Below are 57,671 nucleotides of genomic sequence, written 5' to 3' on the forward strand. Positions count from 1 at the left end.
GACTAATAATGAATTTGCTAAATTAGCTAAATAAAGGAGTATGCATACAAAAGAAGATATTGTTCAGAACTGGCTGCCAAGATATACAGGGGAAAAATTAAAAAACTTTGGCAAATACATTTTGCTTACCAACTTCAGCAATTACGTAGGGCTTTTTGCGAAGTGGCATAAAGTGGCTGTGGTTGGTAAAGACAGGCCTATGCAATGTGCTACCGCGGATGGGATTACCATCATCAATTTTGGCATGGGCAGTCCCGGAGCGGCAACCATAATGGATTTACTTACTGCTATAGAACCCAAAGCAGTGCTGTTTTTAGGTAAATGCGGCGGGTTAAAAAAAAGGAATAAAATAGGTGATCTTATTTTGCCGATAGCGGCCATAAGAGGAGAGGGGACGTCGAATGATTATTTTCCTCCCGAAGTGCCTGCACTGCCAGCATTTGCCCTGCAGAAAGCAACATCCACAACTATCAGGGATTATGGCGTGGATTACTGGACAGGAACGGTATACACAACCAACAGGAGAGTATGGGAGCATGATGAAGAATTTAAACAATACCTGCAAAAAATAAGAGCTTATGCCATTGATATGGAAACCGCTACTATCTTTTCAGTAGGATTCTATAACAAAATTCCCACAGGCGCATTACTGCTGGTAAGCGACCAGCCAATGATTCCCGATGGGGTCAAAACCGAGGAAAGTGATAAAAAAGTAACTTCAGGATATGTTGAGAACCATATCAAAATAGGTATTGATTCTTTGAAACAATTAATTAATGATGGATTAACTGTACGACATTTAAGATTTTAAACTATAGTTATGAAATATCTGTATTTGCTTTTGCTGACAGCAGGATTGCATGCCTGCACCAGTTCAAATAAGCTTAACAGCAATAAGCTTCGTGGTAAATTAGTGATAAGTGAGCTTTGTGCACATTATGTGGTTGAAGTGGTTGCTGGCAATATTGATGCTTCAAAAACAGCCGGGGGCTGGAAGGATGAGAAAAGAAATCAAACCTTTAAGCAATCTTTTTCAGTGGCTAACCGCTGCAGCTTTGGCAAAGAAAATTTAAAAGAAGGAGATGAATTTTCCTTTGAAATAGATAATGCGCCGGAGCAGGAAAACTGTGCGGTATGCATGGCTTATTATCCAACGCCTTCTCAATCTCTGCATATAAAGAATATCAATAAAATTCAGCCTTAGTTGTCAGCACCACTATTATCCATACAAAATTTATCTATAAACTTCATTAATGAAAGCACTGCGACCCATGCGGTGCAGCAGGTATCTTTTACGGTAAGCAGAGGAGAAGTGGTAGCCGTAGTTGGAGAATCCGGTTCAGGAAAATCCGTTACAGCTTTATCTGTGCTGCAACTATTATCTTCTCCTCCGGCACAGTATAGTGCTGGTGAAATTCTTATCCATAGACAAGAAGGGGATAATACTGATATGTTGCGTGTTTCGGGCAAGCGGCTGCAGCAGCTTAGGGGAAACAGCGTGTCCATGATCTTCCAGGAGCCGATGACCTCGCTTAACCCTTTATTTACCTGCGGTCACCAGGTTACGGAAGCGATCCGCATACACCAGAAACTCAGCCAGGCAGCGGCAAAAAGAAAAACAATTGCTTTGTTTGAAAAAGTAAAACTGCCTGATCCTTCGCTTATATATAACCGTTATCCACATGAGCTGAGCGGCGGACAAAAGCAGCGGGTAATGATCGCAATGGCGGTGAGTTGCGAGCCGGCATTGCTTATTGCCGATGAACCTACAACAGCGCTGGATGTAACAGTTCAAAAAAATATATTGCAGCTGATAAAAGAACTGCAGGCTGAAAAAGAGATAGCAGTTATTTTTATCAGTCATGATTTAGGGTTGGTGGCAGAAATAGCAGACCGGGTTATTGTGATGTACAAGGGAAGCATTGTTGAACAAAACACTGTACAAAACCTTTTTAAAAATCCACAACATCCTTATACCAGGGCCTTGTTAGCCTGCCGGCCTGCAATGCATCCTAAAGGAAAGCGGTTGCCTGTGGTAAGTGATTTCATGAACAAAGCACAACAGGTAAACGCATATAATGTTGAAAATACAATACCCGCTACGACGGCATCCGGCTTAAATAAAGCAGGTACCCAACCCCTGCTGGAAGCACAGCATATCAAGGTTTGGTTTCCGGTAAAAAATAACCCCGGCGCTTTTATTAAAGCTGTTGATGATGTAAGTTTTACGATTCAGCCCGGAGAAACACTAGGGTTGGTAGGAGAGTCGGGTTGTGGTAAAACTACCCTGGGAAGGAGTTTGCTAAGACTTGTTGAGCCAACAGCAGGAGCGATATATTATAAGGGGGAAAACCTGCTTTCGCTAAGTAACGGGTTGCTGCGGGAAAAAAGAAAAGACATACAGATCATCTTCCAGGATCCATATTCATCACTGAATCCACGGTTGACGGTTGGAAACGCGATAAGGGAAGTGCTTACAGTACACCATATGGGCAGCAATAATACCGAGCGTAAAGAGATGGTAATTGATATACTGCTCCGTGTAGGATTAAAGCCGGAACATTATGATCATTATCCGCACGAATTCAGTGGTGGACAGCGCCAGCGGGTAGGCATTGCCAGAGCGTTGGTATTAAATCCTTCTTTTATTATTTGTGATGAATCGGTTTCCGCGCTTGACGTGAGCGTGCAGGCGCAGGTGCTTAATCTTTTAAATGATCTGAAAGCAGCGTTTGGATTTTCGATGCTTTTTATTTCGCATGATCTTTCTGTTATAAAATATATCAGCGATAAAATAATGGTTATGTATAAAGGTAAAATAATAGAAGCCGGTAATGCTGAAGATATCTATAATAACCCTGCAAATGAATATACCCGAACGTTGATTGCAGCTATTCCAAAGGGAATTTGAGATTAGCATTGCGAACCTTTCAAAGGTTCGCAATGCTAATCTGCACTAATAAAATGCATTGATGGCACTGTACTATTCTCATTTTTGATTATACGATATATGCCGCTTCCGCTATCATTATTATTGATATGCTGTTCATGGCAGTAGTCTAAGAGGTTGGGCATTTATTTTAATGGTGAGGAAATGAATGGTTTGAATTGTGTCAAACCCACCATTCCTTGATTTAAAATAAAATTAGAAGGCAAGCCTAACATGGCAAAAAGCAACTGCCGTGTTTAAAAAAAATAATAAAAGATAATAATTATCCTTACCTTTGCACGCTGTAAAACAGCTATTTACATGAAACCTGGTACCGTAAGATCAGGTTCCGGCAAGATTTCCCTCCCGCTTTTATGGGCAAGTTTCATGTGACTGTAAACAAATAATAAACATCCAAATGAAACTTTCGCAATTCCGTTTCGACCTTCCACTTAATTTAATCGCTCAACATCCGGCCAAAAAAAGAGAAGATGCACGTATGATGGTTGTGCATCGCGATACAGGCAATATTGAAAACAAGCACTTCCGCGATGTACTTGACTATTTTGATGATAAAGATGTTTTTGTAGTGAACAATACCAAGGTATTTCCTGCGCGTATGTATGGCCGTAAGGAAAAAACGGGTGCTAAAATAGAAGTGTTTCTGCTCCGCGAATTAAATCATCAGAATAAGCTTTGGGATGTTATTGTTGACCCAGCACGTAAAATAAGAGTAGGCAATAAATTGTATTTCGGAGAATCAGAAGACCTGGTTGCTGAAGTAATTGACAATACTACCTCACGCGGACGTACCATCCGTTTTCTTTTTGATGGCACTGATGAAGAGTTTAAAACTGTTTTAAATACTTTGGGTGAAACACCTTTACCAAAATACATTAAACGCAAACCTGACGAGGAAGACAGGGAACGTTATCAAACGGTATATGCAAAGCACGAAGGCGCTGTAGCTGCTCCTACTGCCGGTTTGCATTTCAGTATTGAGCTGATCAAACGTCTTGAAATAAAAGGTATACGTTTTGCTGAAGTTACGCTTCATACAGGATTGGGCACTTTCCGCCCTATTGAAGTGGAAGATCTGAGTAAACACAAAATGGACGCAGAATATTACCGTATTGAAGATAAAGCCTGCGCTATCGTAAATAAGGCAAGAACATCAGGTAAAAGAATCTGTTCTGTAGGCACTACAACCATGCGTGCACTGGAATCATCTTTTACAGCAGAAAAATTATTGAAGCCTTCTGAGGGATGGACAAACACTTTCATTCATCCTCCGTATAATTTTTCTATTGCAGATTCGCTTATAACCAATTTCCATCTGCCTAAAACAAGCCTGCTAATTATGACCTGCGCTTTTGCAGGGTACGATCTTGCAATGGAAGCTTATAAAAAAGCCATAAAGGATAAATACAGGTTCTTTAGCTATGGCGATGCTATGCTGGTGCTATAATTTACCTGGAAATTTTTTAAAAAAGAAAGGTGAAAAGTCAAAGGATTTTTCACCTTTTGCTTTTCACCTCCAGATTGAATATATATTATATATCCCCGTCCCGAATATATATTTATCGTATTTACTGGATCAGTACCATTTCAACCCTCCTGTTTTGTGCCCTTCCTTCCGTAGTACTGTTTGATGCTACAGGATCAAGAATCCCATTAGCTGATATCATGATCTGGTTTTCCTTTACACCTAACTCCACAAAATATTTTTTCACGTCTTCCGCACGCGATAAAGAAAGTTGTTGGTTATATTCAGCAGAGCCCCTGTTATCAGTAAACCCGGCGATGCTTACTTTTAAAGTTTCATCAAATACAAGCCTATCAGCAAAAGCCATTACAGACTGGAATGATTCACTATCAAGCGCGTTGTGCTCATTCGAATTGAATTGCACGGAAGATAAAGCGATATAGTTTCCTGATTGTTTCAGTAACTTGTGCAACGTTCTGAAATTATTGTTGTAATCTTTAGATAATGAGGATTTTTTTGCCTCTGTTGTTGCGGTATTCTTTTCCACTTTTGCAGCAGCAACAGTCTTTATCACTGCATGCTCAGCAACTGAGGTTTCATTTGTAGTAGATTTGGCAGACCTGTAAACAGGAGCAATCTCCGGCAAATCTTCCCGGGTTATATATTTATCACCTAAAACTTTTGCTTCAGAAGCGGTTGCCACTTCTTCAGTATTGTTTACAATGATTCGGTTAATCTGGAAGGATAAAAGGATAATACCGGTGATAATTAATAAACTTTTCATAAACGTGTTTTTAGGTCGTGATCGAATTAGTATTATCCCGCAATGGGAAAGTAAAATTACTATGCAGCTTGTAGAAAACCGCATAATATCTCCTAAAAAGAAACACTTAGGGCTACTTTCTATCATACATCAAACAATACTTGTTGTAATGTTTAAACACGAATAAACATATATCAACTGAAGGAGTTATTTACAGGTTTTCAAACCTAAAGCCAGGCTAAATTTTTTCTATTTGAGCAATTGCTTCAAAATTGATTGGACCGTATATATGAGGGAATGTGTCTTCAATTGCGTTAGACCAATCATAGATCAATTGGCTGGTTAATTTGTCAGTATCAATGGCGAGTTTTACAAGATTTGTTTTACCGGAAAAATACCTGTTTAAAACATCGGGAATTTGCCTGTCTTCACTGCAGTGTATAAAACCTTCTTCCTTTAATGACGGAGAGACATAGTACCCCGTTTCCTTAGCTGCATCCCATTCAGGCTGGGTTGTAATGTGGTAAATAAGTGCCATAGCAATCGTTCGTAAAATGAAATTACAATATACGTTTAATCTTTTGCTCTGCCATCATCAAATCGCAAAGTACAAAAGCGGTTACAGCTTCAAGAACGACCGGTACTCTTAGAGCAATGCAAAGATCGTGGCGGCCTTTTACAGAAAAATCTTCCATCTCCCCGGTTTCCCAGTTAAGCGTGTGTTGTGTTTTTGGTGTACTCGATGTGGGCTTTATAGCAATACGGAAAACAAGTTCGTTGCCATTGGTAATTCCACCAACAATGCCTCCTGCATGATTGGTGATTGTTTTGCCACTCATATCCGCGATTGCATCATTATGTTCTACGCCAAACATTTTTGCAGCAGCAAAACCGGTTCCGAATTCAACACCTCTTACAGCAGGTATGGCAAACACCGCATGACTCAATAATGATTCTGCAGAATTGAAGAAAGGTTCTCCCAATCCAACAGGTAATCCGTTAACACGACATTCAACAATGCCGCCGATGCTATCTTTGGCTTCAATGGCTTTTTGCAGTCCTGCTTCTATATCTTTTTCACCACCAATTTCAAGAATGGTAGCGGCTACATTAATACTGGCAGCATGGGCTAATAGTTTTTTAGCTATTACGCCTGCTGCAACAAGGGCTACAGTTAATCTTCCACTGAAATGACCGCTCCCCCTGTAATCTTCAAAGCCGCCAAACTTTTTTTGTGCCACAAAATCGGCATGGCCGGGGCGTGGCACTGATCTTTGTTTCTGATAATCTCCTGATCTTGTATTGTTATTTTCAAACAAAATCGTGATTGGCGCCCCGGTAGTGGTATCATTAAATATACCGCTTTTGAAAATGGGCAGGTCAGATTCCTGCCTTGGCGTTGTGCCCTTTTGTGTACCGCCTTTTCTTCTTTCTATATCTGCGAGAAAGTCATCCACCTTAAGCGATAGCCCTGCAGGGCAACCGTCTATGGAAATACCTACACTTTCTCCGTGAGATTCACCAAATATATTTATACGAAAAAATCTGCCGAATGAGTTCATATAACGGTAATGTATACTTGCAAAAATTAATGTACGCTGTTTGCCGGCTGATGGGTTACCACGCCTGCATCCAGTTGTTTTATATCTTCATAAAAGTCGGGATATGATTTGTTCACGGCTTCAGCATCTTCTATCACAGTAGCACCATCTGCTTTAAGCGCAGCTACCGCACAGGCCATAGCTATACGGTGATCATGTCTTGAGTGTACTTTGGCGCCGGTTAACCCTTTGCCGCCATGCACCAGCATAATATCGCCATTCAATTCAACTGTCAACCCCATCTTACCAAATTCTTCCTGCAGTGTTAATCCGCGGTTACTTTCTTTATGTGCAAGCCTGCTCACACCTTTTATGGTTGTTGTGCCATTGCAATAAGCCGCTAAAGCAACCAAAGGTGGAAACAGGTCAGGGCAATCTGTAGCATCAAAGCTAAAAGCTTTTAATGGCTTTGGTGATAAGCCGATATGGTCGCCATTGATTTTCATTCCGGCGCCGGCATCTTTTAAAGCCTCGAGTATTTTTTTATCTGCCTGGGTTGATGTTTCGGATAACCCTATCACTTCAATATTACCTGCAATGGCGCCGGCAACCAAGAGAAATGCCCCGCCACTCCAATCTCCTTCAACGGTATAGGTTATTTTTCCCGGTTTATTTCTTTCTTTCTTTTCAAAATAGAAAGATTCGTAATTGTTATTTACCGGAACCTTCATCCCGAAGGCCTCCATCACTTTTAAAGTGAGATCAATATATGGCCTGCTCTTGAGATTGGTTACAGTAATGGTTATATCTGATGCATCCGCGGCAGCATACGCCATCAGCAAGCCCGTAAGAAACTGCGAGCTTAATGAGCCGTCAATGGTAATATTTTGGGGTTGAAGAGGACCGGTAAGGATTATCGGGAGTTTCCCTTTATTCGACTCCACTTTAATGCCCAACTGCGGAAAAACTTCATCAAAAAAATCCATTGGCCGGGTAAGTAAACTGCCTTCACCATTGATGGTAACAGGGGTTTGGTTTAGAGCAATCAGTGGTGCAAACATGCGGATACCTAAACCGCTTTCGCCGCAATTCACATCCGAAGGCACATTTTTAGCAGTACTGTTTACCTCAATTTCGCTGGCAGATATATTATGCTGCACAACAGCACCTGAAGCTGCAATAATGCCCAGCGCTGCTTTATCATCATTGGAATGACCGGCATTGAGAATTGTTGTTTCACCCCGGTGTATCAATGCTGCGGCACATGCACGCTGCATTGAGCTTTTTGAGGCAGGCGCCTGTATTTTTCCTGAAAGTGTTGATGGCTGTATAGTAGCAATCATATTATAATGCCATTATTATTTTGTCTAATTTGGTTAAAGGTATAGTGTGAATTACGCCCTTACCTATTTTATCCAGTAGTATATAATTCATTTCCTTTCTTACCCTCTTCTTATCCATCTTCAATACTTCAATTGCTTTCTTTTTATTAAACTCAGCGTAAGTAGGCAACCCGTATTTTTCAAGAGTGGCAACTATTTTTTCGGTTTGTTTAAAGCCACGCAATTTTGCTGATATTTCAGCGGCGTATGTCATGCCGATAGCAATAGCCTGACCATGAGAAAGCTCATATTGATTTTCCAGAGCATGACCAAGCGTATGCCCATAGTTGAGCAATTTCCTGTCGCCTTTTTCAAATTCATCTTTCTGCACTATTTTAATTTTAATAAGCGCATTGCGATGAATAAGTGAAGCCATTTTCTTTTTGTCTTTTCTGTAATCATCAATGGTATTCTTTTCAAGCTCTGCGAACATAGGGGCATCTTTTATAGCGGCGTGCTTGATAATTTCCGCGAAACCATTTTGCCATTCAGGCAATGATAAAGAATCAAGCAGTTTTAAATCGTGCAGAATGAATGATGGCTGGCGTATAATACCCACCATGTTTTTATATACACCTACATCTATACCATTTTTCCCTCCTATACTTGCATCAACCATTGCCAGCACAGAGGTTGGCACAAATCCAAATGGAATGCCACGCATATATATGGATGCAACATATCCCGTAATATCTGTAATTACACCACCGCCAATACCAATCAATGTTGTTTTCCGGTCTGCTTCCATATTGAGCATCTGCTCAATGATGGTATCAACTGTTGCCTGTATTTTATATTGCTCGCCTGCTCTGAGTACAATCGTATTCCAGTTTTTGAATTTTTCAGGATGTGCTTTAAACAGGTTTTCATCTGTAATGATAATGGCCGATTTGATGTCAACTATCTTCTTTAGCTGCGCAAACGTTGCATCAAAATAATATGTAGTAGAAGCTTTACTGAAAGAATATGTTTCTGTGGTCAAGTTGTACTGGTTTATCGTTTGTTGTTTATAGTTTTATTTTACCTCCTGGGTCTTACCATCTCTTTCACACATTCACCTGCAGCACCATTTTCTCAAATGCTGCCAGCTCTTCATCGATTGTTTTTGTTTGATGATATTCTTCCTGGCGGTTAATATATTCTATTGACTTATCTATATTGGAAGGGCTGACAGAATACGCGTAAAAGCTATCATCCCAGTCAAAAAAAGCGCTCAGGAATTTATTGTTATTAACCCAGTCTGCCGAATCTGTTTTCAGCTGTTTTATAACCTCTGCTATAGATTGATGTGGTGTTAATTTAACAACAATATGTATGTGATCCTGAATGCCATTTACAGATAGCAGCTGTATTCCTTTTGACAGTGCATGCTGTTTTAAAAACGGGAACAGCACTTTGCGAACAATAGCGCTTAGTAAAGCCTGCCTGTTAATGGTTGTCCAAATAGCATGTACATAAATGTAGGAATACTTTCCCGCCTGCATGTTCTCTTGCTTTTCCTGAGAAGGATCAGGCGTTCATGATCTTGTTCTGGTGATTGATAGACTCCATATGCACCGCGTCAAAATACTTGGTGATGAATTCTTTGCCCAAACCAATTTTTTCTCCTCTTACAAAAGCTCTTTCCAATATTTCATTCCAGCGTGATGTTTGAAGAATAGTGATATTATTCTCCTTTTTATATTGCCCGATTTTTTCTGCGAGTTTCATACGCTGGCTAAGCAGTTGCATCATTTCATCATCAAGATGATTGATCTGCTGACGGAGTTTTTCAAGCGCGGCATGAAAAGCTTCTGAATTCACATCTTCTTTTCTCCATACTATTGCATCAAGCATTTCAGCTAATTTCTCAGGCGTAACCTGCTGCTTGGCGTCGCTCCATGCATTATCCGGATCAATATGGCTTTCAATCATCAAACCATCATAGTCAAGATCAATCGCTTTTTGCGCTACTTCAAGCAGTATATCCCTGCGTCCGCAAATATGGGAAGGATCATTGATCATGATCAGCTCAGGATTACGGCGTTTCATTTCAATAGCCAAATGCCACATAGGTGCATTGCGGTAATCGGTATTGCCATAAGAGCTGAATCCGCGATGTATCAAACCGATTTTTTTAATACCTGCTTTTGCCACACGCTCAACCGCACCGGTCCAAAGTTCAAGGTCAGGATTGATAGGATTTTTTATTAATACAGGAACATCGGCACCGCGTAATGCATCTGCCACTTCCTGAACACTGAATGGGTTTACTGTAGTGCGTGCGCCAATCCAAAGCATATCAACATCAAAATGCAGCGCATCTTCTGTTTGTTTTGCTGTAGCTACTTCTACGGTAGTTGGCAGCCCGGTTAATTTTTTTGCCTGTTGCAGCCAGGGTAATCCTTTTGTACCAATACCTTCAAAGCTTCCTGGTCTTGTACGTGGTTTCCATATACCGGCTCTCAGCATATCCACCTTACCTGTGTTAGCCAAACGTTGAGCAGTTTCAATTACCTGTGCTTCTGTTTCAGCACTGCATGGCCCTGAAATGATCAATGGCTTTTTATTCAATTTCTCCAGTACAACTTCTTTGGCATTTTTTTCAACCGCTTGCATATAGTATTAATTTATTGTTGTTTTAAAATATACATCTTTTGGCTCTGAGCTTGCTGCTAAGGTTACAGGTTACAGGTAGTGCAACATTCACTATTCACACCGCTGCATTTTATTCCTGACTCCCTAAACCCTAAGCCTGACTCCTTTCCTCACCTCCTGCTATCAGCATCATTCATCCTGATGCTTCTTCCTTTATACTTTTTGCCGTCAATAGCACGGATCATTTGTCCTGCTGCTCTTTTATCTATCTCAATCCAGCTATTCATTTCCTTCATATCAACTCTGCCGAGCACTTCTTTTCTAAGGTCACTCATATCAAGAATGAACTGTAAGAAACTGGCTTTATAAAAACCATCCTTGGTGCCCAGGTTTACAAATAACCTTGCATAATCACCGCCCCTGCCATTGCCTGAATACTCCCTGCTTCTCCCGGAATCCTTCCTGTCGCGCCTGTCGTATCCTGATCTTTCTTCTCTGCCTCTTACTTCTCTTGTCCTTTCTCTTACATTAAGATCTTCAGCGTTTTCATAATATTTTAAAAACCGTTTGAATTCCTGTGCTGCCAGCCTTTTTAAAATCTCTTCTTTGCTGACATCAGCAAATTTTTCCTCCAGCATTGGAATATAAGGCTCGTAGCTGCTGTCATCTATATCCAGTTGAAGCAGGTTATCCATAAAATGATAAAACTGTTTACGGCATACATCCTTGCCACCGGGTATTTCCAGTTTGTGAAAAGGAACCTGTACTATTCTTTCAATCTGGCGTATTTTACCAATTTCACGGCTATGTATGATCGACATACATATTCCGGTATTACCGGCTCTGCCCGTTCTCCCGCTGCGGTGTGTGTATACTTCTACATCATCAGGTAATTCGTAATTGATTACATGCGTAATACCCTGCACGTCTATACCTCTTGCTGCCACATCTGTAGCTATCAGTAATTGTAATGTCTTCTCTCTGAATTCACCCATCACCTTGTCTCTTTGCTGTTGGGTAAGATCGCCATGCAATGCATCAATATCATATCCTTCTCTCGTTAATTTTTCCGCAATATTTTGTGCATCTGCCTTTGTGCGGGTGAAAATGATGCCGTAAATACCAGGATTGAAATCTATTAATCTTTTCAGCGTTTCATAACGGTGCTGTGCACTCGTAATATAATACTGGTGATCAATATTTTTATTGGCTGTATTTACTTTACCAACCGTAACCTCAACAGGCTGTTGCATGTATTTTTTGCTTACCCTACGTATTTCCGGTGGCATAGTAGCACTGAATAACCAGGTGCTTTGCCGGTTGGGTGTGTTTTGCAGGATAAATTCAATATCATCCTGGAAACCCATGTTCAGCATCTCATCTGCTTCATCCAGCACCACGTATTTTATCTGCTCAAGATTGATGGCTTTTCTTTCAATAAGATCTATTAATCTGCCGGGTGTTGCAACTACAATCTGTACGCCTCTTTTTAAATCTCTTATTTGTGCCCCGATGGAAGCGCCGCCATACACTGCCACCACATGCATGCCGGGCATGAATTTCTTGAATAATTCTATTTCATTCACGATCTGCAGGCAAAGCTCCCTTGTGGGGCAAACGATCAATGCCTGGGGAAATCTTTCTTTTTCGTTAACCAATTGCAGCAGTGGTAACCCGAAGGCTGCTGTTTTGCCTGTACCTGTTTGTGCTAATCCTACCAGGTCTTTAGTGCCGCTTAATAATACCGGTATTGCCTTTTCCTGTATAGGAGTGGGGTTTGTAAAACCCAGGGCATCTGTAGCCTGAACCAACTTCTCATCCAAACCTAACCCTTCAAATGTCATCATATAATAAAAAAATTTTCGCAAAGATAACCCTCATTTGGCTGATAACCCTTATTATTTAGCTTTTTATAGAGGGTAATTGGCACCTTATTTAATAATTCTGTTGATTTTGTTGGCGCTTTCCATCAACTCCTGCAGGTATTCATAGTTCTCTTTTTCCAGGCAGCTTTTAAATTTTCTTAACTGGGTGATATGTTCATTCAACACATCCAGCACATGTTCCTTGTTTTGTTTAAAAATAGGCAGCCACATAGCCGGGCTGCTTTTTGCCAAACGAACAGTGCTTTCAAAACCTCCGCTTGCCAATTCAAAGATCGCGTTATCTTCTTTTTCCTTTTCCAACACCGTGTTAGCCAATGCAAAAGAAGTAATATGTGAAATATGGCTTACATAAGCGGCATGCATATCATGGCTCACGGGGTCCATATAAGTAACACGCATTCCCAGCTCTTTGTATATTTTTTCTACCGTTTCAACGGCATCTTTATCGCTTTTTTCCTTTTCACATATCACACAGGTGCGCCCGGAAAACGCTTCGCGAACTGCTGCTTCCGGCCCGCTGTATTCCGTACCCCACATGGGATGGGATGCCACAAATCTGCTCCGCATAGGATGGTGAGCCAGGGCTTCGCACAACGCCTGCTTTGTTGATCCCGCGTCTACAACAATTTGCTTATCCGTTACCAGGTTCATTATCCGCTGCATCATCGGAATAGTGGCATCAACCGGGATGGCTACATATACCAGGTCACTTTTTTTAACCGCTTCTTCCAGGGGGAGGGCTTCATCTATAATACCTAATTCCAGTGCCTTTTTAATACTGCTTTCCGTGCGGCTAACACCAATAACATGTTGGGTAAGTCCTTTATCTTTTAAAATAAGGCTAAAAGAACCGCTTATTAAACCAACGCCTACAATTGTGACAGAGTGAAACATTGTTTATTGTTTTCCTTTTCGTGATGCTTTAATTCGTTCAATACTTTCTGTTATTTTTTCTTCGCTGCCGCAGAGACTCACACGGATATAATTATTGCCGGCACTTCCGAAAATACCACCCGGCGTAATGAATACATTGGCGTTATACAATACTTCATCGCTCAGGGTAAACCCATCTTTATAACCTTCGGGTATAGCTGCCCAAACAAACATGCCGGCCTGCGTTTTTGAAAAACTGCAATTGAGTAACGTGAGCAGTTCAAACACTTTTTCCCTTCTCTTTTTATATACGGCATTTACATCATCATACCAGTTTTTACCCAAACCCAGGGCTTTTGCAGCAGCAAGCTGAACCGGTAAAAACATGCCGCTGTCCATGTTACTCTTGAATTTTATAATTTCATCAATCCTTTCTTTGGCGCCGCATATCATACCTACCCGCCAGCCTGCCATATTTTGAGATTTACTTAAAGAATTTAATTCTACAGCTACATCTTTAGCCCCTTCAATGCTTAGTATGCTTAACGGATTTTCATTAAGAATGAAGCTATATGGATTATCGTGCACGAGTAATACCCCGGTTTCTTTCGCGAAGCTGATCAATTCCTCAAAAAATGCTTTTGTAGGTAATTGCCCTGTTGGCATATGGGGATAGTTCACAAAAAACAAGGGACTTCTTCCGTCAGCAGAATTTTTAATTTGCGCTTTCAATAATTTAAAATCAGGCTTCCAGTCATTCTTTTCTTCCAAAGCATATTCAATAATATTACCTCCGGCCAATTTAGCGGCACTTCTGTAAGTGGGGTAGCCGGGATTGGGCACATATACATTATCTCCCTCGTTAATATAGGTCATGCAGATATGCATTATACCTTCTTTACTTCCGATCAGCGGCAATATTTCTGTTTCAGCATTAAGTGTAACATGGTACCATTTCTCATACCAATCTGCAATAGCTTTTCTTAATATTGGTGAACCTTTATAATTCTGGTATGCGTGAACATTCGGTTTGGCGCTTTCTTCCTGCAATACCTTAATTACATCAGGGTGTGGAGGCTGGTCCGGGCTTCCTATACCGAGATTGATAATTTGTTTTCCCTGTTTATTTAATTCATCAATCTCCCTGAGCTTTTGAGAAAAATAGTATTCTCCAATACCTTCTAATCGTTTTGCTGTTACAATCATTTTGCCTGGTAATATTTTATTTATAAATGCCGTTGCTGTTATGAGAAATGTTCGCCTTTTTTATACACACCGTAAATCTTCAAATCTTCTGTTGTTTTTTTTATGTCGCGGATAACGCTGTAAAACTGATCGAGTGAATCAAACTCCATATCAGCATGAAATGAATACCTGAAATCTGAACCTGGAATAGGGAAGCTCTGCAGTTTGCTCAGGTTAATACCGCCTTCCGCAATTTGGGTAAGCACTTTCGCTAAACTTCCTCTTGAATGGTCGGTATGAAAATTTACAGAAGCCTTGTTGGCGTTTTCAATTACTTCCGCAAGATCTTCGTGCTGAAGCACAAGAAAGCGGGTATAATTGTTAGACTGTGTGTGAATATCAGGACCTATGATATCGAGTTCAAATAATTGCGCGGCAAGCTCGCTGGCAATAGCAGCTATATGTTTGCTTTTATGCTGATGAAGGTGTTTTGCACTAAGCGCAGTATCTTCTGTTTCAACCAGCTTCCAGTTCTGTTTATCCAAAAATTCAAGGCATTGCTGAAGCGCCATAGGATGGGAGTGTACCTCTTTTATATCTTCAAGCGTTACACCCGGATTTACCATTAAGTTTTGGCGGATATGCAGGTAAACTTCACCGGTTATTTTAAGTTTGCTTTTTTTGAGGAGATTATAATTGGGGAGAATGCTGCCGGCAATGGAATTTTCTATTGCCATCATACCGCCATCGCTTTGTTTTTTACCGGAAGCTGTTTTAATAACTTCTTTAAAAGTATTACAGCAAATTACTTCTACATTGTTACCGAAAAAATGCCTTGCCGCTACCTGGTGAAAACTTCCTTCAAAGCCCTGTATAGCTATTAATGACGGTTTGGGACTGGATTTGTGTTGCGAGCCATTGGTTGTTGCCGCAACACTGTTAGTCTCTGTTAGTTTAGCCGATTTAATATTGCTCATAAATTATTTAAATGCGAAACATATAGCAGATGTCATAAAAAAATCCCGGCTTTTGCCGGGATTCTTATGTCGAACTAGTTTGTTTCTATTTTTTCAACAAAAGCAATCCCGGTCTACCGGTAAAGTAGAAGTAAAAATAAAAAAAACGGTATGCTCTTGAGATTTTCATTGCGCAGCAAATGTAGCACTAAAAATAAATAGAAAAATTTTTTGACTGATATTTTTTCAAAAAAAATCAGAAGAAAAGCTGTTTTTAAGCTTGTTGGTTCATTTCTTCTGAAAAAAACTCCTGTATTTGCTATAGCAGGAATGGAGCATAAGAACAGAAAGGCTAGAGCAAAACATTCTTTCTATTGTGAGGCGTTGGATTTTAATTTAGATTAGAGCCTCCGGTGGCCCTGCTCTGAAAAAGCGCAGCCATCAAATGAGCTGCACTTTCGACTTGGTAAGACCCAAAAACACTATGATAGCCAGGATAATCAAAAAAGATAACCGCACAAGACTTAATATCTCCCATTGCTTTGCCCGCTTTGTTAAGGAGTCATTCATGTGTTCTGAATAGGGCGTGCCGGTAATAGCGATCAGCTCAGGTACAAAAAAAGCAAATGTGATGATTAAAACGAGCACATAACCTGCAGATGTTATCAACAGGTAGGACCTGCTGCCTGTTTTCCAGAACAGGATGATAGAAGCAAACAATAATAACAACGTGACAGGGTGAATGGCTATCCAGAAAGGTGTGGGATTAAGTCCATACTTACCCTGGAACATGCTTAGCGAAACAGGCGGCGCGGCGCTCCACCGGGGCACTACGGCTATATGTTCATAAATAGCTGCGCCTGTAACCACGGCAAAGGAAAGGCAGGCAAATGCGTAAATGATATTTTTAATGTCCATAAAAAATGATTGATCGTTATAAGAATAATTGTTTTTGTGAAATTTTATTTTCAACTGTACAGGAACATAGCATTAGTATTACGATTTATATTCACAACGGTACCAGATTGTTGTGATACTCATATTTATGTATAATTCCCACAGGTAATTAAAAAATGTTTATGCATAAGTGAGATTTTTATGAATGCGGGTGTAAATTAGAATGGACAGCATCTTCGGACAATGCAGCATGCGATGAAACGGAGAAATAAGCGGACGAAGTTTAGGTAGTGTTGTGTAGAAAAGAATGTGCAAGGGTGCTGGAAGTAATAGTTTTTTATTCCAAAAAAAAATTGATAGCTAATCAGGTATCCGACAGTAAAATTGCTAATCTCCTCCGGTTGCTTTTTCTGCAAGAGTACAATTCGTTTATAATTTCCTTTAACAGTCGCTTCATGTAATATTCTCTCCGTTTGATAACAGCCATGCTTTTTTCAGCTTTATGTCATTTTCATATTTGCAGCCGAAAAGCAAATCAATATGACTAAGAAAATTTTCATCCTCCTGTTAACAGTTCTGCCTGCACTGGCAAATGCCCAGCTAAAGGGTTGGACAGAAAAAATAAACGACAAAGTAAAAAATAAAACTACCCCCCGTATAGACAAGAAAATTGATCATACTATTGATGACAGACTTGATATAATAGAAGGGAAAAAACAACCTGCTAAAAAAAATGAAGCCTCACAGAAAAACATAGGCGATACATCTATTGCCGGAAAAAAATTATACGTGAAGTACGACTTTATTCCAGGTGAAGAAGTGATTTACAGCAACGATTTTACAACGGATAATATGGGCGAGCTTCCCGCGGGCTGGAACAGTAATGGCACAGGCGCTGTAGTAACATTGGATGCTTTCAGTGGCAACTGGGTGCAATTCTATCAAAACACTGCTTATCTCACCGACAATACCGCCTCCTTTACTGAAAATTGCACGGTTGAATTTGACCTTGTACTGCGCCGCACTAATCCAAAAGCACCTTTTCCTGAATTGACCTGGGGCGTATTATCCTCCGGAAGCTTATCGCCTGGCGATAATGCATTGCTGAAAAACTATACAGCCACATTTGCTACCGAAATGAATATCCAGCCTTCTGAAAACAGCAATGCTTCTGTTCACCTGCAAACATTTGCTAACGGCACAGTGCATTTAAAAACCGACATTAAAAAACCGGTTGCCAGGGTACAGACATTTAATGAAATCATTCATATAGCCATGCAGGTGCAAAAAGAAAGGCTTCGCATCTGGTTCAATGAAGAGAAGCTGTATGATTTGCCAAAGGCTATTGTTAGCGGTGCAAACATCAACCAGCTTTATTTCATTGTGAAAAGATATGGCGGGCCGGAAGAGGAAGTAGGTTATGCCATCAATAATATCAAAATAGCAAAAGGTCTGCCGGATACAAGGCATAAGCTGCTTGAAGAAGGGAAATTTTCCACGACCGGCATCCGGTTCCATGTTAATTCAGCTGTTTTGTTGCCAGAGAGTAATGGCGTATTGCGTGAAATAGCAGCTATTCTTGCCAAAAACCCGGAGCTGAAAATAAATATCATTGGTCATACAGACAACGATGGGGATGAAGCTGCTAATCTTGAGCTGTCAAAGAAAAGAGCCGGATCAGTGAAACAATCTCTTATTAACGATTATCGCATTGATGTCGGCCGGATGCAAACCGAAGGAGCCGGGGAGCAAAATCCTGTAAGCGATAACAATACCAAAGAAGGCAGGGCCAATAACCGGAGGGTTGAATTTGTAAAATCGTAAACACACAACAAATAATTCATTAAACCAATTTAAAATTCGCATATGACACATCAGGCAACACAACAACAAAACATTCTTTCTGTTAAAACCTTTATTACAATTATAACAGCAGGTTTTCTGTCACTTCTCCTGTTTTCATTTACCGTACATAAAAAAATAGCGGATGATTTTTTAAAACAGTTAGGAATCAGTAAAGCCGATGCAAACAGTAAAATCAGCAGCAGCCTGCTGGATGGTTACCTGGATGCTTATGGTGTAAAAAACATTAAAAATATTGCCATAGGAAATCGCACAGGCATAACCAACAGCCTGCTGGAATACACAAAACAATATGTAAGCAGCGCCGGTTTTATTAAAGAATACAACGCGTTGCGTGATCAGAAGAAACCGGTGATGTACTATGTAAAAACGCCTGAGGAATTTCAGCAGGAGATAATTGAGAATGCAAAGAAGAGTATGTTAGATGTAGAGCAAAAACTGAAAAAAGCGGACGCTGCCATGAAGCCTGTTTTTGAAAAAACGCTGGAATCCATCAGCAAACAGCTACAGCAGGCAGAAGATCCTAACAATAAATCCATAGCAGGTTACAGGAAAGGCTACCCGGTATTGGTGAAAAACAGGGAGGATACTTACGCGAAAGAAATAGTAGCCTGGGAGACCAAATACCCCGCCGGTCACCAGCAGTTTATAAAACAACGCCTGTTACGGTTCATGGAAGAAACCAGAGACATCAATTTTGGCGCTGAGTTATATGAAAAGAAAGGCGTAAAGTATTTTTCCAATCCTGACTATGAAGCCAAAAGCATTTACTGGAAAATGGCTTTCCGGGCAGGCAAAGAAGTGGTGGAACCTGCAAGGACTTTTGTTCAGGGGTGGATGCAATCCATGCAATAGTGCCGGGGTTTAAACAGCTATTCCTACGCTTCATACCAGGATTAAGCAGCTTAATACCCGGGAATATCCATACAAGTGGATTTTCTGCGATATTTGAATCATGCAGCCCGAATCTCAAAACAGAACGACCTTTCTGCTGATGGCAGTATTACTTCCCCCCACGCTGGTGATAACCACTTATTTCATACTGGGTAAAATGTATTTTTCCAGCATGACCACTTTCGGTGCAGCTTCCGCGGTGGCGTTTCTTATCATGTCCGGCATCTGGATCCTGCAGGGCAGGCTGGGATGGAAGATGCTGCGGATATATCCTTCACACCGTGACACAGTAAAGAGGGTACTGCTCTTTTCCAGCATGAACCTGCTCATTGTAATATTGAGCGTTACCATAATATGCTGGATATTCGACCTGCTGAGTATACTGGATTACCGTTTTACGGTTAAAACCTGGTTAAGAGGACTTCTGGCAGGAGCGATATGCACCATAGTTAACCAGGCCGTGTATGAAACCGAAGCTTCTTATCGCAGGATAAAAATCTCGCAGCTGGAGGCGGAGCAACTGAAAAAAGCACAATTGCAAACCCAGTTCGACTCGCTGAAAGAGCAGGTAAACCCGCATTTTTTGTTCAACAGTTTAAACTCCTTATCCTCCCTGATTGCTACCAACCCCGACAAGGCCGAAGCGTTTGTGGAAGAAATGAGCCGGGTATACCGGTACCTGCTGCGCAGCAATGAAGAGCAGTTAACCACCCTGCAAAAGGAAATGGATTTTATTGAATCTTACAATATGTTGCTGCAAACCCGCTTCGGCAGCGGATTTCAGCCTGTGTTGCAAATAGAGGAAAAGAAGAAGGAATGGCTGCTGCCACCCATGACATTACAATTGCTGATAGAGAACGCAGTAAAGCATAATATTGTTGACCCGGACACCCCGCTGGTGGTGCAGCTATATACCCAGGATGAAAAGCTGGTGGTGAGCAATAACCTGCAAAAGAAAAACAAAGCAGTGGCTTCAAATAAAGTAGGATTGAGCAATATTATATCAAAATACAAATTGCTGAACTACCCTGAAGTGGAAATTAAAGAAACAACAACTGAATTTATTGTGGTTTTACCATTGATTAAAAACACCTGATAATACTATGCAAGTATTAATTATTGAAGACGAACAACTGGGTGCTGAAAAGCTGGCACGGCTGCTTACATCTATTGACAGTTCTATAGAAATTGCAGGCAATACACGCAGCGTTAAATCTTCGGTAGAATGGTTGTTGCAGCATAAGCACCCTGATATTATATTGATGGATATTGAACTGACAGACGGGCAGAGCTTTGAGATATTTACTCATGTCACGATAAAAAGCATGGTCATCTTTACTACTTCTTATGATGAATATGCTTTGCAGGCTTTTAAAGTAAACAGCGTTGATTATCTCTTAAAACCTATTAAGAAAGAGGAATTGAAAAATGCGTTGGATAAATACCAGCAGTGGCAGGATAGATTCTCCTCTTCTTTACTGAATGTTGAGCAACTCATTCAAAAATTGAAACAGCAGCAGCCCAAAGCATGGCGCTCCCGCTTTTTAGTGAAGCAGGGACAAAAATTACTCTCTGTTGAAACCCGCGACATAGCTTATTTTTATGCCGATGGCAGATTGAGTTATTTTATAACCTGGAACAAACAGAAGCATATTGTGGATTACACGCTCGAAGAATTAGAGCCTATGCTGGATCCTCAACAATTTTGCCGTGTTAACCGGGGCTTCATCCTGCACATTAAAGCTATTGCACAAATCCACAATTATTTTAATGGAAAACTTAAGCTGGAATTACAACCACCCATTGATAAGGAGGTTTTGGTAAGTCGTGAAAGAGCTATGGAATTTAAAGAATGGATGGGAAAATAGATGATAACTACCTCAATCACGTGGATATTTCCCTGATTGTTTTATCATGATTTAATTACCTATCTGTAAACTGAATAGTAAAACAACGGGAACAGAAATTAAATTCAGGCTCAAACTCTGCAACCATACTGCTCGTATAATCGCCTTCATAAGCAGTTCTCAGCTTTAATGCGTTTCCTGTTGGGATATGCTTTGCTGTTATGGTATATTTTCCAATAGGTATATCCGGTACCTGCGAATAGGCGCCACTGTTAGGCTGACCACCCTTACGTTTAATAACCTGGCCCGGATTTCCGTCAATAAGGTTCCCCATGGGTGTAAACGTAAACTCAATATTCTGCGAATCATAGATTTCACTTTCAGAATCTGCATACAGGTATGCCGTGCCGCCATAAAAGCCAACTAAAGGAGCAGGCTTTTCACCTTCAAGCTTCCATTGAAAATTTACGGTAGCACCATCTGCACCGGCAAACGCATTGTCTTTGTCAGGGTGCATCTCCAGCTTTTTAAAGCTTTTACCGTTAAAGATCCTGTCTATTTCTGCATACACTCTCCATGAACCTATACCCACCGGAATTTTATAATTTCCGTTAGCATCCGTAGTGCCGGTAGTTCCCGAATTATAATAGATCGTATTATCAACAATAATCCTTGCACCGGAAATAGGATTGCCTTTAGTGTCGGTAACTTTTCCTTTTACATAGTTTTTGTCTGTTCCGCCTATAATGTCAATATCAGCTTTGTCGCATGCAACGGCAAATAAAAGTGCTGTTAATAGTAACTGTTTCATTTTTTAATGTATTGCTTTTGATTTAGTTTAAGCAAGACTGTACGACTTGTATGAATGCAGGCATATGCCACCGCCTTCAACGAAACAACCTGGTTTTGTTTAAATGGCTATCTGTTTTTGGAAAAACTGATTACCTGCATTGTCATATTTCTTGTTATAAAATTTTATGGAGCAAAAGTGGAATGATATACGCTCATCGGCAACTACCTATACTGTGAACTGCATATTACGCGAGGTGAATTGGTGCGGATACCCGGTTGGTTGTAAATGTGGTTAGTTATCCTAAAACAGCCATTACAGTTCAGTGTACAATAACCGCAATTCACCGGAAAGCCTATTGTCAAACGACGAAGACAATCCGATTTTTAACAGCAAAACAATAGTATTCAGTTATAAAAAATATCAGTCATGGTTAAGAAATTGCATAATCCCATTGCAGGAGATACATTGGAGATTAAGAGGGTAAAAACACCAACCAGGCCTATCATTTGATACAGGCCTTCATATCCAAAGGATGCCTTGGTCCCTTAGCTCATTATCATCTTTCATTTTCAGAAGAGTTTACCGTATTGGAAAGGGCATTTGCACATGCTGAACGGCAATGGAAAATTAGTATTAACTAAAGGGCAGCGCTTCCTGGCGGAGAAAGGCAAGATACATACGTTCTGGACTACGGATAGTGATGCGAAGTTTTTTGTGTAAGGTAATGCCTGCCTGCGAAGGACAATACCTTGCAGCATTGATCGCTTCCAACCTCGTGAAAGCCGGGCTGACCAATAAAAAAGGGATCCTAACTAATATCCGGCATCTTGCCGTATTGCTCGACATTGGCGAATCCCGGCGTACCGGGTTCTTTGCCATAATTGGTGGCATACTCGGGTGGATGGCTAAAACGTCCAAAGGGCAAAGAGTTAAAGCCGGGCTGCTGGAAAAATATGCTATGTAGGAAAACGAACCGGAATTGGCGACTGCCTGAAAAATCATTTCAATAATATTCAATACTAAACAATATGATCATTAAAAATGTTTACGTATTCAATGGAAAGCCAATAGCAGGCACATCGGATATCAGGATTGAGAATGATAGGGTTGCTGAAATATCCTGCGGAAGTTCAATCTATACTCAATCAAATATTGGAAGACGCTTTGATCTGGAATGATATTATTGACTTAAAACCTATTCCGAAATATGCCTTTGGCAATATATTACTCCTGGGCGATGCCGCGCATGCCACTGCGCCCAATATGGGACAGGGTGCTTGCCAGGCTATTGAAGATGCAGCAGTGTTGTATGATGAGCTTTTAAAAGGAGGTGAATTGAACGACATATTTCTTCGCTTTGAAAAAAGAAGATTGAAACGCACTCATTTTATTACCAAGCAATCTGCCCGTATCGGTAAAATGGCACAAACAACAAACCCTTTAATGATAAAGGTTCGCAATGCGATATTCCGGGCAGTGCCGGAGAGTATAAAAGAAAAACAATTCAAACAGCTCTATAACACGGATTGCTAAGCTGGTTTGTTGCCGGTGCCGGAATCCTGTTCCAACGGCCCGGTTATGCGTTTGATTATAAAGCCGTAAAAATATCAGCTGGAAAGAGATATGCCCAAAGTGAAGATAATGGAGATTAAAAGTCAATCTGGAAAATAAACAGGTGTATTTCAAGAATACTGCAATTTCATATACCGAGGGGAAGAATAGACTTTACCCTTTAATCATTTGTTAACTCATTAAAAAAAATGCCACTCTTAAAAAAGAGTGGCCTCAACGATTGCTTGCCATATGAAAATCGTATAAAGAAGCTTGCGCTTATTTTTTCAGAGAATCAACTACAGCTTTTGCGCTATCAACAGCAGCACCTACAGCAGCTTTTGTGCTATCTACAGTTGCATTTGCGCTGTCTAAAGCAGCTTCACCTGCAGCTTTTGCGCTATCTACAGCAGCTTCAGCAGCGGCTTCAACCGGAGTTTCAGATGCATTGTTACAAGCTGCGAAAGCGCCTATTGCTAAAATAACCAATAACTTTTTCATTCTTAATAGTTTTTGAATAGTTTGATAATGAAATTTAATCTTAATACCAGATGGATAAAAAAGGTAACCCAGATTTTTTTAAAAATATTTTTTGCCCAACTTTGGGTTACCAAATAAGTTATTTCTGTATTAATTATACACGCCGGTGAACACTAATCTGAAAGAACAAGAACTGATTAAAGGATTGGCTCTCAATGAGAAAGGTGCTATTGAAACCATTTATAAGGATAATTTTGCTGTAATTCAGCACCTGATTATCAATAATAATGGGTCGGAAGATGACGCTAAAGATATTTTTCAGGAAGCAGTGATTGTATTATATGAGAAGGCTAAATCCGGAGTATTTGAGTTAAACTGCCAGATAAAAACTTACCTGTATTCGGTAAGTAAACGGCTCTGGCTGAAGCGCCTGCAAAAGAATAACCGGTTTGAATTGCTGGCAAATGGAGTAGAGGAAACCGTACATGTTGAAGAAGATATTTCATTGCATGAAAAAAGAGATGATGAATTTGGTATGATGGAACATGCGATGACCAATATAGGAGAACCCTGTAAAAGTTTGCTTGAAGCTTATTATATACACAAGCAAAACATGCAGGAAATATCAGAAGCTTTTGGTTATACCAACGCGGATAATGCCAAGAACCAGAAGTACAAATGTCTGATGAGATTAAAGAAATTGTTTTTTGCACAATATAAAAACGGTAACAAAAATGGATGACATTCGTTTGCTGGAAATGATTGAGCGTTACCTCCAGGGTGAAATGACAGAGGAGGAAAAAATATTGTTCAAAGAGTTGCGCAGAACAAATCCTGATGTAGATCAGAAGGTTGTGGAACAACATTTCTTTATTAACCAGATGGAACGGTTTAATGAAGATAAAAAGTTCCGGGCTTCTTTAAATGAGGTACATGAGCAACTTTTGGCCGAAGGAAATATAAAGCCTTATAGTGGCAAGAGCAAGGTGGTTCAATTGTGGAACCGCTCAAAAAGAACGATAGCGGTGGCTGCATCGATAGCAGGAGTTACAGCCCTTGTGATCAGTGCTGTTGTTAGTTCTTTAGCGCCTAAAACCGATAAAGCGCAGATTGAAAACCTTGGAAGAAAGATTGATATACTGGAGAAAAACCAGAACCACACACGCCGTGAGCTTAGTGATGTGAAAAATAAGATTGAAATACCTGGTGAGCCTGCTAAGTTTGGCGGAACCGGCTTTTTAATTGATACAAGAGGATATCTGGTGACTAATGCGCATGTAATTAATAAGGCTGAAAGGGTAAGTGTACAAAGCCAGTCTGGTGTAGAATTAAGCGCAAGAAAAGTTTTTTCTGATGATAGTCTTGATATAGCTATTCTTAAGATTGATGATAATCTTTTCAAGCCATTATCTGCATTACCCTATGCTATTACAAAAAATGCCAGCGGAGACCTCGCAGAGCCCATATTTACCCTGGGATATCCTAAAGATGAAATTGTATATGGCGAGGGTTATTTGAGTGCTAAAACAGGTTATAAAGGAGATTCACTTACCTGCCAGATTTCTGTTTCGGCAAATCCTGGTAACAGTGGCGGACCTGTAATCAACAAAAACGGTGAAGTGATTGGGGTATTAAGCACAAGGCAAACAACAGCAGAAGGTGTTGTATTTGCTATAAAGGCAAAAAATATATTTAAAGCACTTGACGACCTTAAAAAAGACAGCAATAATTTACACATTAAATTACCTGCAACTTCTTCTGTAAAGAATATTGACAGACCACAACAAGTTAAGAAAATACAGGATTGTGTGTTTATGGTGAAAGGATATTAATGTATAGCGTAACGCATCTGAGAAAAAGACCGGAGATCAATTACTCCGGTTTTTTTTATAAACCATACTGATATCCAGTGTGTTTGCTATATTATTCTAAAGATTACAAGCTTTATATGAAACCCCATTTAAATACTTAATTTTGCCGCCTGATGAAAACAAGAACGCTCAGGAAAGATAAGGTTAATATTATTACACTTGGATGCAGCAAGAATGTTGTTGATAGTGAAGTGCTCAGCGGTCAGCTTAAAGCAAATGATATAGCCGTGGTGCATGAAAGCAAAAAGCCCGATCATAACATAGTGGTAATTAACACCTGTGGCTTTATTGATAAAGCTAAAGAAGAGTCAATAAATACAATCCTGGATCATGTAGAATTGAAGAAGAAAGGAAGGATTGATAAAGTATATGTTACCGGTTGCCTGAGCGAAAGATACCGGCAAAACCTGGAAGAAGAAATTCCGGAAGTAGACGCCTGGTTTGGTACCCTGGAGCTCCCTTTAATGCTGAAACAATTTAATGCGGATTATAAAACAGAGCTGCTCGGAGAAAGATTATTAAGCACTCCAAAGCATTATGCTTACATGAAAATATCTGAGGGATGTAACCGCACCTGTTCTTTCTGCGCTATTCCTTTAATGCGGGGGCAGCATGTAAGCAAACCAATTGAGCAACTGGTTGCCGAAGCGGAAGGATTAGTGAAAAATGGCGTAAAAGAAATAATGCTGATAGCGCAGGAGCTTACTTATTACGGACTGGATATTTATAAAAAAAGAGATTTACCCCGCTTACTGCATGCATTAGCTGATGTAAAAGGGTTGGAATGGATACGGCTACATTATGCATATCCTTCAAAATTTCCTTTGGAGATCATTGATGTGATGAAAGATCGCCCGAATATCTGCAATTACCTTGATATGCCTTTGCAGCATGCCAGCGATAATATGCTGAAGGCTATGCGCAGGCAGATCACAAAATCAGAAATGGATGACCTGATAGGAGAAATAAGGAGCCGTATTCCCGGAATTTGTTTGCGTACCACATTAATTACAGGTTTTCCCGGTGAAACAGAAAAAGATGTTGAAGATGTGAAATCATTTTTGCAACAGCACCGGTTTGACAGGGTTGGCATATTTACTTATTCGCATGAAGAAGGAACTTCAGCACATGCTTTAGCTGATAATGTTCCCAATGAAGAAAAGGAGAGAAGAGCGCAGGAAATTATGGAAGTGCAGCAGGAGATCAGTTATGAAAAAAACCAGGATAAGATAGGGCAGGAGTTCAGGGTAATTATTGATAAAAAAGAGGCCGGTCGTTATTTAGCCCGCACAGAATTTGATTCTGTGGAGGTAGATAATGAAGTGATCATTAATGCGGATAAAAAACTACCTGTCGGCGAATTTGTAAACGTGCGTATTACAAAAGCTTATGATTACGATTTAGAAGGAGAGTTAATATAGTGCTGAATAACTCAAAGTAGAGCCTGATATCGGGTTGTCATCCCAACTAAAGCCAAGCGGCACCATTTGAAGCCAAATGGCGCCGTTTTATATCCTGAAAAATCTGTTTTGAGTTAGGCGATTCTTTTTAAACGTTAATTTCAAGCTTATATCCTTTACCACGTATAACAATAATTTTGATATCCGGATCAAATTCAAGTTTTTTTCTAAGTTTTGATATGAACATGTCCAAACTACGTCCTACAATAACACCTTCATCTTCCCATATCTCTTTTTGGAGCCGGTTTCGCTCTATGATCTCGTTAGGAGACAATGCGAAAATGCGTAGTACACGGGTTTCAGTTTTGGTCAGGTCTGTACTCGTTCCATTTATCATGAGCTTACGGGCCTCCGCGTCGAACAACATTGAACCCAAAGTGAACACATCAATATTCCGGCTAACAGGTAATATTGTATCCTGGCTTTCTGGTAAGGCCTCCTGCGGCTTGACAGGTCTCAAAAAAATAAATCCAATAAATGCTAAAAGCAACATACCTCCCAGGAAATATTCATTCTTTGCCGTAATTATACCCCTTGGTTTAAATGTAATGTTAATCATATAACATGCTATGGGTTGCCTTCTTCCTTTACAGGCCACAATATCATCTTTCTTATTTTTTGATATAGCATATCCATAAGCTACACTTGCATCGACACAGTTCAGTACGTTAACAACATAATCATTTGTTAGCGGGTCTTGGGCTAATAAACGCTGTGTAGTATTTACAAGGGAGTCAGGTTGAAAAGTAAAAGCATTTTCAAAACTGATCTGGTATTCATTTCCGGCAATCTTTTTTACCGGAAGTACCCGTGATATACTATCGCCCGACTGAAAGAGTATTTCATGTCCGATTTGGCGAAGCAAAACTTCCCTCCGGGCTATATCAAAGTCGTCACTGCCCGTTATACTGAAAGCCACACAGATTAAAGAGACAAACATGAATAGTAATAATCCGTAAAGGTATTTACGTTTCCCGGACAGGAGCTTTCTTCTAATAAACATGATGTCAAGATATTATTTACAAAGTTTACACTATTTATTTACAATCCGGGTGCCTTCGTCTGAAAGGTATCAAAGTATTTTTGTTGCATCAACTTTAAAAAGATATGGAAAATAAAAGAAATGCCTTAAGCGAATCTGATTTATCAGGAGATAGAACCATGTTAATTAAACCTGCAAAAAGTATGAAAAAAATTATTTATGCACTGATCTTACTGCTGGTTGTGGTAAGCGGACTAGTATTTGCCAATCACGAATTTAAAAATGAAGCTTCTAAAAAGCCTGCTCCAAAACCAATTACTGATGCTGAAAGGAAGGCAGCAATAAAACAATGGGAGGCTACCCCTGAGGGTATAAAGTTCAAACAATGGGAAGTCTCTCCCGGAGGTCAAAAAGTACTTGACGGTGCTGCTAAAATAAGCAGGCATATCAATGCTTTTACCGATATGGAAGCTGTTGTAACCTCTCTTGCTCTTCCGCCAGGTTCCCGATTAGGTTTTGGAGTAATGGCCAGGATTAATGGTGAGGATTATATCCTCAGTTTTGGGCTGGAAAAGTCTAATGAATTTCAGCAATTGCGTAGTCTGAAAGTTAATGACAAAATAATTATAAAAAGCCATAGTGTATCGTACGCGCCCAAGTATGCATATCCAATAGTGTCGGGCGAATATGTAGAACGAGATAGTAAAGTAATTTATAAACGTGCCCCTCAAAAAGGCGGTTGCTGAGTAAATAAATTATGAAATGCATACAAGTCTATAGATTACCCGGCAGGTCTCAAAGATTAAAATGATTAAATTGTAATTTAACTATAAATAGGTCGACTTCTAAAATACTAGATTTCCGGCGGTGAATTATCAATGGAAATAAGAAAATATCGCTATCCTCGTATTTGAAGCGTTATTTTGTTTACACGTAAGAATTGGAAGAAAGCTTCAAAATCAGGTAAATAATAATGACAAAATTTCCCGTTATAAACAGCACGCTGTCAGAGAATGCCCTTTGCGATTATCTTCAACAAAAGTATAACCTAACTTCTATTACAACTTGTAAACTTTTCCGGGCTGCAATGAATCACATCTATGTGGTAACGTATGGAGATATTAGATATGTATTCAGAGTTTACACGCATAATTGGCGGACTAAAGCAGAAATAACTGAAGAGTTAAGGCTTTTAAATCACTTAAAAGACAACCACAACGCAGTTGCTTTTCCAATACCATATAACCTTAATGAACTTATCCATGAATTTGAGGCACCTGAAGGAAAAAGGTATGGCGTGCTGTTTTCATACGCCAAAGGAAAAAAAACTGCCAGGTTTTCGGCTGAAAGCAGTCTTTTTATCGGCCAAACATTAGCACATATCCATAAGTCAGCGGAGCATTTCACTTTAAACCGAATTACGTACGATACAAAGACATTATTAGAAGATCCAATGCTTAGGATAAAAGCTTTTTTCAACACACCATCCGATGAGGTTAAATTTTTAGAATCCTTATCGGAATTTCTCAAACATACATTAACCGCAGTAGATGATAGTCAGCTTAGAAAAGGGGCAGTTCATCTGGATGTTTGGTTTGATAATTTACATATTGGTGAACAAAACGAGATTACATTTTTTGATTTCGATTTTTGTGGCAATGGTTTTCTTTGCTTTGATGTTTCCTACTTTTTATTTCAGTTATTAGCCACAAACCCTGATGAGAAAGAATATTTGGTTAAAGCCGAAAGTTTTTTAAACGGTTATACAAAAGTATCCCCAATAAGCGAAGCCGAAAGAAGGTTGTTGCCGTATGCCTGCTTATCAATAATGATATATTATATTAGTATTCAGTGTGACAGGTTTGTTTACTGGACAAATATTTTTGTAAATGAAGATCATTTGAAAAGAATGGTAGGTAACCTGAAGCGATGGATTAAATATAATGACATTGTGTGCTCTTGCTAGCGTGAGCTTGCCGCCTGGCGATATTATAATCAGTTTTATGGGTTAGTTGGATGGATTCAAATAAAACTTCCTGTTAAATTGGATGGTGCCCTTCATATTTTCCATCTCACAAACACCAGCAATAGCATCGATATAACCAATAACAGGATTTTTAAGTTTGATTACAACGCTGTAATCTTTACGTTACTGATGTAAACCCGGTTTTCCTTTCCGTTGGTTGTGTTTTTGAAATGAAAGGAGGTGAATTGTGTGTTTTGTGGCAGCTCATTGTATCCCGGAATTTCCTTTCCATACTTATCCAGCATCATAATTTCTTTTCCATCAACAAAACCTTTTACCTGGTTGCCCTTTTTGGTAATAATGATATGCACTTTGTTTTTCTTTTCAGTAAAACCCAGGTTGGGTTTTGATATACCTGCATAACGGATATTGCCGGGCATACCTTTATAAGTGGCTAAAATATTACTGCCGCCTGTGGGATTTGAAGTCCATTTGCTATGTCCCGCCTTAATGTTGAAATCAATATCTACCGGGTTGGGTGAATTGCCTTCATCTCCATATGCTCTAAGTACCTTATTGTTGATATTGAGCAATAAAGCCCCGCCTGTGTTGGTGGTAAAGTCAGAACAGGCCACATCAAACTCAAACTGAAAATCTTTTGGCAAGGGTCTTTTAAAATTATTGGGAAGCATGTACTGTGTTCTTAAATCCAGCCATTTGCCGCTTAACCCATCTGGTGTAACAACAACGCTGGGTTCACCAACACTAACATTATACCATCCCTGCGGTTTCTGCCCGGCATTGTTGGCGGAAAAATCTTCAAAATAATGAACTCCTGCCGGAGTGGGTGAAGCCGGGGCATTCATCCTGTTTTTTTCTTTTTGTATGTTGGCTATATTTTCTTTTTGTATTTCGGGATTCAGCAGGATATATGGCTGCTTATTGTTCTTTTCCGGTGCAAAAAAATAATTATAAACATAGTCGAAATTAAAATGGGTGACCATGTTGCGGTGAATTTCCCTGCTATAGAAATCATGCTGCATACCGGCAGGCATCCAGCCAATGCAGATCCATAAAGGCTGGTCTTGTTTACTTTTTTGCAATACATCGTCTTCATAGGTATAGATGCCATAGGTGTTGTTTTTAAAGCGTTGCGCATCTTCCGTATCAAAAATATCATCACCATTGTAAATATTGATCATTGAAATTCCGTTACTGTTTTTAAGTTCGGCAGGTACCTGCAAGCTATTGCTATATTGTTTTTTTAGCTTTTCAAGATTAGCTTTCCATTTGGGCAATACGGTTTCGTCAAAGCGTTTGTATTCCTGTTGCAGGCTTTCGGGACGATGGCCGAAAGTTGATTTTAATTTATTTTTCGCCACTGTAATTTCTGCCGGAATGGATTGTGCAATCATATCCAGTACTTCACCTCTTGTAAGCTGCCTTATAGGCAATTTGTTGTTGGGCGCTAAGTAAACGGCTACTCCCGGTTGGCAACCATCTCCATCACAGCCAAAGTATTGAATAATATATTTGCCAATCTGCGGGTGGTTTTCTAATTGCAGTTGTTTTACGAATGCATTTATCCTTTCGCTGCTGCCCTTAAAGGCTTTTTCAATTTCCGGCGACCGCCGCATAAAAACCGCCCGGCCGGGAATGGTAAGCATAGGAACAGGCGCTGCATCTAAAATATGGTTGGTAAGGATATACACGGGGTTGGAGGAGTGGGGCGTTCTTATTACTTTTTTACCGGTGTTGTCCCAGGCGGCTTTCCACATCTCTGCATTAACGCCTACCACATAAGGGCTTACTTCGTCTTTATCATTAGGCTCCGCTATGGCAAATGTTTTGTCAATAGCGCCAATCGGAATATAGCTTTTGCGTATCCACTGCGTGAAAACATCGGGCAGCTTTTGCTGGTAGGGAGTAAACGTGCGGGGATAGCTGGATGGTTTGAGCGGTGCGTATGAACCCCAGGCAAATACACTGTCCTGCAATACCTCATCTTTGCTCTGCTGTGCTGTGGCGCTAAAAGTAAAGGCGGCAAACAAAAGGAAGAAAATGATTTTCATGTGTGTATTTAAAAATTAGTAACTGTTATGCCTTTTAACTCACCCGTACCGTAAACATTAACCTGCCCGCTCATGATGCTGATACTGGCTTCTATACCCGCTTCTATAGTCATATCCTGAACATCTTTTCCTGCTATACTTCCATGCTCTTCCATTCCCTTATCGTTTACATTAAAACCTGCTCCCACTTTTACTTCTCCTGTAAGTTTAACATCTTTCACTCCCTGGCGGTTCATTTCTATTTCTATGGCTGCATCTATTTTGGCTTCCACTTTTAACGGGCCTTTTTCTATTTTATCACCCAAACTTTTCTCTGCACTAATTTTTATGGTGCTGCTTATGTAGGTATCGCCTTCGGCGCGTTGAAAATCATCTTCACGGGTGTATTGCAAAAATTTTACATCAAATGTTGAAGTCAAACGACTGCAGTTACTTGAAAATTTTACGATTACTAAATCCGTTTCGCTATTGTATTCACAATGCACGTCATCAAAATTTTGTAGCCTGTTTAACTCCGGCTCTTCATTAGTATCATTATTACAGGAATACTCATTGAGCGTTATGGAAACAAAAGGAAAACCTGAACCATAAGCCGGTGCGCCAAAACCTTTTTTCAGAAAGTTTAGCCATTCTATCTGGTAATTTAATTTAGCTACCTGAAATTCATCGGGCCACATCATATACATGGTATAGTGAGCCGATTCATTGATCATTTCTTTTTTAAGTGTTAAAGCATCCAGGTACAGCGCCTGCAATCTGCCATTAATATCTTTAAGGTATTTATCCGTAGCAGCTTTGTATTTGGGACAATAGGTCTCATTGGCTCTGTGAGCACCGGTTTGGTCTTCGTCTTCTTTGCGCAGTTTTTTCATTTGTTCGTCATAAGCCTTTTTTAGCTGTAAGGATTCCTGTGCGTAAAGGTTCAGGCGGGAACTATAGGCTTCCATTTTCCTTTGCAACATATCCATGCTTGCTTTTAATTTTTTCGTAGCCCTGGTGGCGTACAGGGGTACTGCAAGCATTTGTCCATTTGCACCCGGGTTTGCCCGGGCCGATTTTATATAGGCCGCATTTTCGATCATCCTTTGTTGTTGTCCTTTCATGGCTGCATCTTCAGCATTTTTTTTCAGCTTCGATAAGCTGTTTATTTTGTCATCTACCTGTTCATAAAACAATTTCCATTCTGCTTCCGCATTTATACATCCAGGAGAACTCATGGGAAAAAACGGCGAACGAAATCCGTCTAAATTCAACACATCGGTTTTGCGGCGTGGGGGCAATACGTATTGGGTATGCAATAGTTTTTCGCCCAGCTTTGCCAGCTTTTCTTCTTTCTCCTGCGTATAGGTGTGTTGAATGGATTTTTTTACTGCATCTTTTGCCTTTTCAATATTTCCTTTGCTTTCCGCAAGAGCCGCTTTGGCCATATTGGCCTGGGGATGAAAAGGGTAAATCGCAATGGCGCTGTCTAAATATTTTTCCGCTTTTATAAGCTCACCCAATCCCAGCCAGGCCTGCCCCAGGTTGTTGAGCAGTGTACTGTTTTTGGGAAATTTTGCATTGAGGTTGTCAAGAATAGGAATAGCAAGATGCTCTCCATTCTGCAAGGAAAGCATAGCGGCATAGTTGCTGAGATTGTTGGTATTGGCAGGAGCATCGTTGCAGATTTTTCCCAGCACATACATTGCCATCTGCGGCTTTCCGGTTAGCCAAAATGCGACAGCCATATTCCCCGCTGCTGTGCTGCTTTTAGTGTTGGATTGGATATAGCTGTATATTTTATCACCCATTTTCACCAGTGCTGCATCAAGCGTTCCCATTATTTTTTTCTGGATGGCAGCAATATAGGTTTCCATACGGGCGTCAGTAACCGCTTTGGGTATGGAGGCTACACGCGCCGCATCTCTTTTGGGTACAACACGGTCTTCGTCCTCCCGGGCTTTAGCCAGTTGCCTGTCGGAAACTTTGGGCGGGTTTTTAAAGTCCGGCATTTTAATGCCCAGGCTGTCCATCATTTTTTTATCATCTTCGCTCAGCTCGCCCATCATCTTCTGTGCTTCTTTCATCATCTCCTCCCCGTTCGACCGGGTCATCCGGGCGGGCATTTCTTTTTGTGTAGGAGGTTTTTCGGTTTGCTTTTTCTGTGCAAATACTGCACTTACAGCAAAGAGGATAATAACAATCAGTACTATTTTTTTCATGACTTTAATTTTATATCACTATTGCCTGATAAATTGTAATAAGCGTTTGAAATCCGGGTAATCGCCTCACCCCGGCCCTCTCCTCGCGGAGAGGGAGCAGAACCTGCTATGACAAAGGATTTGAGTGATTTCATAATATTTTTAGTCGGACAATAATGATCTTTTATAATAGTTGTATCAATGTCGTTTCCGTAAGCTTAATCATCCTCATAAAAGTTTTTATAGTCAGCAATACAGAGCATTATCGAATTGTTACCGGCTTGAGGCAATCAACGGCTTAGTCTTAAAAAACTATATATTCTTAAGGAAACAATATGATTACTTATTATAAAAAGGATTCCCACCAATAAAAACCAATTCACTGGTGGCAGTCACCTTATTGCTCATTACGCCGCTGAATGCTTTGGTAATTTTCCTGCCGTCAGTATAATTCAGTATCAGCGTAAAATTTTTTATTTCGTAGGTGCCGCTTCCCGGGGCCCTGTCAGGATATTGATCAGGCATGGTAAAATTGGTAACGAATGCACCCATATCATTGAAAGTGCCATTAGCCGTAAACTCAATCATTGGCTGTGCCTGGTTGGCACTATAAGAATAATTGCCGCTGGTTGACCAGCCCGGTATACCATTAACATATTTGCCGGAAAGCTTTACCCCATCCACTGAAGCCAGCTTATATAAACGGTTGGTATGGCCGACTTTTTCCAATTCAGTTTCGCTTATCTTTTTTACCTCGATGGTTTCATAGGGGTTGGTAAAAGCTCCTGTATTGCCGTTCATGGTAAAAGTTCCCCAGGTACCACCGGACTGATTTTTGGAAAAGTTCAGGAAACCTTCTCCCGGAAGCTGGTTGAAATAATCTCCGTTGGGCATTACAATCTTCCAGTCTATGTTAGACCAGTTGCCTGTTGAACCGGTTTTAAGTCCCATCCATATCTCAAAAGCCGGCTTACCGCCACCGGTATCATTATCGTCAGTTGATTTTTCGCAGGAGCCGTTTATGAATGTGAGCATTGTCAGTGCGAGCATCATTATTTGTTTCGTGATATTCATAATAAAAGGTTTAAGCATTAAAACATTTTTTTTACGGTGTAAAATTGTTCTATTTTAATACCGGCATCAATCCCTGAAAAAGTGGTTTCTGGCTGAGGAAAAAATCACCTGAAAAAGGGATTGATCAGGGTATTTAACTAATATTAATTTGCAGGATGAGCGTACGGCCTTTTATTTTAGCTTTTTGTTTTTTGTATACGGCTGCCGGATTCGGACAGGGTGTATATGTAAATGAATGGAAAGCCATCATTCAGCAGAACAGGGAGGACAGTGCAAGCGCATCGGCCTACAACTGGTTAGTGTTTATGGGAAAAGATTATGGTATTCCTTATACTGATACCGATGCCATGATTGACAAAGTCCTGCAAATAAGTGAACACATTCATAATAAAACACAATCCTCCTTTGCATTGCTGAACCAGGCTTTAAAAATGTCAGGTAACGGAAAATATGATACTGCACTGTATACTGCCAATACTGCAAAAGATATTTTAAGCCAAACGGATACTTTAAAAAACGATGCGCTGTTATCTGTTTATTATTTTACTAAAGGGATGATACTGTTGCCGCAGGGATCATTTAAAGAAGAGACCTTAGCCAGTTTTTTAAAAGCGCTCACATTATCCAAAAAAACAAACCATCCTTATCTTACTGCGGTTTGTTACAGTGCTGTGAGCAAGGCTTACAGTTATCTCCGGCAGTTTGAACATGAAATTGATAACAATAAAGCCTTCCTGGCTTTTGCGCTCAGCGCCCCGGTGGATTCTTTAATTCTTGCAAAAGCCTATAATAACGCTGGCGCTGCTTACCTGAATGCGGGTGATAAAACCAATGCTGCAAAATATTTCAACGACTTTGAGCAACTGCTTCCACGACTGCAAAGCCCTTACCTGGTATGGTTGTCTTACAACAATAAAGCGCACCGCCTGATGGAAGACGGGCAATACAGCCAGTCCGCGGCAAATGCTTTGCAGGGAATTGAAATTGCAAAAGCAAACAACTTATCACCTTTTGATAAGCTGGCTACTTACTATCTTTTAGGGTATACACATTACTTAAACAACGATTTTACAAAAAGCAGATCGTACATGGATACCACTTATATGATCGCGGAAGGAGTGGGGTCAAAAGAATATGTAATGTATGCGGCAAGCGGTATGGCAGAAATTGAAGGTAAGCTTGGCAATTATAAATCAGCCGCGGAATATTTAATGCTGCAGTTGCAATTGTCTGATAGTATTTCTAATGAGCGATCAAAGATCAATGCCAATTTTTTACATATTGAATATCAATCGGCGCAAAAAGAAGCGCAGATAAAACTACAGGAAGCAAGCATCAGTAAAAAAAATATACTTAATTATATTTTATTTGGAAGTGCCATAGCATTGGCTGCTATATTATTGCTCTCTTACCGCAACTATAGCAGTCGCCAGAAGCTGCAGCAACAGCGCATTGCAGAGCTGGAAACCGAGAAACAATTATTAGCCACACAATCGCTGCTCAAAGGCCAGGAAGATGAACGCAGCCGCATGGCTAAAGACCTGCACGATGGATTAGGCGGGATGCTGAGCGGCGTAAAACTACAATTAGGAGCCATGAAAGGTAATCTGATATTAACAGAAGAGAACGGCATACTGTTCAACAATGCCCTTCACAAATTAGATGAATCCATATCAGAAATGCGCAGGGTAGCGCACAATATGATGCCGGAAGCATTGATAAAGCTGGGGTTGCAGCAGGCCTTGCAGGATTATTGTGATGGCATTAACGCGTCGCGTACACTTACCGTAAATACGGGATTCTACGGGCTGGAGCACAGGATGGATGCAGCCACGGAGGTAACGGTATACCGTATTGTACAGGAGCTGGTGAACAATGCGGTAAAGCATGCGGCGGCATCAAACGTGCTGGTACAGGTAATGCGGCAGGATCAGTCGCTGAATATTACCGTGGAAGACAACGGCAAAGGCTTTGATGCCACTCATTGGAAGGAAAAGCATACTGCAGGTTTGCAGAATATACTTTCGAGGGTGCGTTACCTGGGAGGGCGTATGGATATCCAATCGCAGTCCGGCAAAGGCACTTCGGTGTTTGTGGAATGTATAATTGAAAGCAATGGATAAAATAAAAATACTGGTAACAGACGATCACCCGATGGTGCTGGAAGGAATGCAGACCATGCTTTCGCAGATAGGATTTGTTGTTATAACCGGGCTTGCCCGCAACGCTTACGAAGCGATGGAGCTGATAAAAGCAAACCTACCGCATATTGTTATTACAGATATCAGTATGCCTGAAATAAGCGGTATAGCGTTCGCGGCAAAGATCAAAAATGAATATCCCGGGGTAAAGATCATTGCCATGAGTACATTTAACGAGCGTAGTTATATTTCCCAAATGGTGCAAAACGGGGCATCGGGCTATATACTCAAAAGCGCGGCTAAGGAAGAAATAGAAGAAGCCATACTTACCGTATACGAAGGGAAATTATATATGAGCGTGGAATTGGAACTGAACAAAAAAGAACAACAGGAAATAAATAAAATCCCCATCCTCACCAGCCGCGAAAAAGAAGTGCTGGCATTGATAGCCGAAGGCTTTACCAATCCGCAAATTGCTGCAAAATTATTTGTAAGCCCTTACACGGTTGACAGCCACCGCAAAAACCTGCTTACCAAATTTGAAGTGAACAATACAGCCGGCTTGATTAAGCTAGCTGCCAAATATGGATTGGTATAGCTAAGCATTATAAAAGTTACAGGAGGTTTGCTTTTAGAAAAATGGAAGGTAATCTCAATTTTCGGAAGCTGCGTGAGACGCTTTACCCGCCGCAGGATACTTCCCATTCAAGAAATTAATATAAGTAACAGCCGGCAGCAGGCCTGACAATGCACAAGACAATGCTACCAAACCTGCGGCAGGGCGGTATATTAAAAATAAGGCAAGAGAAGTAATTTTGAGGCACAGGTCAGGAGAGTTGTGCCAGTAAGGTTCAAAAAAAATCCACACATAAAACAATGATTATGGTTACCTCACCAATTTTGTTTGTGCCGCATTAGTTGCAGCATCTTTTAATACAATGTTCAGGGCGCCATCTTTTCTCACGGTCCGGTCTATTATAAAGCTGATCTGGTAAACACCTGGCGTAACATCCATCAGTACCTCTTTCTCTCCGATGGTAAGTTGTTTATTTCCCTTCCAGGCGGTTAAACCTGCAGTAGAGTTCAGACCCAAGGCTACATTACCATTACTCAGCACATCTATTTTAAAGGTAACGGCACTGTATCTTTTGTTTGAGCCGCCGTCAATCAGGGGAAGTTCCCCGATAGGTAAATCTCCCGACACTTTACTATATACAGGTGTAGTGCTTATTTTTTTATCCGCTGAAATTATTGAAGCTACTCCGGCCTGCTGTACCTTTTTATTAATCTCGCTATTCGCACTAACCGCTTCCCAGTACCGTACGTTTCTTGCTGTAGGCACGCGGAATTTTCCTGTCTCGCCAAGTTTTGTAAGGTATCCTATCAGGTCTACAAACTCTTTTCGTGTAAGCCTTGCTGTTAGCCCCGGTGCCATCAATGATCCGGGAATTTTTTCCAGGTTTGTTACCTGGCTCCTGGGTATAGCAACTTCTTTTCCTGCCATATCCCGAACAACTACTTCAGTATTACCATTCGCGACTATATAGCCCAATACATCGGTTTTGTCTTTCTTCAACACGCGGTGTAATTCATATCCTTCTTTAATAGACTGGTTAGGATATATTACAGACTTTATAATCGTTTCCACCGGGGAGCTGGTACCCAGGCTGCTGAGATCAGGTCCTATCAGTCCGCCTGCACCACCAATAGCGTGGCAAGACATACAGGCAGTTTTACGAAAAACAATTTCTCCTGCTTCAGGATTTGCAGTGGCGAGTACCTGGTTTTTAAGCTCACTAATTTGCTGGGCGTTTAATTGTTGCGGCATCAATTCAACAGGAAGTTTCCCTGCGGATGTTTCCAGCAATTGTTTGAGTTGTACTACATCTTTTGCCTGTTGCCTGTTTCCCGGTACTTTTTGCTCTAAGGTTTTTCTTGCTGATGCAGCAATGGCCGGAGATATTTTTTTATTACTTAGTTCCTGTGCCAATACAGCAATGCCATCTTTGTTGGTTATAAATGCCTGTACCAGGGAATTAATATCTGCATTGCCGGGTAATTTTTGTAAAAGGTCAACCGATATTTTTGCTGCTTCCGGCAGATTTACTGCAACAAGCCGGGCAGCTGCAAGCGTGCGCAGTTCATTGGAATTTTTTGGACCGGTTAGCTGCACCAGTAATTGTTGAGCGCTTTCAGGATTTATATTAACCAGTGCGCCTAATGCCGCTTTTTTAATATCATTGTTGCCGGTTTGTGTAAGCCCTGATAAGGTAGTTTTTGCTTTTTCTAACTGCCAGTATCCGGATAAATCTATAGCAGTTAACGCAATGGATGGATCCTCGTGACCAATTAAATGAATGATTCTTTCTAACTCTTGCGCAGGCATAATTTTTCTGTCGCGGGATGCATTTTGGAGTACGGCGAGCTGCCCGGCAAGTTCATCATGGTTGGTATTGTTAGCCGCCAGGTTCAATATACGGTCCAAGTCCTGCGGTGATGCCCATTTGGCAAAAGCAGTCAATACCTCTTTTTTATATTTTTCAGGCAGTTTTTTTTGCTCGTAAAATGAAATCAATGCAGAGATGGCATAAGGATTATTCAACGATTTTAAGGCAAATACGGTTTTCAGATCGTCTCCCAGGAAATGCTGATCTGCTTTTACACGAGGCAGCCATTGCTGTTCCAGTTCACGCACCGTTTGCCATAATGCATAATCCAGAAATTCATCCATAGGTTTATCCAGCACCGTTAATGCCAGGCGTGCTGCTTCAGCCGTTTGCAGTTTTCTTAATGTTATTACAGCTTCCAGCCGCACAACAGGATGCTCATCAGCCACAGCCTTGGTTAAGAGTGTATCTGTTTGAGGAATTTTATCATTCCACGCTCTGAGTGTTCTTAATGCTGCCGCCCTTGCGCCGTGTTGCTTCGCACTCAGCAATTGCAGTAATAGTGGTTCGTTTATTACATTTAAAGTCTGGTAAGTCCACAATGCTTCCAAAAGATGGTGTTCATATTCCGCATCGCTTTTGTCGAGTTGAGCAACCCAATTTTCTAATGCCGGCACTACTGCTGCCGCATCTTTAGCTTTTAAAACCTGCTTTGCCTGTGAGCGGGTCCAATCTTCCGGTTGTTTCAGGGCATCGAGCAGATCATTAACACTGGCTTTTGTAAGTTGAGGTTTTTGCACCAGTGGCCTGTTTTTTGCAACAATGCGCCAGATGCGGCCATGCTCCTGGTCTCTACGGGGATCAAAAAAATCAACTTCGCCATGTTGAATAATCGGGTTGTACCAGTCTGCCACATAAATAGCGCCATCAGGACCAATGGAAATGTCAACCGGTCTGAAAGCAACATTGTCACTCCAAAGCAGATCTTCCGCCTGCTTCGATATAAATCCACTGCCTTGTTCCTCCAGTTTAAAACGGCTGATCCTGTTAGCCCGGAAATCGTTGGTAAGTAAATCACCGTTTACAGATTCCGGCAAATGACGCCCGGATACAATATCCAATCCGCTGAACTTAGGTTGTCCCGGATTCAGCCCGCGTACGATTCTTTCTGCACCAGGCGAAGTAACAAAAGTGGCGCCATCAAAAGCATAGTTGATACCGTCTGATCCTGCTCCGTCTGTTAATAGTGACTGACCCCAGCGGTTAAACTGAAGTCCCCAGGGATTAATCAATCCTTTAGCATAAATATTGAGGTCAAGCGTGGCAGGATCTAACTGCCAAACGCCGCCGCCATCAAGCTTTTTTAAACCAGCAGGTGTTTCAATACTGCTGTAGATATAGATGGATTGATTAAAATAAAACTGTCCTTCGGGGCCCCAGCGAAAAGTATGAATCAAATGGTGGGTATCCGCTGTGCCGAAGCCATTTAATATTCGCTTCCTTTCATCTGCTTTACCATCACCATCCGTATCTTTCAAAAAAAGTATTTCTGTAGCATTGGCTACATATACTCCGCCATCACCAGGCAAAATACCGGTGGGTGTTTGCAATCCTTCTGCAAAAATGGTTGACTTGTCAGCTTTACCATCGCCATCTGTATCTTCAAGAACGAAAATTTTATCGTTGGCAGTCTCACCTGTTTTGGTGTGGGGGTAAGCTGTGCTGGATACGATCCATAGCCTGCCTTCAGCATCCCAATTCATCTGAATCGGTTTCACTACCATAGGATCTGTTGCAAACAGGCTGATCTCGTACCCGTCTGCCACATGAAAAGAAGCCAGTTCTTTTTCCGGATCAGGACCAGGATTTTCTTTATAATAGCCACGTTTTACAAGAGAAGTTGTAACAACGATGATAAACAAAACTGCGGAAAGAATAAAATACTTATGCTTATAAAAAGGAATTGTTTTCATTTGTATGTTTCTTTTAAACACTATAGTCTGCAATCAGTAAATGCGTACTGTATTAATTTAATCTGGTAAGCTTGTATGTAATGGGTTTCAATAATTGCTTTTGCGCTATCTGGCCTTCAAGCCATTTAATGATAATATTCATGTCTTCCAAACCTTTCAGGTGGCGGCCCTGCTCATAAGATCTGAACCCGATAATATAAGTAGTATTCATTGGGCGATACTGCTGAAAGAACACTTCATTTTTTTGAATGATCAGGTCTCTTAATTGTTCTGCCTGGTCAAACACAATACCGTTACTGATATGCACACCCTCTCCCCACTGTTTGTCTGATGCAGTAACAACCGGTACATCATTATTAGTAAGAGTATAGTATCCCTTTCTTAAGCCGGTTATTTGTATGATTTGAGTATTCGCTGCATCCGCCGGGCTTTTAGAAGGTGCGGGCAAAGGCAGCAGTTGATCATTCACTACAAAACTGAAGGCTTCATTGTTATTTCCTTTTTCAATAATGCTTGCAGATTCCGCAATCTGAATATCATTTTTAGTCACACTGATATGGATGGGCTGATTACGTTTGGGCAAGCTCAAAGCATCTTCTATTACAGCGGCAAGAAGATAGTATCCTCTTTCATTAAGGTGAATACCATTATCTGTAATAGTAGTAGTGTTGCGTATTTTATTAACAGGGTTGAAGACATCAATAAAATATTTATTCCGCGACGCCGCTATTTCCCCTGTTTTTTTTGAATACAGTTCAAGCAAAGCATTGCGTTTTATAATGTCGCCGGTAGCATCAGCTAACATTAAAGGAATGGGTGAAATCAAAACAGACCGGGCATTCAATGCGTCGATGGTATCAATCAACTGGTTAAGCCCTTCAGCAAAATGTTGAAGTCCGGCCTCGCCCTGCATGGCTTCCAATCCGCCGTATGCAATAAAAACTACAGTCGGTTTTGTTCTTTTAATATTTTCTATCAAGGTTTGGTAAGGGGTAGGAGGGTTGGTAAAAGTTCCCCGCGCTTCGCCTCTAACCATATCGCCTGTCCAGCCAATATTCCTGTACGTAATGTTTTTGTCAGGCCATCTTTCAGTCAATGCAGTTTCCATGTAGCCATATTGTAAATCGTTTTCAAAAAAAGAATTTCCAAGAAATACTACCCGGTCGTTGTTATTAAGAACAAAACTTTTGTTGGAATCACCCGGGGGAGCTTTGGTACTGGTTTGTGCAATACTGCATTGATGAATAAAGGAAATGAATAATACTAAAAACAGAGAACGGGAAACAGCTGACATCTTTGTGGTTAATTTTCTTTTTATATTAATGATTAAATGATAAGCGCAGCGCTAAAAATACCAATTAATTTTGGTTCTTAGCAAGTCTCAGCCCCGGAGCTATATGTGCAGGCTGAATACTGCAGCAGGCAGAGAGCACACGTAATGCAATGAAACCAATTTTGTTTATTTGACAGATGCAAAAAATGATAAAGAATCCTACAGGGAAAATCGTTGGTTAGGCATAGCTTTTAGTACGACGCCAATTTTTAATAATGAAGAAAACTATCTCTTTGTTTCATGAGTAGAACAATAAGTATTTTATTCTCCGCAAAGCCTCAGTCCGGCGACAAATTTAAAATTTTGTACGCAAAATCAATGAAAGTTTTGACCCCCCAATGAAAGACAGCTATTGAAACTAAAATGAAACAACTATAATATTGCTCAATGTTTGACTTGAAATTATCAGATATAAAAGAATGGCTTATTGAAAACAGAGAAGAATATCAAAGGTTAAGAGCAAAAGGATTTCCACCATTTGACAATGCCTTTTATTGGACTTACAATCATTTATATGACTTTATCCAATATTACAAATACAAGCAGCGTTGCGATATAGGATTGTCAGAATTGGATGTTAATAATTTTAATAGATTATCTCAATGGACAAAAGAATATGAAATTTTAGGTTCTCAAGACTTACTCATGTTTGAGGTTAATTACATGGATTGGACGGAAGAAGTAAGCAGTCACAAAATTAAAATTCACAAAGGACTTTACACAGAAAGAAAACCATTTGCAAACATTCTTTGTTTTTGTGAAGTGTTTCAACATTTGTATTGGAATAATAAAGTCCACGAAGCAAAACTGACTGAAAATGCAAAAGCGGAAGTTATTGCCGAGTTAAAAACAATTTTGAAAACTTACTATATCGATACGACACACAGCTGACCAATGCTACAACCAACATGAACTGCATAAAAGACCAAATAAAAAATATTTTTTCTTTCCTCACAACATTTTACGTGCTTCTCCGTAAGAGTCCGGCTTATACAAAGCTCAGCGTTAAGACTCCACGGAGTACCAGGTAATATAGCCATAGTGTAATCATCATTTACTATTTGAATATACCCTGCAACAATCATTTACGCCTGGTTTCAATCACACTATAAAAAGCATGCTTCGGCAAAAAAATCCTGTCGAACAACAATGGATAATTGGTTCTTCCCTTAATGGGCCAATCGTTCAACCATGATTGTCCATCATTAACACCCCAAAACGTTATACGACTCACCTGTTGGTTGTATTTCAGCAGCAGGATAAAAAGGCTTGCATAGGCTTTTGCCTGAATTTGAGCAACCGTGTCTGGTAAGGCATCCGGCCAGGGATTCATGCGCTCATTCCACCGGGCAGTTTTATTGATATCTGCTTCATTACTCTCCCATGGGCCGGGCAGCACACTAAGATCCAGTTCGGTAATCATCGTTTCCAACCCCAGGGAAGAAAAAGCCCGGATGCTCTCTTCAATATATTGTAGAGGAACGGCATCATACCGCCAGTGTCCCTGGATGCCAATCCCATCAATACGTACTCCGGCAGCCTGTATTTTTTTAACCAGGGCAATAACGCCGGCTCTTTTCAGCGGTTGCTCTATATTATAATCATTATAATACAATTTTGCTTTAGGGTCTGCCTTTTGGGCCAACCTGAAGGCATTTACAATATAATCTTCACCAAGGGTTTCCAGAAAAATGGAGCGACGCAAAGTTCCGTCTTCCTCCAACGCTTCGTTTACAACATCCCAGGAGTATATCCTGCCCTTATAACGACCCACAACCGTATTGATATGATCCACAAAAAAACGCATTACAGAATCCGCATCTTTCATGTGTTGTACAAAAACCGGCAATTGACTATGCCACACCAGTGTATGACCGTTTACTTTCATACGGTAACGTGCAGCATAATCCATCAATTTGTCTGCCATTTCAAATTGGTACACATTCCATTGGGGATGGATCTCGGCGGCTTTCATTACATTTTCTGCTGTAACAGCATTAAACTGCTGCGGGATGAGCTTTACCGGCCCTGCATCCTTTTCATAAATCTGCATGCTGTTCAGCGCAGTACCGATAAGAAAGTCTTTTTTGAAAACCTCTTTCAAAGGTGGCAGGATTTGCTGTGCTGAAATACGTTTGCCTGGATAAAATGAGATGGCTGTAACTACTACAACAAAAAAAATTATGGAATATTTAGCACGCATCGCTTAAACAAATTATTAAAATAAAGAAGAAGCATTGCAATGTAAGCGCTTTTTGATTCACCGCAGCGGTGCGCCCCTTTTCCTCACAGCTTTTCAAGCGTTTCTTCTCAGCCACCTTTTTTTCACTCACAGAGCTTCAGGCGTTTCTCCGCGGAGTATCGACTCCGAGCCATGTGTGTTAGCTTGACTCTGTGGTAGGCGGGGAGAACGGATATTAGCTAAAATAATATCGCTTTATCTTAGTGTTAGCTTATGCCTGTACGCCAGGAGATATCAGCACCGTTTGGAATATACTCTATCACCAATAGCTATTCGCAGTATACCATTGTGTTGATTATCTAAAGGACACTCTTATTGTTTCCAGCGCCCACTGCCTTGTAAAAAATAATCTGTAATTCCCAAAGCAATGCCTTTTCCATAGGTATAGTAATCGTCTGTAGTAAGATATGCTTCCTCTCTAATTTTTGATTGCGGAATTTCAAAAGTACCGGAAGGAATATAAAACTCCTTTACCAGGCAATCGTTCAGTGATCCTGAAAATTCCATGGGAATATATTTTACCGGCCAGTATTTATCAAGATGCGGTGTAAGATCATCCAACATACCTTCAGGGGTATGCAGCAGGTTCATTGAACCTTCCTGTCCCTGGCTATGGATATCAAGTGCAAGGTCAATGCTTTTTCCTGTGCTTTTCCATTCGCGTATCCATTTTTTTACGCAGGCAACTTCAGGTTCCACAGGTAAATGAAGCATATCGGTAAAATCATCGTCCCATTCCTGGTTCAGGTCTTCAAGGTCACCATTGAATCTTGTAATGCCATGAAAAATACCATCGGGGTTCATCATAGGAATGATCTTATATACCGTGGTTTTTCTTGCCATAGCGGCCTTTTCATCATCCGACAGCAGGAAGCGAAGAAGCCCTTCTACCACGTATCCGCCGCAGTATTCACCGGCATGTTGCAATGTTGTGATAAATACTATTTTTTTCCCGGCATCCGGTACGGTAGTATCAGTAACGGTTAATAAATGAATATCCCTTTGTTCCGGGGTTTTACCCAGGGTTTCAATGGTTAAGAACTGGTTTCCTTCAACCGAATGGATCAGCTCCAGTCCTTGTGTATAAGAGAATGGATGAGCATAAGCTATCCATACCGTATCTTCAGTAAAGACATTACGGAATGTAAGCGAATGTTGCTTCGCATTGTATTGTACATCATGTATCCGCTGCCAGTTTTTTTGATCATAGGAATACACAGGCTGTGTGCCTGCTGTGTAAATCAGGTGGGGACCTCCCCTGTAAATGCCAGCCAGGCTATCCAGTTGTATCGTAATGTTTTTGCCGGCTACGTTGCTGAGCTTAAAATAGAACCAATAGTACTGATCATCGCTGCTGCTCTTTTGTTTCCGGTGCCTGGGCCAACCGGTGAGAAAGTCCGGTTTTGATTCCCATAAGGTATCTATGCTGCCCGAATCAAAATCGCTGCTTACGGTTATAGCGGAAGACCCGGCGGTATCGCTGTTTTCAGAAGAGACACAATGAGTGCCGGCCAGGGCGGTAATAACCGTTATGTAGAAGAATACACGCAATTCCATAATATCAAACGTACATGAAATTTTCTATTCATAAAATACACAAAGGATGAATGAAAAATTTTATGGAAGTTCCTCCTGCCTAAAAAAACAGTAATAAATATTCAAGAGAAATCTACGGCTTATACAAAATTGATTTTTCATCTATTTCACCTGTTCATTATCTTATTTTGTACCAAACAGTACAGGAAAAGGGGGGACAAATAGCAATTAAAAACCCGGTTACAGGACAAGATAAGTTACTACTTTATCCAAATGAGTTAACCGTTGATGGAGACATGCGTTTAACTTCGGGCAGGGAAGCTTTTACAGGCAGGGTTTGTAGCGTGAAAAAATTCCAGGTATGGATATAAATGTAAACAAATGAAAAATTATTTACTGTATGCAGGTTGCCTTTTACTTTTTAGCTGCGGTAACGAACAACAATCGTCTCCGGAAACTACAACAGGTAATACCGTTGCGCCCAAAACAGTGATGGCAGTATTTGCACACCCGGATGATGAGATTGATGTGAGTCCTTTGCTCACCAAGCTTGCTTCACAGGGGCATAAGGTGTATTTAACCATCGCTACCAATGGAGATATGGGTATTCGCGAACACGCTAAGATACCGGCAGGAGATTCGCTTGCACATGTGAGGGCAAGGGAAACGGAATGTACCTGTAAAACATTGGGTATACATCCGCCTGTTATGCTGGGATTAGGAGATGGTAAATTAACTAACGGCAATGCATTGTCGGTTTTGAGGAAAAGATTGGACAGTGTTTTTGCCATCTATAAACCGGATATCGTTATTACCTGGGGTGCTGAAGGTGGTTCAGGGCATCCTGACCACAGGATGGTAGGCGCGGTGGTTACCGAAATATACCAGGCAGGACAATCAGTAGGGTTCGGAAAATTGTTTTATACTGCTATCCCCACAGAACACTGGCGGGATGAGCCGCCCTATAAGTCTGAACCCCAGATCAATTATCACCGGCATTATAAACCGGTAGAGAAAAAATACCTTCCTGTGCGTATATGGTGCAGCGAAGAGGAAAACAGGATTGCGAGGGAAGCTATGCGTTGTAATGTATCTCAATATCCTCCTGAAGAATTGGATGATAATGAGCTTTGGATGAACAATATGAATAAGGATACCGTTTATTTGCGGCCTTATACAAATGCCGGGTATATGAGCAATGATATTTTTAAGTAGCTATCGGGTGCATTTAAAGTCTTCGCGTATATGACATTTACCGTAAGACCCGTTGCGTGATCTGAATCCATAAACAGGCAGAAGGCAAATGTAACTTCGATAAACCTACACTTATTACGAATGTAAAATAAGTAACGCTGCAGCATTGGTCTGGCTTAGCTCCTTAACCTTCGCTACCAGACCAGCGCCAGTATTATACAGCAAAAATCTCCGATACAGATTGGAGACTTTTGCTGTATTTCCACAGGAACGGTTTTATATATATCAAAATTCCAATGAGGACTTCCTAGTTTTTCATTTCTTTAAAATAGGAAACATCTCCATCCATTTTTACCATGAGTATGAGCCTGGCATCTGCTTTACTCAATTCAACAAAATAATTGTCTTCGTCATTAAACTGAATGCCATATAAATACATGTCCATATCATTGAATTCATTGTCATCGTACATGATCACCCTGTCAATTTTGTAGTCGCTATATTTTGTAGTTATATGCTTTTGAGCTGAGGCTGGTAAATCAGAGAACTGCCTGGGCATTACAGTGCCGACAAGCTGGCTGTTAAAATCGTAAAATGCTTTTTTAGTTACACCGTGCTGTGTGAAAACTGCTTCGTCAAAATAGCCGTTTCTTTTCCATTTCACATTAGGGATATTACCAAAGTCGATGTTAAATTGTGTTTTTGATTGTACGCTTACATCATTACCTTCTAATTTTCGTAATTGTTTTTCATCGGCTTTTTTTTCTTTTTTTAGTTCTTTGATATCTTTCCTCACTGCTGTTTCCTGTTGTGCCTGTATACCTGTAATGGCTAATAAAGTAGCTGCTGCAAAAACTATTATCTTTTTCATTGTGTTAGAATTTATTTGTTAAAGAATAATCCTGACAGTAAAAATCCAAGTTCGTGCCAGAACATTTTATTTTTAGTTAAGCATTGTTAATGGATGCAAACCAATGGTTAATGATATCACTGGCGCAGGGTGTCGCGGGGAGATCTGCCATAGCCAGTTCTGCTAAATAGGGCTTGCTGTTTAACTCCCGGCATTTATTTTTTTAAGTTTTTACCAGTAACCGGGTTAGCCGCCTCTTTTTGTATGGTTTCGCCGAAGGCGAAATTGAAAAAATGCGAAGCATATTTTTTCAAAAGACAAAAAGATGCGGCGTTCCGGTTACGCAGCCCGCCGGCTGTGGAGGCAAAAGGATTCGTAAAATTTAATTATGGCGAAACAGCTGCATGGTTTTTGAAAAATTTGATTCAAAACCCTTGGAGCAATTTAATAACCAAAGCATGAATATACAATGATCTTTATCAGAATATCACCAAAATGGAATTAAACAGCAAGCCCTAATTATTATATTACTGGTGAGCAAGGAGTATGGTGATGTTAAACAGGTGCAATCACCCGGTATGAGGCAATGAGAAGAAATAATACATCAAACATAATAACTACGAAGAACTCAAAACGGTATAACTGGTTTAACCGAACTCAAATAAAGACATAGTTAATGAAATAGCATTGACCCAATAACATTTTCTAAACAGGCGCATATTTTTTTTAATCACTTCCCGAACAGGTCATAAAAGCTATTATCTGCGGGTTGGATATTATGTTCACTTACTATTTTTGAGATGACAGAAAGACCCTGTAATTAACCTGCTGCTGCCGGGATTAATACATTATTTGTAGAGTTGTTTGATCGGGAATTGCCTTACAGCCAGTACACTCAGGTGTGTTTTTTTTACCTGGCTGCCTGCACAGTAGCCCAGTAAAATGTTTTTCTTATTAAAATGCATGGCTGTGTAACAATACCAGCCATCGGGATCGGTTTCAATATCCCTGATGTGTTGCCAGGTATTGCCATCGTCTTTTGAAATGGCCAGGGAGAACGGAGTTCGTTTGCCTTTCATCGGCGGATTATTGGCGCCATTATTATTCCAGGCCATTACTAAATCACCTGTTGATGGAATACGCTGTATAGTGGCTGGCGATAAAGGAGACTGGATAGTAGTGGGTACGCAGGCGCTCCAGCTTTCACCTTTATCTTTTGAGTAGGTTTTATATTGCACACCTGCTCCAGCCCGGATAATCATCATAAGATCCCCGTTCTTCAATTCTGCCACTCCCGGTTCCTGGAATACCACATTGCCTGGATTTGCAACAGCTGCACCTGAATGCCAGGTTACACCATTGTCGTCTGAGTAATAACTGAAGAGCGTGGCATTGTTATGCCATTTGTTTTCTTCCGGTGTTTGATGCAGCGCTACTGCCATTACCAGTCTTCCGTTCTGCAATTGAATCACCCGGTCGTTGTTAAGTACAAAATATCCCTTTTTATCGGTAATGCAGGGGATGGGATCAGTCCATGTAGCAGCTTCATCGTCCGATAAACGCATCATGGGAATACAATCTGATTGAGAATTTTTACGCAGGTAAAACAAGGCTATCTTTCCGTTCTGTAACCGGAGTAAAGAAACAGACATCACGTTCATGGTCCCTTCTTTTTCTACTACCACTTTGTCATCAGTACTCCAGGTTTTACCGCCATCCTTTGATTCGCGACGGGTGAGTTTCGCTGTAGCATGATCGTCGCCTGACTCGCCAAAATACCGGCTATAAATCAAAACTATGCGCCCGTCCTTTAATGTAATAAAATCGCCTTCACTATTACGGGGGTTATCCGGTCCCGGATCTATCCTCATTACCGGTAATGAGGAAATGTTTGAAACTGCGCGGCTGCTTTTGCAGGCAAAGCCCGATACCATAAGTAAACCGGCAAAGAAAATAAAAGCCTCTTTCATAGTATTTACTATATTCTTTAATTATTTATCAATTGAATAATGAATCTAACTTTAGGCGTTATAGCAGAAGACCAGTCAGAAGCTGCAGCTATAGAACAGGTTTTTGTAGTATATTCCATCAATGCATCATTTCCCTCGTAATCATTTTAAAAGATGGGTAGTCTCCGCAATATTTTTAAGCTTTCATTTAACAGGTATTTGATCATTGGTGTCATTTATCCCAACAATACAGGATAGTGAATCCTTTGGTCGTGAAAGTACAATTACTTTGACTGGCTTGCAAATAATACCTTCGGTTTATCCTATGTTACCGGCATTGCCTTAAACAGGGATTTTACATCGTTTGGTAATGCTTCAAGCTCTTTATTGCTCACAGCGTTTCAGCTGAGGGTATATATAATTTTCAGTGCCCGTCTTATGCCGGCTGCAGCAACGAGATCTTCTGAAAGTTCATGCGGTAGGTTTTAGGCTGACAATCCTTGAATTTTTTAAACTGCCTGTAAAAAAATGGGATACTCTCAAACCCGGATGCATAGCATATTTCGCTGATCTGCTTATCTGTTTCAATCAGTAGTTTACAGGCCCTGTTGATCTTATATTCATTCAAAAATTCGAAGAATGGTTTTTTCATTGTTTTGCTGAAGTACCTTGAAAAATATTCTTCGCTCATATTTAGTTTTGAAGCAACATCTGCAAGCGATATCTGCCGCTGGTAATTTTTCTGGATATAATCATATACACTATTGATCCTTGTTTTGTCGGTATCATCTATATCGCATGTAAACTCCTGCTCGCATAAAAATCTGTGCTCATGGTTGTGTGACAGATATTCAAGCACCTGCAGCAATATCATCAGCTTTTCAAACGGCGATGCGCTCAGCATCTCAAAAAATTTCGGCTTTAGCGCCAATGCCACTTCTTTGCTCACCTTTATTCCCTTATTCATCAATACAGACAGGTTCCGGATGCTTTCAAACTCAATGCTCCCCAGCCAGTTCTTATCAAAAAAATCTTCTTTAAGGTATATCACTATCGCGGTTACAGGCTGGTTCTGGTCTATGGTGGTGTTCCATGTATGCGGCAGGTTAGAACCAAGTAAAACCAGTTCATCTTCATAAAAATTTTCAATGGAATTACCCACATACCTGACGCCCTGTCCGCTTAAAATAAATGTAAGCTCAAGCTCGGCATGATAATGCCAGGGATAATAAAATTCCTGGCTTGTTTTCTGGAATTCTACTTTAAACAGTTTGGATTCTGAGGGGATGGGTTTATAATGCGGTTTCATGGTTTGAATATAGGAAAATTAAGCATAGTTATCCTTATTGTGTTTTGATATAACAAAATAGGATAATAATAGTACAAAATAAGATAGATGAATGTATAATATGTACAAGATAAGATAATGATTAAGCAAGATTGTGTAAAAAATCTTGCCGTTGAAAAAATAGTTTTGTGTAGCATGACCAGTAAATGATTGGTCACCAGTATCGAATCAAATTTAAAAGCAACACAAAACAATTGCTATGAAGCTAAAACTCTTACAGTCTCCTGTTTCAGGAAAAGCATTTTTTTCGCTGTTTGTCTTTCTGTGTTTAGCGGGTGCTGTTTTTGCCCAGGCAGATTTTACACTTAACGGTAAGATCACTGATGGTGAAAATGCCCTGTCTGATGTTTCTGTTATTGTAAGGGAGACACAACAGGGTACCACCACCAATGCAAACGGTGAGTTTACTTTACGTGTTTCACGCGGGCAAACCCTGGTTGTATCTCATACCGGCTTTGAAACGCAAACCATTAAAGTGGGTAACAGAAACGAGATCACCATTGCCCTTACTGCTGCTGCCGGTAATGTGTTGAGCGATGTAGTGGTGGTTGGTTACGGAACGCAAAAGAAAACCTCGCTCACTGCAGCCGTATCTACCATGAAAGGAAAGGAGATCGCTTCTGTTCCTGTGGCTAATTTAAGCAATGGTTTGGGAGGAAGGGTATCAGGCGTTATTGTAAAACAAGGCTCCGGCGAACCGGGATACGACGGTTCCAATATCTACATCAGGGGTTTGTCATCTACAGGGTCTAACCAGCCGCTGCTGATCGTTGACGGTATTCCCCGGTCGTTTCAGCACCTTGACCCTAACGCGATAGAAACATTTACCGTACTGAAGGATGCCGCTGCTGTGGCTCCTTATGGTGTTGCGGGTGCCAATGGCGTAATACTGGTAACTACTAAAAAAGGAAAGAGTGGTGCACCTTCACTTACGTATAACGGTTATGCAGGGTTTCAGAACCCGGTAGTATTACCTGATTTTGTGAACTCATACGAGTATGCTACTTTAAGAAACGCGGCAGCGGTAAATGAAGGTTTACCTGAGCCATATACTGCTGAAGAATTGCAGAAGTTCCAGGATGGATCAGACCCGGACGCATATCCTACTTTTAAGGATATATGGGGCACCATCACCAATAAAAATTCATTGATCACGCAGCATAATATCGAGGTTTCGGGCGGTGCGGAAAGAATAAAGTATTATGCCGCGCTTGGCTATATGCAGCAGGAAGGTATGTGGCAGGCAACCAATACCCGCCGCTTTAATGTTACGCTGAACATAGATGCGCAGGTAACCTCTACTACTTCCGTTTCGTTTAACCTGAACGGCCGTAATCAAAACAGCAAGTTTCCTGCTGTTTCTACCGGCCGTATTTTTGAGCTGATCGGTTACCTGCATCCGTTATACGGGCCTTTGTATTTCAGCAACGGCATGCCAGGTACTTTTCTTACAGGCAGCCTCTTTAACAGCGGGTACGAAAAGTATGGTATCAACTCATTGTTTTCACAATTATCTGTTGAGCAAAAGATACCTTTTGTTAAAGGGTTAAAATTAAGAGGAACCATTGCATACGATCCTACTTATACCATGCATAAATTGTGGACACTACCGGTGCATAAAGCAAGCCTCGACAGGTCGCAGACGCCTTATGTTATCAATGATGGTATCTGGGGACAAACCAAACCTTCTCTCCGACAGGATATAGATTTTGCTACACAGCTTACTTACCAGGCCGGGTTCAACTATGATAATTCATTTGGAGATCATAATATAGCAGTGCTGGGTTTGTTTGAAGCAAAAGCCAATGACCTTACAAGTATCATGGCTACAAGAAGGAATTTTAATTTAACGGTAGACGAGATCAACCTGGGTAGCTCCAGCGCTGCTGATATGTCTACAGGCGGTGCTTCCAGCGCTGCACGCCAGGCCGGATTGGTATACAGGGTGGCATATAATTATTCGCAGAAATACCTTGTGGAAGCAAGTGGCCGCTATGACGGAAGCTATTATTTTTCGCCAGACAAGCGCTGGGGTTTCTTCCCTGCATTTTCTGTGGGTTGGCGCTTATCTGAAGAAAATTTCCTGAAGAATAAAATAAGCTGGCTTAGCAATCTTAAGCTGAGAGCATCATATGGTGAAGTAGGAGCTTTGGCAGGTAGTGCATTTCAGTACATGAGCACGTATAATGTATTGGGTACAAACTACGTGTTAGGCGGTAACGCGGTTCAGGGAATCAGCGAGCGGTCAGAGCCTAACCCCAATATTACCTGGGAAAGAGCGAAGAAAACAGATATTGGTCTGGAAGCCAGCTTGTGGAAAGGCTTACTGAATTTTGAAGTGGATTACTTCTATGAAAAGCGTTCTAATATGCTGATGAGCCCGGATGTGATCATACCTGCCGAATATGGGGTAGGGTTAAGCCAGGTGAATGCAGGTATCATGTCGAACCAGGGATTTGATTTCACGATCAGGTCGGCTTATGATTTTTCCAAAGACCTGCAGGTATCATTGTCAGCCAACATGACCTATGCTAAAAACAAGCTGCTCCAGGTTTTTGAAGGAGCTACTACCTATAACAATCCCAACAGGAGAATAACAGGCAGACCGCTCGGAACACAATTCGGCTTCCATGCTTTGGGTTATTTCCAGGCAGAAGATTTTGAATCAGACGGTTCATTAAAATCCGGTATAGCTACCCAACCCTGGGGAGCTGTTCAGCCCGGTGATATCAGGTATGAGGATATGAATAAGGATGGACAGATCAATAACGATGACCTTACTGTAATAGGTAACCCTACAGCGGTTCCGGGTATCATTTATGGATTTGCACCTTCTGTTCGTTACAAAGGGTTTGGATTGGAATTATTGTTCCAGGGTGCCGCGAAAGTGGACTGGTATTATCACGGTTCCGCAATCATGCCTTTCTGGGAAACCATGTTGCCTTATAAGCAAAACTTTGATTACTGGACTCCGCAGAATACCGATGCAAGATTCCCAAGACTTACTTCTTCCCCAACAGTAAATAATTCACAAACCTCCTCTTTCTGGATGGGTGATGCGGATTATTTAAGGCTGAAGAGCGCTACCTTATCTTATACCATACCCGCTTCTGTAATGAACAGGGTCGGGCTGCAATCTATAAGAGTTTATTTGTCGGGTCAGAATATTATCACATGGACCAAGCTTATCAATTACGATCCGGAGATCGGTCCAAACAATTCATGGATACCGAACGGAAGCTGGGGTTATCCTAACCAGAAAGCGCTTTCTGTAGGCTTGAATATCACTTTTTAACCGGCAAAATTGAAAATGTATGAAAAAGCAATTATTTAAGATATCACTCAATACGATCATAATTCTTTCTGTCTCGTTTTCTTTTACCTCCTGCAAAAAGTTCCTGGAGGTAGTACCTACGAACCAGGTGTCAGACCTCACTTTGTGGGCTACCCAGGATAACGCGGATCTGTTCCTGAACAATATCTACGCTTCCGTACCCACACTAGAGACAGGAGATCCCTGGGAAAATTTTTCAGACAATTCTTTGAATGGCCAGGCGGGTCGTGTAAGTACAAATGTATACGGACCTGGCATCTATACGCCTGCCAATACACCTAACAAGTGGGGGCAGTATACCAATATCCGCAAGTGTAATTTGTTTATTGAGAGGGTTACGGCTTCCTCTTTACCGGAAGACTGGAAAAAAGTGAGACTGGCAGAAGCACGTTTCTTAAGAGCATATTTTTATTCCATATTATGGACTTACCATGGTGGTGTGCCTCTTATTACCGATGTACTTAATATCAATGAGCAGGGCGATGCGGTTTTCCGTGCAAGAAATACTTCTGAAGAAACCGCCAGCTTTATCATTTCCGAGTGCGGCGCTATAGAAGCTGACTTGCCTGTAACCGCTCAGTCAGGAAGGGTAACCAAAGGTGCTGCGCTTACGCTTAAGGGTTATGCTGAACTGTTTAATGCCAGCCCGTTGAAAAATCCATCCAACGACCTGGCACGCTGGGAGCAGGCAGCCACTACTTATAAAAAAGTGATAGACCTTAATAAGTACAGCTTATTCCCTGATTATACAACACTGTTTTACGAAGAAAGTAATAACAACGTGGAAGTAATATTCAGCCGCCAGCATCTTGGTGGTACTTCCCTTGCAAATTATATCGGGCAGATAGGACCGCGTTTTGTGAACGGCTCTCTTACAGGCTGGGGACATGTGGATCCTACGCAGGACCTGGTGGATGAGTATGCAATGGCTAACGGCCTGCCTATTACAGATCCGGGGTCAGGATATAACCCGCAAAAGCCTTATGTGAACCGTGAAAAAAGATTTTATGAATCTATTATTTATGATGAATCCATATGGCTGGGTGCTACGATGATCATGAAACAGGGAGTAGGCAGCCTGAATGCCACTGACCTGAACAACAGCAGCATATCAACAAGAACAGGTTATTATGTAATTAAAGGGGTGAACCCTAAATATGCAGGCGCGCAGGACAATGGCAACAGTGCCAACTGGATTATTTTCCGTTATGCGGAAGTATTGCTGAGCTACGCGGAAGCAAGGAATGAAGCAACAGGACCTGATCAATCCGTATATGATGCGGTTAACGAAGTGAGGAGCAGGTCAGACCTTCCGGATCTTCCTGCAGGCCTGAGCCAGGCAGATATGCGTAAGGCGATAGCCCGTGAAAGAAGGGTAGAGCTGGCATTTGAAGAAAAGAGATTACCTGATCTGCTCAGGCTGAAGCTCGCAGAAACCAAGCTGAACGGTACTGTGCATGCGATCAAGATTGATATTGTAGGCGGCAATACAGTATATACGGTAGTACCTGCAGGCGGAGGCGCAAAAGTTTTTGATCCTGCAAAAAATTATGTACTGCCTATTCCGCAATCGGCAATTGATAAAAATCCAAACCTGGAACAAAATCCGAATTATCAATAAGAACAGGCGTAGATTCGGGTGTTTAAAATTGTTGTGTTGAAAGTGGGCGGTGAGATACCGCCCACGGCGCACACCGCCCACCGCCCTGGTTGGTGAAAACACCAATCAGGTACAAGAAGAAGGAAGGAGAATGCTATAATTTTTTATCAGTTTTCGGCACAGCGATCATTATGAACAGGATGCAACATTTTCAATTGGTGGCTATTACTATACTGGGTCTGGCAGGCGGGATAACCATATCCTGTCCTGCCTCAG

The 57,671-nt window shown here is 40.9% G+C and carries 48 protein-coding genes (1 of these 48 cut by a window edge); 23 read left to right on the forward strand and 25 right to left on the reverse strand.

Annotated elements, in window-relative coordinates:
• Positions 1-40: 40 nt before the first annotated feature.
• The 4 genes from DC498_RS03145 (at position 41) to queA (ending at position 4,397) form a co-directional block, all read left to right on the forward strand.
• A complete protein-coding gene (locus DC498_RS03145; RefSeq protein WP_116872680.1) occupies positions 41-811 on the forward strand; it encodes an AMP nucleosidase in 771 nt (256 codons plus the stop codon).
• A 9-nt stretch (positions 812-820) separates the two neighbouring features.
• Entirely contained in the window at positions 821-1,204 is a 384-nt protein-coding gene (locus tag DC498_RS03150) for a hypothetical protein (RefSeq protein WP_116872681.1), read from the forward strand.
• Positions 1,205-2,911, forward strand: coding sequence for an ABC transporter ATP-binding protein (locus DC498_RS03155; RefSeq protein WP_116872682.1), 1,707 nt, complete (start codon positions 1,205-1,207; stop codon positions 2,909-2,911).
• Between the two features lie 436 nt (positions 2,912-3,347).
• Entirely contained in the window at positions 3,348-4,397 is a 1,050-nt protein-coding gene (gene queA / locus DC498_RS03160; RefSeq protein ID WP_116872683.1) for a tRNA preQ1(34) S-adenosylmethionine ribosyltransferase-isomerase QueA, read from the forward strand.
• A gap of 121 nt (positions 4,398-4,518) precedes the next feature.
• Here queA and DC498_RS03165 read toward each other — a convergent pair whose 3' ends face one another.
• The 11 genes from DC498_RS03165 to DC498_RS03215 all read right to left on the reverse strand — a co-directional run bounded on the left by DC498_RS03165 (position 4,519) and on the right by DC498_RS03215 (position 15,599).
• Entirely contained in the window at positions 4,519-5,199 is a 681-nt protein-coding gene (locus DC498_RS03165; protein WP_165813733.1) for an OmpA family protein, read from the reverse strand.
• 217 nt (positions 5,200-5,416) lie between these two features.
• Positions 5,417-5,716 carry a DUF952 domain-containing protein gene (locus DC498_RS03170; protein ID WP_116872685.1) on the reverse strand — a complete coding sequence of 100 codons (300 nt, stop codon included), beginning with the start codon at positions 5,714-5,716 and terminating at the stop codon, positions 5,417-5,419.
• A gap of 22 nt (positions 5,717-5,738) precedes the next feature.
• Entirely contained in the window at positions 5,739-6,740 is a 1,002-nt protein-coding gene (locus DC498_RS03175) for a chorismate synthase (RefSeq protein WP_116872686.1), read from the reverse strand.
• Positions 6,741-6,766: 26 nt separating this feature from the next.
• The gene (aroA, locus tag DC498_RS03180) at positions 6,767-8,062 is read right to left on the reverse strand and encodes a 3-phosphoshikimate 1-carboxyvinyltransferase (RefSeq protein WP_116872687.1); all 1,296 of its coding nucleotides are present in this window, start codon (positions 8,060-8,062) and stop codon (positions 6,767-6,769) included.
• Position 8,063: 1 nt separating this feature from the next.
• Positions 8,064-9,083 (reverse strand): 3-dehydroquinate synthase, encoded by a 1,020-nt coding sequence (aroB, locus tag DC498_RS03185; protein WP_116872688.1) that lies wholly within the window; start codon positions 9,081-9,083, stop codon positions 8,064-8,066.
• Positions 9,084-9,147: 64 nt separating this feature from the next.
• Positions 9,148-9,585, reverse strand: coding sequence for an IS200/IS605 family transposase (tnpA, locus tag DC498_RS03190; protein WP_116872689.1), 438 nt, complete (start codon positions 9,583-9,585; stop codon positions 9,148-9,150).
• 25 nt (positions 9,586-9,610) lie between these two features.
• Positions 9,611-10,699, reverse strand: a complete 1,089-nt coding sequence (locus DC498_RS03195; protein ID WP_116872690.1) for a chorismate mutase — start codon at positions 10,697-10,699, stop codon at positions 9,611-9,613.
• Positions 10,700-10,848: 149 nt separating this feature from the next.
• A complete protein-coding gene (locus DC498_RS03200) occupies positions 10,849-12,525 on the reverse strand; it encodes a DEAD/DEAH box helicase (protein WP_116872691.1) in 1,677 nt (558 codons plus the stop codon).
• An 84-nt stretch (positions 12,526-12,609) separates the two neighbouring features.
• Complete coding sequence (locus DC498_RS03205; protein WP_116872692.1) at positions 12,610-13,458, reverse strand: prephenate dehydrogenase; 849 nt, start codon at positions 13,456-13,458, stop codon at positions 12,610-12,612.
• Positions 13,459-13,461: 3 nt separating this feature from the next.
• Positions 13,462-14,643 (reverse strand): pyridoxal phosphate-dependent aminotransferase, encoded by a 1,182-nt coding sequence (locus DC498_RS03210; RefSeq protein WP_165813734.1) that lies wholly within the window; start codon positions 14,641-14,643, stop codon positions 13,462-13,464.
• Between the two features lie 38 nt (positions 14,644-14,681).
• Positions 14,682-15,599 carry a prephenate dehydratase gene (locus tag DC498_RS03215; RefSeq protein WP_116872693.1) on the reverse strand — a complete coding sequence of 306 codons (918 nt, stop codon included), beginning with the start codon at positions 15,597-15,599 and terminating at the stop codon, positions 14,682-14,684.
• A gap of 210 nt (positions 15,600-15,809) precedes the next feature.
• Between DC498_RS03215 and DC498_RS26075 the strand changes: the two genes are divergently transcribed.
• Positions 15,810-15,983, forward strand: coding sequence for a hypothetical protein (locus DC498_RS26075; RefSeq protein WP_165813735.1), 174 nt, complete (start codon positions 15,810-15,812; stop codon positions 15,981-15,983).
• 36 nt (positions 15,984-16,019) lie between these two features.
• Here DC498_RS26075 and DC498_RS03220 read toward each other — a convergent pair whose 3' ends face one another.
• Positions 16,020-16,496: a hypothetical protein gene (locus DC498_RS03220; RefSeq protein WP_116872955.1), complete on the reverse strand. Its 477-nt coding sequence runs from the start codon at positions 16,494-16,496 to the stop codon at positions 16,020-16,022.
• Between the two features lie 519 nt (positions 16,497-17,015).
• Here DC498_RS03220 and DC498_RS03225 point away from each other — a divergent pair.
• From DC498_RS03225 to DC498_RS03240, 4 genes are all read left to right on the forward strand, one after another.
• Positions 17,016-18,299: an OmpA family protein gene (locus DC498_RS03225; protein ID WP_116872694.1), complete on the forward strand. Its 1,284-nt coding sequence runs from the start codon at positions 17,016-17,018 to the stop codon at positions 18,297-18,299.
• Positions 18,300-18,341: 42 nt separating this feature from the next.
• Positions 18,342-19,193, forward strand: coding sequence for a hypothetical protein (locus DC498_RS03230; protein WP_116872695.1), 852 nt, complete (start codon positions 18,342-18,344; stop codon positions 19,191-19,193).
• 100 nt (positions 19,194-19,293) lie between these two features.
• Complete coding sequence (locus DC498_RS03235) at positions 19,294-20,328, forward strand: sensor histidine kinase (RefSeq protein WP_116872696.1); 1,035 nt, start codon at positions 19,294-19,296, stop codon at positions 20,326-20,328.
• A gap of 7 nt (positions 20,329-20,335) precedes the next feature.
• Positions 20,336-21,100 (forward strand): LytR/AlgR family response regulator transcription factor, encoded by a 765-nt coding sequence (locus DC498_RS03240; RefSeq protein ID WP_116872697.1) that lies wholly within the window; start codon positions 20,336-20,338, stop codon positions 21,098-21,100.
• Positions 21,101-21,155: 55 nt separating this feature from the next.
• On the opposite strand, the gene DC498_RS03245 is transcribed toward DC498_RS03240, so the two are convergent.
• Positions 21,156-21,890, reverse strand: a complete 735-nt coding sequence (locus DC498_RS03245) for a carboxypeptidase-like regulatory domain-containing protein (protein ID WP_116872698.1) — start codon at positions 21,888-21,890, stop codon at positions 21,156-21,158.
• A gap of 682 nt (positions 21,891-22,572) precedes the next feature.
• On the opposite strand from DC498_RS03245, the gene DC498_RS03250 reads away from it, so the two are divergent.
• Positions 22,573-22,836 carry a hypothetical protein gene (locus tag DC498_RS03250; RefSeq protein WP_133176749.1) on the forward strand — a complete coding sequence of 88 codons (264 nt, stop codon included), beginning with the start codon at positions 22,573-22,575 and terminating at the stop codon, positions 22,834-22,836.
• A gap of 134 nt (positions 22,837-22,970) precedes the next feature.
• Positions 22,971-23,405, forward strand: a complete 435-nt coding sequence (locus DC498_RS03255) for an FAD-dependent monooxygenase (protein ID WP_116872700.1) — start codon at positions 22,971-22,973, stop codon at positions 23,403-23,405.
• Between the two features lie 297 nt (positions 23,406-23,702).
• Here DC498_RS03255 and DC498_RS03260 read toward each other — a convergent pair whose 3' ends face one another.
• Positions 23,703-23,924, reverse strand: coding sequence for a hypothetical protein (locus DC498_RS03260; protein ID WP_116872701.1), 222 nt, complete (start codon positions 23,922-23,924; stop codon positions 23,703-23,705).
• 145 nt (positions 23,925-24,069) lie between these two features.
• Between DC498_RS03260 and DC498_RS03265 the strand changes: the two genes are divergently transcribed.
• From DC498_RS03265 to rimO, 3 genes are all read left to right on the forward strand, one after another.
• Entirely contained in the window at positions 24,070-24,645 is a 576-nt protein-coding gene (locus tag DC498_RS03265; protein ID WP_116872702.1) for an RNA polymerase sigma factor, read from the forward strand.
• On the forward strand, positions 24,638-25,735 hold the full coding sequence (locus tag DC498_RS03270; protein ID WP_116872703.1) for a S1C family serine protease: 1,098 nt from the start codon (positions 24,638-24,640) through the stop codon (positions 25,733-25,735). The genes DC498_RS03265 and DC498_RS03270 overlap by 8 nt, the downstream gene beginning before the upstream one ends.
• 152 nt (positions 25,736-25,887) lie before the next feature.
• Positions 25,888-27,195: a 30S ribosomal protein S12 methylthiotransferase RimO gene (rimO, locus tag DC498_RS03275; protein WP_116872704.1), complete on the forward strand. Its 1,308-nt coding sequence runs from the start codon at positions 25,888-25,890 to the stop codon at positions 27,193-27,195.
• Positions 27,196-27,322: 127 nt separating this feature from the next.
• On the opposite strand, the gene DC498_RS03280 is transcribed toward rimO, so the two are convergent.
• Positions 27,323-28,237 carry a winged helix-turn-helix domain-containing protein gene (locus tag DC498_RS03280; protein WP_116872705.1) on the reverse strand — a complete coding sequence of 305 codons (915 nt, stop codon included), beginning with the start codon at positions 28,235-28,237 and terminating at the stop codon, positions 27,323-27,325.
• A gap of 182 nt (positions 28,238-28,419) precedes the next feature.
• Between DC498_RS03280 and DC498_RS03285 the strand changes: the two genes are divergently transcribed.
• Positions 28,420-28,962, forward strand: coding sequence for a hypothetical protein (locus DC498_RS03285; protein ID WP_116872956.1), 543 nt, complete (start codon positions 28,420-28,422; stop codon positions 28,960-28,962).
• A 227-nt stretch (positions 28,963-29,189) separates the two neighbouring features.
• The gene (locus DC498_RS03290) at positions 29,190-30,182 is read left to right on the forward strand and encodes a phosphotransferase (RefSeq protein ID WP_206197515.1); all 993 of its coding nucleotides are present in this window, start codon (positions 29,190-29,192) and stop codon (positions 30,180-30,182) included.
• Positions 30,183-30,343: 161 nt separating this feature from the next.
• Here DC498_RS03290 and DC498_RS03295 read toward each other — a convergent pair whose 3' ends face one another.
• The 3 genes from DC498_RS03295 to DC498_RS03305 all read right to left on the reverse strand — a co-directional run bounded on the left by DC498_RS03295 (position 30,344) and on the right by DC498_RS03305 (position 35,508).
• Positions 30,344-32,254: a hypothetical protein gene (locus tag DC498_RS03295; RefSeq protein ID WP_116872707.1), complete on the reverse strand. Its 1,911-nt coding sequence runs from the start codon at positions 32,252-32,254 to the stop codon at positions 30,344-30,346.
• Between the two features lie 8 nt (positions 32,255-32,262).
• Entirely contained in the window at positions 32,263-34,455 is a 2,193-nt protein-coding gene (locus tag DC498_RS03300) for a tetratricopeptide repeat protein (RefSeq protein WP_116872708.1), read from the reverse strand.
• Between the two features lie 318 nt (positions 34,456-34,773).
• The gene (locus DC498_RS03305; RefSeq protein ID WP_133176750.1) at positions 34,774-35,508 is read right to left on the reverse strand and encodes a hypothetical protein; all 735 of its coding nucleotides are present in this window, start codon (positions 35,506-35,508) and stop codon (positions 34,774-34,776) included.
• A 155-nt stretch (positions 35,509-35,663) separates the two neighbouring features.
• Between DC498_RS03305 and DC498_RS03310 the strand changes: the two genes are divergently transcribed.
• Both DC498_RS03310 and DC498_RS03315 read left to right on the forward strand, forming a co-directional pair.
• Positions 35,664-37,631 (forward strand): sensor histidine kinase, encoded by a 1,968-nt coding sequence (locus DC498_RS03310; RefSeq protein ID WP_116872710.1) that lies wholly within the window; start codon positions 35,664-35,666, stop codon positions 37,629-37,631.
• Complete coding sequence (locus DC498_RS03315) at positions 37,624-38,247, forward strand: response regulator (RefSeq protein WP_116872711.1); 624 nt, start codon at positions 37,624-37,626, stop codon at positions 38,245-38,247. Before DC498_RS03310 ends, DC498_RS03315 begins: the two co-directional genes overlap by 8 nt.
• Positions 38,248-38,535: 288 nt before the next feature.
• On the opposite strand, the gene DC498_RS03325 is transcribed toward DC498_RS03315, so the two are convergent.
• Positions 38,536-42,009 (reverse strand): PVC-type heme-binding CxxCH protein, encoded by a 3,474-nt coding sequence (locus DC498_RS03325; protein WP_116872713.1) that lies wholly within the window; start codon positions 42,007-42,009, stop codon positions 38,536-38,538.
• Positions 42,010-42,061: 52 nt separating this feature from the next.
• Positions 42,062-43,303, reverse strand: coding sequence for a GDSL-type esterase/lipase family protein (locus tag DC498_RS03330; RefSeq protein WP_116872714.1), 1,242 nt, complete (start codon positions 43,301-43,303; stop codon positions 42,062-42,064).
• 426 nt (positions 43,304-43,729) lie between these two features.
• Here DC498_RS03330 and DC498_RS03335 point away from each other — a divergent pair, with 426 nt between their 5' ends.
• Complete coding sequence (locus tag DC498_RS03335; RefSeq protein ID WP_116872715.1) at positions 43,730-44,233, forward strand: hypothetical protein; 504 nt, start codon at positions 43,730-43,732, stop codon at positions 44,231-44,233.
• Between the two features lie 190 nt (positions 44,234-44,423).
• Here the strand turns inward: DC498_RS03335 and DC498_RS03340 are convergent, their stop codons facing one another.
• Both DC498_RS03340 and DC498_RS03345 read right to left on the reverse strand, forming a co-directional pair.
• Positions 44,424-45,545, reverse strand: a complete 1,122-nt coding sequence (locus tag DC498_RS03340; RefSeq protein ID WP_116872716.1) for an endo-1,4-beta-xylanase — start codon at positions 45,543-45,545, stop codon at positions 44,424-44,426.
• A gap of 351 nt (positions 45,546-45,896) precedes the next feature.
• Entirely contained in the window at positions 45,897-47,141 is a 1,245-nt protein-coding gene (locus tag DC498_RS03345) for a M14-type cytosolic carboxypeptidase (RefSeq protein WP_116872717.1), read from the reverse strand.
• A gap of 360 nt (positions 47,142-47,501) precedes the next feature.
• On the opposite strand from DC498_RS03345, the gene DC498_RS03355 reads away from it, so the two are divergent.
• Positions 47,502-48,335, forward strand: a complete 834-nt coding sequence (locus DC498_RS03355; RefSeq protein ID WP_116872719.1) for a PIG-L deacetylase family protein — start codon at positions 47,502-47,504, stop codon at positions 48,333-48,335.
• 286 nt (positions 48,336-48,621) lie between these two features.
• On the opposite strand, the gene DC498_RS03360 is transcribed toward DC498_RS03355, so the two are convergent.
• From DC498_RS03360 to DC498_RS03375, 3 genes are all read right to left on the reverse strand, one after another.
• The gene (locus tag DC498_RS03360; RefSeq protein ID WP_116872720.1) at positions 48,622-49,185 is read right to left on the reverse strand and encodes a hypothetical protein; all 564 of its coding nucleotides are present in this window, start codon (positions 49,183-49,185) and stop codon (positions 48,622-48,624) included.
• Positions 49,186-50,012: 827 nt separating this feature from the next.
• Positions 50,013-51,134, reverse strand: a complete 1,122-nt coding sequence (locus tag DC498_RS03370; protein ID WP_240627838.1) for a sialidase family protein — start codon at positions 51,132-51,134, stop codon at positions 50,013-50,015.
• 415 nt (positions 51,135-51,549) lie between these two features.
• The gene (locus DC498_RS03375; protein ID WP_116872722.1) at positions 51,550-52,422 is read right to left on the reverse strand and encodes an AraC family transcriptional regulator; all 873 of its coding nucleotides are present in this window, start codon (positions 52,420-52,422) and stop codon (positions 51,550-51,552) included.
• A gap of 238 nt (positions 52,423-52,660) precedes the next feature.
• Between DC498_RS03375 and DC498_RS03380 the strand changes: the two genes are divergently transcribed.
• The 3 genes from DC498_RS03380 to DC498_RS03390 all read left to right on the forward strand — a co-directional run.
• The gene (locus tag DC498_RS03380; protein WP_116872723.1) at positions 52,661-55,756 is read left to right on the forward strand and encodes a SusC/RagA family TonB-linked outer membrane protein; all 3,096 of its coding nucleotides are present in this window, start codon (positions 52,661-52,663) and stop codon (positions 55,754-55,756) included.
• A 19-nt stretch (positions 55,757-55,775) separates the two neighbouring features.
• Positions 55,776-57,416, forward strand: a complete 1,641-nt coding sequence (locus DC498_RS03385) for a RagB/SusD family nutrient uptake outer membrane protein (RefSeq protein WP_116872724.1) — start codon at positions 55,776-55,778, stop codon at positions 57,414-57,416.
• 170 nt (positions 57,417-57,586) lie between these two features.
• Positions 57,587-57,671: the 5' portion of a hypothetical protein gene (locus tag DC498_RS03390; protein WP_133176751.1), read on the forward strand. It continues 2,756 nt past the right edge of the window; only the first 85 of its 2,841 coding nucleotides appear in the window; its start codon is at positions 57,587-57,589; the stop codon falls past the right edge of the window.

It is taken from the genome of Terrimonas sp., from assembly GCF_003075435.1.
In the GTDB taxonomy this organism is placed as follows: Bacteria; Bacteroidota; Bacteroidia; order Chitinophagales; family Chitinophagaceae; genus Agriterribacter.

Excerpts from the sequence above, each read along its gene's own strand:
- DC498_RS03145 (WP_116872680.1), top strand. The coding sequence starts at position 41 with ATGCATACAAAAGAAGATATTGTTCAGAACTGGCTGCCAAGATATACA.
- DC498_RS03150 (WP_116872681.1), top strand. The coding sequence starts at position 821 with ATGAAATATCTGTATTTGCTTTTGCTGACAGCAGGATTGCATGCCTGC.
- queA (WP_116872683.1), top strand. The coding sequence starts at position 3,348 with ATGAAACTTTCGCAATTCCGTTTCGACCTTCCACTTAATTTAATCGCT.
- DC498_RS03165 (WP_165813733.1), bottom strand. The coding sequence starts at position 5,199 with ATGAAAAGTTTATTAATTATCACCGGTATTATCCTTTTATCCTTCCAG.
- DC498_RS03170 (WP_116872685.1), bottom strand. The coding sequence starts at position 5,716 with ATGGCACTTATTTACCACATTACAACCCAGCCTGAATGGGATGCAGCT.
- DC498_RS03175 (WP_116872686.1), bottom strand. The coding sequence starts at position 6,740 with ATGAACTCATTCGGCAGATTTTTTCGTATAAATATATTTGGTGAATCT.
- aroA (WP_116872687.1), bottom strand. The coding sequence starts at position 8,062 with ATGATTGCTACTATACAGCCATCAACACTTTCAGGAAAAATACAGGCG.
- tnpA (WP_116872689.1), bottom strand. The coding sequence starts at position 9,585 with ATGCAGGCGGGAAAGTATTCCTACATTTATGTACATGCTATTTGGACA.
- DC498_RS03195 (WP_116872690.1), bottom strand. The coding sequence starts at position 10,699 with ATGCAAGCGGTTGAAAAAAATGCCAAAGAAGTTGTACTGGAGAAATTG.
- DC498_RS03200 (WP_116872691.1), bottom strand. The coding sequence starts at position 12,525 with ATGATGACATTTGAAGGGTTAGGTTTGGATGAGAAGTTGGTTCAGGCT.
- DC498_RS03205 (WP_116872692.1), bottom strand. The coding sequence starts at position 13,458 with ATGTTTCACTCTGTCACAATTGTAGGCGTTGGTTTAATAAGCGGTTCT.
- DC498_RS03210 (WP_165813734.1), bottom strand. The coding sequence starts at position 14,643 with ATGATTGTAACAGCAAAACGATTAGAAGGTATTGGAGAATACTATTTT.
- DC498_RS03215 (WP_116872693.1), bottom strand. The coding sequence starts at position 15,599 with ATGAGCAATATTAAATCGGCTAAACTAACAGAGACTAACAGTGTTGCG.
- DC498_RS03220 (WP_116872955.1), bottom strand. The coding sequence starts at position 16,496 with ATGGACATTAAAAATATCATTTACGCATTTGCCTGCCTTTCCTTTGCC.
- DC498_RS03225 (WP_116872694.1), top strand. The coding sequence starts at position 17,016 with ATGACTAAGAAAATTTTCATCCTCCTGTTAACAGTTCTGCCTGCACTG.
- DC498_RS03230 (WP_116872695.1), top strand. The coding sequence starts at position 18,342 with ATGACACATCAGGCAACACAACAACAAAACATTCTTTCTGTTAAAACC.
- DC498_RS03235 (WP_116872696.1), top strand. The coding sequence starts at position 19,294 with ATGCAGCCCGAATCTCAAAACAGAACGACCTTTCTGCTGATGGCAGTA.
- DC498_RS03240 (WP_116872697.1), top strand. The coding sequence starts at position 20,336 with ATGCAAGTATTAATTATTGAAGACGAACAACTGGGTGCTGAAAAGCTG.
- DC498_RS03245 (WP_116872698.1), bottom strand. The coding sequence starts at position 21,890 with ATGAAACAGTTACTATTAACAGCACTTTTATTTGCCGTTGCATGCGAC.
- DC498_RS03250 (WP_133176749.1), top strand. The coding sequence starts at position 22,573 with ATGCGAAGTTTTTTGTGTAAGGTAATGCCTGCCTGCGAAGGACAATAC.
- DC498_RS03255 (WP_116872700.1), top strand. The coding sequence starts at position 22,971 with ATGATAGGGTTGCTGAAATATCCTGCGGAAGTTCAATCTATACTCAAT.
- DC498_RS03260 (WP_116872701.1), bottom strand. The coding sequence starts at position 23,924 with ATGAAAAAGTTATTGGTTATTTTAGCAATAGGCGCTTTCGCAGCTTGT.
- DC498_RS03270 (WP_116872703.1), top strand. The coding sequence starts at position 24,638 with ATGGATGACATTCGTTTGCTGGAAATGATTGAGCGTTACCTCCAGGGT.
- rimO (WP_116872704.1), top strand. The coding sequence starts at position 25,888 with ATGAAAACAAGAACGCTCAGGAAAGATAAGGTTAATATTATTACACTT.
- DC498_RS03280 (WP_116872705.1), bottom strand. The coding sequence starts at position 28,237 with ATGTTTATTAGAAGAAAGCTCCTGTCCGGGAAACGTAAATACCTTTAC.
- DC498_RS03285 (WP_116872956.1), top strand. The coding sequence starts at position 28,420 with ATGAAAAAAATTATTTATGCACTGATCTTACTGCTGGTTGTGGTAAGC.
- DC498_RS03290 (WP_206197515.1), top strand. The coding sequence starts at position 29,190 with ATGACAAAATTTCCCGTTATAAACAGCACGCTGTCAGAGAATGCCCTT.
- DC498_RS03295 (WP_116872707.1), bottom strand. The coding sequence starts at position 32,254 with ATGAAAATCATTTTCTTCCTTTTGTTTGCCGCCTTTACTTTTAGCGCC.
- DC498_RS03300 (WP_116872708.1), bottom strand. The coding sequence starts at position 34,455 with ATGAAAAAAATAGTACTGATTGTTATTATCCTCTTTGCTGTAAGTGCA.
- DC498_RS03305 (WP_133176750.1), bottom strand. The coding sequence starts at position 35,508 with ATGAATATCACGAAACAAATAATGATGCTCGCACTGACAATGCTCACA.
- DC498_RS03310 (WP_116872710.1), top strand. The coding sequence starts at position 35,664 with ATGAGCGTACGGCCTTTTATTTTAGCTTTTTGTTTTTTGTATACGGCT.
- DC498_RS03315 (WP_116872711.1), top strand. The coding sequence starts at position 37,624 with ATGGATAAAATAAAAATACTGGTAACAGACGATCACCCGATGGTGCTG.
- DC498_RS03325 (WP_116872713.1), bottom strand. The coding sequence starts at position 42,009 with ATGAAAACAATTCCTTTTTATAAGCATAAGTATTTTATTCTTTCCGCA.
- DC498_RS03330 (WP_116872714.1), bottom strand. The coding sequence starts at position 43,303 with ATGTCAGCTGTTTCCCGTTCTCTGTTTTTAGTATTATTCATTTCCTTT.
- DC498_RS03335 (WP_116872715.1), top strand. The coding sequence starts at position 43,730 with ATGTTTGACTTGAAATTATCAGATATAAAAGAATGGCTTATTGAAAAC.
- DC498_RS03340 (WP_116872716.1), bottom strand. The coding sequence starts at position 45,545 with ATGCGTGCTAAATATTCCATAATTTTTTTTGTTGTAGTAGTTACAGCC.
- DC498_RS03345 (WP_116872717.1), bottom strand. The coding sequence starts at position 47,141 with ATGGAATTGCGTGTATTCTTCTACATAACGGTTATTACCGCCCTGGCC.
- DC498_RS03355 (WP_116872719.1), top strand. The coding sequence starts at position 47,502 with ATGAAAAATTATTTACTGTATGCAGGTTGCCTTTTACTTTTTAGCTGC.
- DC498_RS03360 (WP_116872720.1), bottom strand. The coding sequence starts at position 49,185 with ATGAAAAAGATAATAGTTTTTGCAGCAGCTACTTTATTAGCCATTACA.
- DC498_RS03370 (WP_240627838.1), bottom strand. The coding sequence starts at position 51,134 with ATGAAAGAGGCTTTTATTTTCTTTGCCGGTTTACTTATGGTATCGGGC.
- DC498_RS03375 (WP_116872722.1), bottom strand. The coding sequence starts at position 52,422 with ATGAAACCGCATTATAAACCCATCCCCTCAGAATCCAAACTGTTTAAA.
- DC498_RS03380 (WP_116872723.1), top strand. The coding sequence starts at position 52,661 with ATGAAGCTAAAACTCTTACAGTCTCCTGTTTCAGGAAAAGCATTTTTT.
- DC498_RS03385 (WP_116872724.1), top strand. The coding sequence starts at position 55,776 with ATGAAAAAGCAATTATTTAAGATATCACTCAATACGATCATAATTCTT.